General features: G+C 72.4%; 52 protein-coding genes (2 of these 52 running past the window's edge). 31 read left to right on the forward strand and 21 right to left on the reverse strand.

Annotation, left to right across the window (positions count from 1 at the left end):
- The 4 genes from ABT041_RS26815 to ABT041_RS26830 all read left to right on the forward strand — a co-directional run.
- Positions 1-154, forward strand: partial view of a flavin-containing monooxygenase gene (locus ABT041_RS26815; RefSeq protein WP_351188720.1) — the 3' end only. 1,370 nt of this gene lie to the left of the window's left edge; the window shows 154 of its 1,524 coding nt (coding positions 1,371-1,524); the start codon falls outside the window, past its left edge; its stop codon occupies positions 152-154.
- The gene (locus ABT041_RS26820) at positions 151-1,080 is read left to right on the forward strand and encodes an alpha/beta fold hydrolase (protein ID WP_351188722.1); all 930 of its coding nucleotides are present in this window, start codon (positions 151-153) and stop codon (positions 1,078-1,080) included. Before ABT041_RS26815 ends, ABT041_RS26820 begins: the two co-directional genes overlap by 4 nt.
- Complete coding sequence (locus ABT041_RS26825) at positions 1,077-1,967, forward strand: SDR family oxidoreductase (RefSeq protein ID WP_351188725.1); 891 nt, start codon at positions 1,077-1,079, stop codon at positions 1,965-1,967. Before ABT041_RS26820 ends, ABT041_RS26825 begins: the two co-directional genes overlap by 4 nt.
- Positions 1,968-2,131: 164 nt before the next feature.
- Positions 2,132-2,317: a hypothetical protein gene (locus ABT041_RS26830; protein WP_351188727.1), complete on the forward strand. Its 186-nt coding sequence runs from the start codon at positions 2,132-2,134 to the stop codon at positions 2,315-2,317.
- Positions 2,318-2,380: 63 nt separating this feature from the next.
- Here ABT041_RS26830 and ABT041_RS26835 read toward each other — a convergent pair whose 3' ends face one another.
- Positions 2,381-4,522 (reverse strand): FG-GAP-like repeat-containing protein, encoded by a 2,142-nt coding sequence (locus ABT041_RS26835; RefSeq protein ID WP_351188730.1) that lies wholly within the window; start codon positions 4,520-4,522, stop codon positions 2,381-2,383.
- A 109-nt stretch (positions 4,523-4,631) separates the two neighbouring features.
- Between ABT041_RS26835 and ABT041_RS26840 the strand changes: the two genes are divergently transcribed.
- Positions 4,632-5,129, forward strand: coding sequence for a GNAT family N-acetyltransferase (locus ABT041_RS26840; protein WP_351188732.1), 498 nt, complete (start codon positions 4,632-4,634; stop codon positions 5,127-5,129).
- Here ABT041_RS26840 and ABT041_RS26845 read toward each other — a convergent pair.
- Positions 5,126-8,425: a S41 family peptidase gene (locus ABT041_RS26845; RefSeq protein WP_351188735.1), complete on the reverse strand. Its 3,300-nt coding sequence runs from the start codon at positions 8,423-8,425 to the stop codon at positions 5,126-5,128. The two genes, ABT041_RS26840 and ABT041_RS26845, sit on opposite strands and share 4 nt — an antisense overlap.
- 163 nt (positions 8,426-8,588) lie before the next feature.
- Here ABT041_RS26845 and ABT041_RS26850 point away from each other — a divergent pair, with 163 nt between their 5' ends.
- Positions 8,589-9,161, forward strand: a complete 573-nt coding sequence (locus ABT041_RS26850; protein WP_351188738.1) for a TetR/AcrR family transcriptional regulator — start codon at positions 8,589-8,591, stop codon at positions 9,159-9,161.
- Between the two features lie 97 nt (positions 9,162-9,258).
- A complete protein-coding gene (locus tag ABT041_RS26855; RefSeq protein WP_351188740.1) occupies positions 9,259-11,418 on the forward strand; it encodes an MMPL family transporter in 2,160 nt (719 codons plus the stop codon).
- Between the two features lie 25 nt (positions 11,419-11,443).
- On the opposite strand, the gene ABT041_RS26860 is transcribed toward ABT041_RS26855, so the two are convergent.
- On the reverse strand, positions 11,444-11,803 hold the full coding sequence (locus ABT041_RS26860) for an SsgA family sporulation/cell division regulator (RefSeq protein WP_351188743.1): 360 nt from the start codon (positions 11,801-11,803) through the stop codon (positions 11,444-11,446).
- Positions 11,804-11,981: 178 nt separating this feature from the next.
- Here ABT041_RS26860 and ABT041_RS26865 point away from each other — a divergent pair, with 178 nt between their 5' ends.
- The 6 genes from ABT041_RS26865 to ABT041_RS26890 all read left to right on the forward strand — a co-directional run bounded on the left by ABT041_RS26865 (position 11,982) and on the right by ABT041_RS26890 (position 17,069).
- Positions 11,982-13,004 carry an energy-coupling factor ABC transporter permease gene (locus ABT041_RS26865; RefSeq protein ID WP_351188745.1) on the forward strand — a complete coding sequence of 341 codons (1,023 nt, stop codon included), beginning with the start codon at positions 11,982-11,984 and terminating at the stop codon, positions 13,002-13,004.
- Position 13,005: 1 nt separating this feature from the next.
- A complete protein-coding gene (cbiQ, locus tag ABT041_RS26870; protein WP_351188747.1) occupies positions 13,006-13,797 on the forward strand; it encodes a cobalt ECF transporter T component CbiQ in 792 nt (263 codons plus the stop codon).
- Positions 13,794-14,534 carry an energy-coupling factor ABC transporter ATP-binding protein gene (locus ABT041_RS26875; RefSeq protein WP_351188749.1) on the forward strand — a complete coding sequence of 247 codons (741 nt, stop codon included), beginning with the start codon at positions 13,794-13,796 and terminating at the stop codon, positions 14,532-14,534. Before cbiQ ends, ABT041_RS26875 begins: the two co-directional genes overlap by 4 nt.
- A 138-nt stretch (positions 14,535-14,672) precedes the next feature.
- The gene (locus ABT041_RS26880) at positions 14,673-15,188 is read left to right on the forward strand and encodes a hypothetical protein (RefSeq protein ID WP_351188750.1); all 516 of its coding nucleotides are present in this window, start codon (positions 14,673-14,675) and stop codon (positions 15,186-15,188) included.
- A 93-nt stretch (positions 15,189-15,281) separates the two neighbouring features.
- On the forward strand, positions 15,282-16,451 hold the full coding sequence (locus ABT041_RS26885; RefSeq protein WP_351188894.1) for a serine hydrolase domain-containing protein: 1,170 nt from the start codon (positions 15,282-15,284) through the stop codon (positions 16,449-16,451).
- 111 nt (positions 16,452-16,562) lie between these two features.
- Complete coding sequence (locus ABT041_RS26890; RefSeq protein ID WP_351188752.1) at positions 16,563-17,069, forward strand: YbaK/EbsC family protein; 507 nt, start codon at positions 16,563-16,565, stop codon at positions 17,067-17,069.
- Positions 17,070-17,078: 9 nt separating this feature from the next.
- Here the strand turns inward: ABT041_RS26890 and ABT041_RS26895 are convergent, their stop codons facing one another.
- A complete protein-coding gene (locus ABT041_RS26895) occupies positions 17,079-17,696 on the reverse strand; it encodes a LysE family translocator (protein ID WP_351188755.1) in 618 nt (205 codons plus the stop codon).
- Between the two features lie 95 nt (positions 17,697-17,791).
- Here ABT041_RS26895 and ABT041_RS26900 point away from each other — a divergent pair, with 95 nt between their 5' ends.
- A complete protein-coding gene (locus ABT041_RS26900) occupies positions 17,792-18,577 on the forward strand; it encodes an SDR family NAD(P)-dependent oxidoreductase (RefSeq protein WP_351188758.1) in 786 nt (261 codons plus the stop codon).
- Positions 18,578-18,599: 22 nt separating this feature from the next.
- Here ABT041_RS26900 and ABT041_RS26905 read toward each other — a convergent pair whose 3' ends face one another.
- From ABT041_RS26905 to ABT041_RS26920, 4 genes are all read right to left on the reverse strand, one after another.
- Positions 18,600-19,451 carry an EamA family transporter gene (locus tag ABT041_RS26905; protein WP_351188761.1) on the reverse strand — a complete coding sequence of 284 codons (852 nt, stop codon included), beginning with the start codon at positions 19,449-19,451 and terminating at the stop codon, positions 18,600-18,602.
- Positions 19,448-19,945, reverse strand: coding sequence for a YbaK/EbsC family protein (locus tag ABT041_RS26910; RefSeq protein WP_351188764.1), 498 nt, complete (start codon positions 19,943-19,945; stop codon positions 19,448-19,450). The genes ABT041_RS26905 and ABT041_RS26910 overlap by 4 nt, the downstream gene beginning before the upstream one ends.
- Before the next feature lie 122 nt (positions 19,946-20,067).
- Complete coding sequence (locus ABT041_RS26915) at positions 20,068-21,711, reverse strand: penicillin-binding transpeptidase domain-containing protein (protein ID WP_351188767.1); 1,644 nt, start codon at positions 21,709-21,711, stop codon at positions 20,068-20,070.
- A 119-nt stretch (positions 21,712-21,830) separates the two neighbouring features.
- Positions 21,831-23,585, reverse strand: a complete 1,755-nt coding sequence (locus ABT041_RS26920; protein ID WP_502976600.1) for a dolichyl-phosphate-mannose--protein mannosyltransferase — start codon at positions 23,583-23,585, stop codon at positions 21,831-21,833.
- A gap of 52 nt (positions 23,586-23,637) precedes the next feature.
- On the opposite strand from ABT041_RS26920, the gene rsmI reads away from it, so the two are divergent.
- From rsmI to ABT041_RS26950, 6 genes are all read left to right on the forward strand, one after another.
- Positions 23,638-24,525: a 16S rRNA (cytidine(1402)-2'-O)-methyltransferase gene (rsmI, locus tag ABT041_RS26925; protein ID WP_351188770.1), complete on the forward strand. Its 888-nt coding sequence runs from the start codon at positions 23,638-23,640 to the stop codon at positions 24,523-24,525.
- A 138-nt stretch (positions 24,526-24,663) separates the two neighbouring features.
- Positions 24,664-25,086: a hypothetical protein gene (locus ABT041_RS26930; RefSeq protein WP_351188773.1), complete on the forward strand. Its 423-nt coding sequence runs from the start codon at positions 24,664-24,666 to the stop codon at positions 25,084-25,086.
- A gap of 52 nt (positions 25,087-25,138) precedes the next feature.
- Positions 25,139-26,008, forward strand: a complete 870-nt coding sequence (locus tag ABT041_RS26935; protein ID WP_351188776.1) for a TatD family hydrolase — start codon at positions 25,139-25,141, stop codon at positions 26,006-26,008.
- Positions 26,009-26,090: 82 nt separating this feature from the next.
- The gene (locus ABT041_RS26940; RefSeq protein ID WP_351188779.1) at positions 26,091-27,371 is read left to right on the forward strand and encodes a resuscitation-promoting factor; all 1,281 of its coding nucleotides are present in this window, start codon (positions 26,091-26,093) and stop codon (positions 27,369-27,371) included.
- 108 nt (positions 27,372-27,479) lie between these two features.
- A complete protein-coding gene (gene rsmA / locus ABT041_RS26945; protein ID WP_351188782.1) occupies positions 27,480-28,352 on the forward strand; it encodes a 16S rRNA (adenine(1518)-N(6)/adenine(1519)-N(6))-dimethyltransferase RsmA in 873 nt (290 codons plus the stop codon).
- Entirely contained in the window at positions 28,349-29,248 is a 900-nt protein-coding gene (locus ABT041_RS26950; protein ID WP_351188785.1) for a 4-(cytidine 5'-diphospho)-2-C-methyl-D-erythritol kinase, read from the forward strand. The genes rsmA and ABT041_RS26950 overlap by 4 nt, the downstream gene beginning before the upstream one ends.
- Here the strand turns inward: ABT041_RS26950 and ABT041_RS26955 are convergent.
- Positions 29,245-30,228 (reverse strand): hypothetical protein, encoded by a 984-nt coding sequence (locus ABT041_RS26955; RefSeq protein ID WP_351188788.1) that lies wholly within the window; start codon positions 30,226-30,228, stop codon positions 29,245-29,247. The two genes, ABT041_RS26950 and ABT041_RS26955, sit on opposite strands and share 4 nt — an antisense overlap.
- Before the next feature lie 223 nt (positions 30,229-30,451).
- Between ABT041_RS26955 and ABT041_RS26960 the strand changes: the two genes are divergently transcribed.
- Positions 30,452-31,744 (forward strand): acyltransferase family protein, encoded by a 1,293-nt coding sequence (locus ABT041_RS26960; protein WP_351188791.1) that lies wholly within the window; start codon positions 30,452-30,454, stop codon positions 31,742-31,744.
- Here the strand turns inward: ABT041_RS26960 and ABT041_RS26965 are convergent.
- Together ABT041_RS26965 and ABT041_RS26970 are read right to left on the reverse strand one after the other, a co-directional pair.
- The gene (locus tag ABT041_RS26965) at positions 31,731-32,150 is read right to left on the reverse strand and encodes a PIN domain-containing protein (protein WP_351188794.1); all 420 of its coding nucleotides are present in this window, start codon (positions 32,148-32,150) and stop codon (positions 31,731-31,733) included. The two genes, ABT041_RS26960 and ABT041_RS26965, sit on opposite strands and share 14 nt — an antisense overlap.
- Positions 32,147-32,419, reverse strand: a complete 273-nt coding sequence (locus tag ABT041_RS26970; protein ID WP_351188797.1) for a CopG family transcriptional regulator — start codon at positions 32,417-32,419, stop codon at positions 32,147-32,149. The genes ABT041_RS26965 and ABT041_RS26970 overlap by 4 nt, the downstream gene beginning before the upstream one ends.
- A gap of 93 nt (positions 32,420-32,512) precedes the next feature.
- On the opposite strand from ABT041_RS26970, the gene ABT041_RS26975 reads away from it, so the two are divergent.
- The 8 genes from ABT041_RS26975 (at position 32,513) to ABT041_RS27010 (ending at position 43,279) form a co-directional block, all read left to right on the forward strand.
- Positions 32,513-34,318: an ABC-F family ATP-binding cassette domain-containing protein gene (locus ABT041_RS26975; RefSeq protein WP_351188800.1), complete on the forward strand. Its 1,806-nt coding sequence runs from the start codon at positions 32,513-32,515 to the stop codon at positions 34,316-34,318.
- Between the two features lie 113 nt (positions 34,319-34,431).
- Positions 34,432-36,291 (forward strand): outer membrane protein assembly factor BamB family protein, encoded by a 1,860-nt coding sequence (locus ABT041_RS26980; RefSeq protein WP_351188802.1) that lies wholly within the window; start codon positions 34,432-34,434, stop codon positions 36,289-36,291.
- Positions 36,292-36,304: 13 nt separating this feature from the next.
- Positions 36,305-38,182: an outer membrane protein assembly factor BamB family protein gene (locus tag ABT041_RS26985; protein ID WP_351188804.1), complete on the forward strand. Its 1,878-nt coding sequence runs from the start codon at positions 36,305-36,307 to the stop codon at positions 38,180-38,182.
- Between the two features lie 143 nt (positions 38,183-38,325).
- On the forward strand, positions 38,326-39,009 hold the full coding sequence (locus ABT041_RS26990) for a helix-turn-helix transcriptional regulator (protein ID WP_351188806.1): 684 nt from the start codon (positions 38,326-38,328) through the stop codon (positions 39,007-39,009).
- Positions 39,010-39,120: 111 nt separating this feature from the next.
- Positions 39,121-40,164 (forward strand): galactose-1-phosphate uridylyltransferase, encoded by a 1,044-nt coding sequence (gene galT, locus ABT041_RS26995; protein WP_351188808.1) that lies wholly within the window; start codon positions 39,121-39,123, stop codon positions 40,162-40,164.
- On the forward strand, positions 40,161-41,132 hold the full coding sequence (galE, locus tag ABT041_RS27000; protein ID WP_351188810.1) for a UDP-glucose 4-epimerase GalE: 972 nt from the start codon (positions 40,161-40,163) through the stop codon (positions 41,130-41,132). The genes galT and galE overlap by 4 nt, the downstream gene beginning before the upstream one ends.
- A complete protein-coding gene (galK, locus tag ABT041_RS27005; protein ID WP_351188813.1) occupies positions 41,129-42,268 on the forward strand; it encodes a galactokinase in 1,140 nt (379 codons plus the stop codon). Before galE ends, galK begins: the two co-directional genes overlap by 4 nt.
- Positions 42,269-42,508: 240 nt before the next feature.
- Entirely contained in the window at positions 42,509-43,279 is a 771-nt protein-coding gene (locus ABT041_RS27010) for a LuxR C-terminal-related transcriptional regulator (RefSeq protein WP_351188815.1), read from the forward strand.
- Here the strand turns inward: ABT041_RS27010 and ABT041_RS27015 are convergent.
- Positions 43,238-43,735 carry a MarR family winged helix-turn-helix transcriptional regulator gene (locus ABT041_RS27015; RefSeq protein ID WP_189508020.1) on the reverse strand — a complete coding sequence of 166 codons (498 nt, stop codon included), beginning with the start codon at positions 43,733-43,735 and terminating at the stop codon, positions 43,238-43,240. The genes ABT041_RS27010 and ABT041_RS27015 overlap by 42 nt on opposite strands.
- Positions 43,736-43,897: 162 nt before the next feature.
- On the opposite strand from ABT041_RS27015, the gene ABT041_RS27020 reads away from it, so the two are divergent.
- Positions 43,898-44,731, forward strand: a complete 834-nt coding sequence (locus ABT041_RS27020) for a trans-aconitate 2-methyltransferase (protein WP_351188819.1) — start codon at positions 43,898-43,900, stop codon at positions 44,729-44,731.
- Positions 44,732-44,803: 72 nt separating this feature from the next.
- Here the strand turns inward: ABT041_RS27020 and ABT041_RS27025 are convergent, their stop codons facing one another.
- The 4 genes from ABT041_RS27025 to ABT041_RS27040 form a co-directional block, all read right to left on the reverse strand.
- Positions 44,804-46,516, reverse strand: coding sequence for an FG-GAP-like repeat-containing protein (locus tag ABT041_RS27025; protein ID WP_351188822.1), 1,713 nt, complete (start codon positions 46,514-46,516; stop codon positions 44,804-44,806).
- 207 nt (positions 46,517-46,723) lie between these two features.
- A complete protein-coding gene (locus tag ABT041_RS27030) occupies positions 46,724-48,448 on the reverse strand; it encodes an FG-GAP repeat domain-containing protein (protein ID WP_351188824.1) in 1,725 nt (574 codons plus the stop codon).
- Between the two features lie 205 nt (positions 48,449-48,653).
- The gene (locus tag ABT041_RS27035) at positions 48,654-49,346 is read right to left on the reverse strand and encodes a TetR/AcrR family transcriptional regulator (RefSeq protein WP_189805565.1); all 693 of its coding nucleotides are present in this window, start codon (positions 49,344-49,346) and stop codon (positions 48,654-48,656) included.
- Positions 49,343-50,326 carry an acyl-CoA desaturase gene (locus ABT041_RS27040; RefSeq protein ID WP_351188826.1) on the reverse strand — a complete coding sequence of 328 codons (984 nt, stop codon included), beginning with the start codon at positions 50,324-50,326 and terminating at the stop codon, positions 49,343-49,345. The genes ABT041_RS27035 and ABT041_RS27040 overlap by 4 nt, the downstream gene beginning before the upstream one ends.
- A 242-nt stretch (positions 50,327-50,568) precedes the next feature.
- On the opposite strand from ABT041_RS27040, the gene ppc reads away from it, so the two are divergent.
- Positions 50,569-53,298 carry a phosphoenolpyruvate carboxylase gene (gene ppc, locus ABT041_RS27045; RefSeq protein WP_351188829.1) on the forward strand — a complete coding sequence of 910 codons (2,730 nt, stop codon included), beginning with the start codon at positions 50,569-50,571 and terminating at the stop codon, positions 53,296-53,298.
- A 72-nt stretch (positions 53,299-53,370) separates the two neighbouring features.
- Here the strand turns inward: ppc and ABT041_RS27050 are convergent, their stop codons facing one another.
- From ABT041_RS27050 to ABT041_RS27070, 5 genes are all read right to left on the reverse strand, one after another.
- Complete coding sequence (locus ABT041_RS27050) at positions 53,371-54,186, reverse strand: LAVTG motif-containing sortase-dependent surface protein (protein ID WP_351188832.1); 816 nt, start codon at positions 54,184-54,186, stop codon at positions 53,371-53,373.
- Between the two features lie 124 nt (positions 54,187-54,310).
- The gene (locus ABT041_RS27055; RefSeq protein ID WP_351188835.1) at positions 54,311-54,754 is read right to left on the reverse strand and encodes a hypothetical protein; all 444 of its coding nucleotides are present in this window, start codon (positions 54,752-54,754) and stop codon (positions 54,311-54,313) included.
- 86 nt (positions 54,755-54,840) lie between these two features.
- Positions 54,841-55,437, reverse strand: coding sequence for an aminoacyl-tRNA hydrolase (gene pth, locus ABT041_RS27060; RefSeq protein ID WP_351188837.1), 597 nt, complete (start codon positions 55,435-55,437; stop codon positions 54,841-54,843).
- Between the two features lie 128 nt (positions 55,438-55,565).
- Positions 55,566-56,153 (reverse strand): 50S ribosomal protein L25/general stress protein Ctc, encoded by a 588-nt coding sequence (locus ABT041_RS27065; RefSeq protein WP_351188840.1) that lies wholly within the window; start codon positions 56,151-56,153, stop codon positions 55,566-55,568.
- A gap of 223 nt (positions 56,154-56,376) precedes the next feature.
- Positions 56,377-56,383: the 3' portion of a ribose-phosphate diphosphokinase gene (locus tag ABT041_RS27070; RefSeq protein ID WP_351188843.1), read on the reverse strand. Its footprint extends 968 nt past the window's final position; only the last 7 of its 975 coding nucleotides appear in the window; the start codon falls outside the window, past its right edge; it ends in the stop codon at positions 56,377-56,379.

Consider the following 56,383-nt stretch of genomic DNA (forward strand, 5'->3'; position numbering starts at 1 on the left):
CAGCGGTCGCAACACCACCCTGTGGCCGGGCACCACGGCCGAGTTCCGGCGCGAGACCCGGCAGGTCGACCTCTCCGAGTACGAGGTGATCCGCGCGACGGAACCGGCCCCCGGGCCCGCCCGTACCCCCCGGAAGAAGGAGACCGCCAAGTGACGCTCCACAGCCTTCCCGCCCCCCGCGCGCTCACCGCCGTCTCCGCCGACGGCACCCCCGTCCACGTCGAGGTGTACGGCCCCGAGGACGCGCCCGCCGTCGTCCTGGCCCACGGCTGGACCTGCTCGATCGCCTTCTGGGCCGAGCAGATACGGTCCCTCGCCGCCGACCACCGGGTCATCGCCTACGACCAGCGCGGCCACGGCCGGTCGCCGGCCCCCGCCGCGACCGGCGGCGCCGGCTACTCCACGACGGCGCTCGCCGACGACCTGGAAGCCGTGCTCGCCACCACCCTCGGTCCCGGCGAGCGCGCCGTCCTGGCCGGTCACTCCATGGGCGGCATGACGATGATGGCCGCCGCCGCGCGGCCCGGCTTCCGGCAGCACGCCGCCGCCGTCCTGCTCTGCTCCACCGGGCCCTCCCGGCTGACCGCCGAGGCCACCGTCGTCCCGCTGCGGCCCGGCGGGCTGCGCAGCCGGCTGACCGCGGCCGTCCTCGGCTCGAAGGCACCGCTCGGCCCCGTCAACGCCGTCTCGAAGAAGATCCTGAGGTACGCGACGATGGGACCGGGTTCGTCGCCGGACAAGGTCGAGGCCTGCGCCCGCATCGTGCACGCCTGCCCGCGCGGCGCCCGGTACGGCTGGTCGCAGGTCCTGGCCGGGCTCGACCTCGAACCGGGCCTGCGGGAGCTCCGGGTGCCGGTGGCCGTGCTCGTCGGCACCGCAGACCGGCTCACCCCGGCCGTCCACTCCCGGGCGATGGCGGAGGCGCTGCCGCACTGCACGGGCCTCGTCACGCTGGCCGGCATGGGCCACATGACACCGGTGGAGGCCCCCGAGGCCGTCACCGCGCAGATCCGCGAACTGACCCTCACGTACCTGGGCGTCGGCCTGGGCGTGCAGAAGAACGAGGAGGCAGGGGCATGAGCAGGGTGAGCCTGGAAGGACAGGTCGCGGTCGTCACCGGCGGCGCCCGCGGTGTCGGGGAGCTCCTCGCCCGCAAGCTCTCCGCGCGCGGTGCGAAGATCGCGCTCGTCGGCCTGGAGCCGGAGCAGCTCAAGGAGGTCGCCGGGCGGCTGCACACCGAGGCCGACTGGTGGCACGCCGACGTCACCGACCACGAGGCGATGGCCCGGGTCGCGGCCGAGGTGAAGGAACGGTTCGGGAAGGTCGACATCGTCGTCGCCAACGCCGGTGTCGCGGCGGGCGGTCCGTTCGTCGACTCCGACCCGGCCGCCTGGCGGCGGGTCATCGAGGTCAACCTGATCGGCGGGGCGGTGACGGGCCGGGCGTTCCTGCCGGTCCTCATGGAGTCCCGGGGGTACTTCCTCCAGATCGCCTCGCTCGCGGCCATCACCCCGGCCCCGATGATGACGGCGTACTGCGCCTCCAAGTCGGGCGTCGAGGCGTTCGCGCACAGCCTGCGCGCCGAGGTCGCGTACAAGGGCGTGAAGGTCGGCGTCGGCTATCTGTCCTGGACCGACACGGACATGGTGCGGGGCGCGGACCAGGACGACGTGATGAAGGAGCTGCGGCAGCGGCTGCCGTGGCCCTCGAACCGCACGTACCCCCTCGGCCCCGCCGTCGACCGGATCGTGGCGGGCATCGAGCGGCGCTCGGCCCATGTGTACGCACAGTGGTGGCTGCGCGGGATGCAGTCCGTCCGCGGCTACCTGCCGAGCCTGATCGCCACGGTGGGACAGCGCGAGATGCGGCGCTTCGAGCCGCGCCTGGGCTCGGTCTCCAAGGGCCTGGTGGGCGCGGGCGGCGCGGCGGACGAGCAGGCGCGGGCGGAGGGGTCGGCCTCGCGGTAGCGGTCGGGAGGGGTCGGCCTCGCGGTAGCGGTCGGGAGGGGTCCGCCTCGCGGTAGCTGTCCGTAACTGATCGAAATGCGTGGCGTGTTCGCTCGTGCGAGGCTGGTCGAGGCCGGAGAGGCACACTGCCCCGGCCCCTCTCACCCTTCTAGGAGTGAACTTCCATGGGCATGCAGGACCAGTTCAAGGACAAGACCAAGCAGGCCGCCGAGAAGGCCAAGCAGGCCGCCGGCAAGGCGAAGGACGAGGCCTCCCAGCGCGCCTCCAAGGGCCGCGAGCGCGCCGACGACGAGACCCGCCGGGCCCAGCAGGCGGAGCAGGACCGCTTCGACATGGACTACGACGCCTGACGTCGGCCCGTCCTTGCGGAAGGCGCACCCGGGAGACCGGGTGCGCCTTCACCTGTGCCGGGGTCAGGCGATGCCGTTGAACGGGCCGCCGCCGAGGGTCACGCTCGCGGACTGCGCGGGGAGCATGGGGGCGCGCCAGTCGCCGGTGCCGCGGTGGAGGTACTCGCCGGTCGGGCCGAAGCCGATGACGTCGGGGCGGCCGTCCCTGTTCGCGTCGCCGACGCCGACGATCTGGCTGTACGCGTTCCAGCCGGCGCCGACCTTCACACGGCTCGCGAAGGTGCCGTCGCCCTTGCCGAGGTAGAGCCAGAGGACACCGGCCTTGTCGCGGGCCAGGAGGTCTCCGGCGGGGCCTCCGGCGAGGTTCCCCGTGGCGGTGAGCTGGTTGTAGATGCCCCAGCCGTAGCCGATCTTCTTGCGCGGCGCGAAGGGCGCGGTGGCGCTGCCCGTGCCCTTGTAGAGGTACAGGTCGCCCGCCTTGTCGGTGGCGACCAGGTCCGCGCGGCCGTCGCCGGTGAGGTCGGAGCCGCCCGCCAGCTCGGTGTAGATCTGCCAGCCGCCGCCGATCTTCGTCCGGGTGCCGAAGCCGCCGGTGCCGTTGCCCTGGTAGAGCCACAGCACGCCGGCGGTGTCCCGGCCGACGAGGTCGCCGACCGTGGAGCCCGCGAGGTCTCCCGTGGCCTCGATCCGGTCGTAGATCTGCCAGTTCGTGCCGATCTGCCGGTGCGGATCGGCCTGGAGCCTGGTGCCGTAGGAGGTGTCGGCCCGCCAGAGGCGGCCGGCCCCGTCGCGCAGGACGACGTCGGGGGCGCCGTTGTCGTCGAAGTCGTGCGGCTTGGGCGTGCGGGTCACGGTGAAGGAGCCGGTCGCGGTCGCGGTCGGGCCGATGCCGTTGAGCGGACGGGCGGTCAGCTCCCAGGTGTAGGCGCCGTTGTACTCGCCCTGCCACTCGAAGGCCGTGGTCCGCCGGCCCAGCGTGTAGTCGTTGAACATCTCGGCTTCCCCGGTCCGGGTGTGCCGCAGGGTGAGGTTCACCTCGGCGTTCGGCCGGGACAGGTTCCAGGTGAACTTCGCCTTGCCGCCGTTCTGGTCGAGGTCGACCAGGTCCGGGAGGTCGTTGCCGGTGATCTGCAGTTCGGTGGGCTCGCCGGTGGTCGCCTCGAAGGTGACGACCGGGGTGTTGTCCCCGTCTGCCGTGATCTTGTACATGCCCTCGCCCTGGGCGAGGCTGCCGCCCCGCACGTGCAGGCTGCCGTCGCCGGCGGGGGCGGCCGAGGTCAGGTGGTCGAGGAGCTTCACCGACTCCTTGGTGGCCGGGTTGTACGCGGTGAGGGCGAACAGCGGGCTCGGGGCTTCGGCGGTGGAGGCGCCCGGGTCGCCGTAGACCACCCAGCCGCCGACGAGGTCGACCCGGAGGCTGCCGGGCGCGTCCACGACCGGGACCTCCTGGACGGTGTCCGTGGCGCGGTCCAGGAGGAAGAGCGCGGGGACCTCGTCGTTGACGCCGGTGCCCGTGGTCCAGGCGACGTGCGTCGCGGAGACCGCGCCGATCGTGGCGCCCGCCGGGAGCTCGTGGATCTCGTCGACCGTGTCGGTGGCCAGGTCGAGGAGACCCCACTTCTTCACGCCGCCCACGGTGAACCGGACCAGGGCGTCGTCGGGGGTGCCGGGCGAGATCTCGACCGCGGTCGCCCCGTCCGGCAGACCGGCGACGGGGACGGTGCCGCCCGCCCTGGTGTGCTTGCGCAGGTCGGGGCCGACGGTGGTGAACACGGCGTCGGCGGCCGAGCCGACGAACACGGGCGTGCCGGTCAGCGGGTCGAGGGGGACCTCGAAGATCGACATGGTCGTCAGGTCCCGGACCGTGACCTGATAGTGCCCTTCGAAGACCAGGTAGTCGTTGGTCCGCGTCGAGTTGAGGTAGGTGCGGGCGCCGTAGCCGGTCCCGGTGTCCTGCCCGTACCAGGCGAAGCGCCTCGTGGTGCTGCCCGGGGTCTGGGTGAGGAAGCCCTTCACACCGGCGCCGACGAGGACGGAGTCCTTGGGGAAGGCGAACGGGGTCGCGGCGGTCTCCGCCGTGACGGTCGCCGGAGCCGTGGGCGCGGCCGTCGCGGGCACGGCCAGTGCGCCCGCACCGAGGGTCACGGCGAGAACGGTGGTGACGGCGGCGACCAGGCGCCGGCGGTTCGAGCGGGCGTGAGGCACGGTCTTTTCCTCCCAGAGCATTGGCGCACTGCGCGCCACACTCGGTCAGACAGGCGACCGGCCGAAAAGTTGTACGCGCCGGGTGACCGGTTTTCGTACGGTGATCACCATGGCCGTACTCGAGCGACTCCGCCCCGACCACGCACCCGCCCTCCTCGCCTTCGAGCGGGAGAACCGGGCCTTCTTCGCCGCCCGCGTGCCCGACCGGGGCGACGCGTACTTCGACGAGTTCGACGCCCGGCACCGGGAGCTGATCGCGGCGCAGGAAGCGGGCGAGGACCACTTCCATGTGCTCGTCGCCGAGGGCGGGGAGATCGTCGGGCGGGTCAACCTCGTCCGCGTGGACGCCGCCGCCGGCAGCGCCGAGCTCGGCTACCGGCTCGCCGAGAAGGCGACCGGCCGGGGGCTCGCCACCCGGGGCGTACGGGAGGTGTGCCGGCTGGCCGTCGAGGAGTACGGGCTCAGCCGGCTGACCGCCTTCGTGCCCCTGGGCAACGGCGCGTCGAGCGCGGTGCTCGCCCGGACCGGCTTCGGCGCCGTGGGCGGGGTGACGCTCGACGACGGGGAGCCGGGGACCGCGTACGAGCTGGACTTGGCGACCGTCTAGGACGGCCTGGGCGGCAGTTTCGGGCGGGAGCGGTCCGGGAGGGACTCGTAGGCCGGGGGGCTGGCCGCGGGGGTCTCGGCGAGGAGTTCGAGGGCGACGTGGACCGCGTCGTCGAGCTGGGCGTGCCGCCCCTCGGCCCAGTCGAGGGGGGTGCGCAGGACCGCGATGTCGGGTTCGACGCCCTGGTTCTCCAGGGACCAGCCGTACTCGGGGAACCAGGCCGCGTTCATCGGGACGGTGATCTGGGTGCCGTCGCCGAGCCGGTGGCGGCCGGTCATGCCGACGACCCCGCCCCAGGTGCGCTGTCCGACGACCGGGCCGAGGCCGAGCAGCTTGAACGCGGCGGTGATCATGTCGCCGTCGGAGGAGGTGGCCTCGTCGGCGAGGGCGACGACGGGGCCGCGCGGGGCGTTGGAGGCGTACGACACGGGCTGGGCGTTGCGGGTGAGGTCCCAGCCCAGGATCCGGCGGGTCAGCTTCTCGATGACGAGTTCGCTGATGTTGCCGCCGGCGTTGCCGCGCACGTCGACGATGAGGGCGGGCCGGGAGACCTCCATGCGCAGGTCGCGGTTGAACTGGGCCCAGCCGGAGCCGCCCATGTCGGGGATGTGGAGGTAGCCGCAGCGGCCGCCGCTGACCTCCCGTACCACCGCACGGCGTTTGGCGACCCAGTCCTGGTACCGCAGGGGCCGTTCGTCGATGAGCGGGACGACGGCGACGCGGCGGGCGCGGCCCTCGCCCTCGGCGGGGGTGAAGGTGAGCTCGACGGTGGTGCCGCCGGTGCCGGAGAGCAGCGGGTAGGGGCCGGTGACCGGGTCGACGGGCCGGCCGTCGACGTGGGTGAGGACGGCGCCCTCGCGGATGCCGGTGCCGGCGAGCGGGGAGCGGGCCTTGGAGTCGGAGGACTCGCCGGGCAGGATCCGCTTCACGGTCCAGCCGGCCTCGCGGGGCACGAGGTTGGCGCCGAGGAGGCCCATGGGCCGCTGGTAGTGCGGCGGTCCCTCGTTGCGGCGGGCGGGCGTGACGTACGCGTGGGAGGTGCCGAGTTCGCCCATGACCTCGCGGAGCAGGTCGGCGAACTCGTCGGGGGAGGCGACCCGTTCGACGAGGGGCCGGTACTGGTCGAGGACGGCCGTCCAGTCGACCCCGCCGAGTTCGGGTTCCCAGAAGTAGGCGCGGACGATCCGGCCGGCCTCGTCGAAGGCCTGCCGCCATTCGGCGCCCGGGTCGATCTCGTGGAGGATGCGCCGCAGGTCCAGGTAGACGGTGGAGTCGCCGTCGCCGGACTCGGTGGCGGGCACGGCCCGCAGCTCGCCCTCGTCGGCGATCACGAGCCGGGTGCCGTCGCCGCTGACCGAGAACCAGTCGAGGTCCTTGGCGAGTTCGCTCTTGCGGGCCTTGGTGATGGAGAAGTGCTCCAGGGTGGGCTTGCCGGAGGTGTCGGCCGGGTTGGCGAAGGTCTCGCCGAGCGCGCCCGAGATGGGCCAGCGCAGCCAGACCAGGCCGCCGCCGCTGACCGGGTGCAGCGCCGAGTACTTGGAGGCGGCGACCGGGAAGGGCGTGACCCGCTCGGGGAGCCCCTCGATCTCGACGGTGACCGTGCCGTCGGCGCTCTCGGTGTCGTCGTCGGCGGGGTCGAGGCCGCCGGCCGCCGGGCGCCCGTCGGGCAGCAGCGCGAAGGGCGAGGGCGTGGCGGAGGAGAGCGGGACGAGGTAGGGGCGGCAGCCGAGCGGGAAGGACAGGTCGCCGGTGTGCACGTCGTACACCGGGTCGAAGCCGCGCCAGGAGAGGAAGGCGAGGTAGCGGCCGTCGCGGGTGAAGACGGGGTTCTCGTCCTCGAAGCGGCCGTTGGTGACGTCGACGACGGTGCGGGCGCCGGGTCCGGAGATCCGGGCCATCTTGATGGAGCGCAGGGAGCGGCCGATGCCCGGGTGGGACCAGGTCAGCCAGTCGCCGTCGGGGGAGAAGGCGAGGTCGCGGACGGGCCCGTTGACGGACCGGATGAGTTCGGTGACCTCGCCGTTGGAGTCCTCGGTGGCGTCGAGGAGGAGCAGCCGCCCGTCGTGGGAGGCGATGGCGAGCCGCTCGCCGTCCGGGTCGGAGACCAGCTCCTCGACCCGGCCGAGGTCGCCCGAGGCGAGCCTGCGGGGCGGCCGGTCGCCGCTGGCGCGCGGCAGATAGGCGACCTCGACGGCGTCCTCGCCCTCGGCGTCGGTGACGTACGCGACCTGTCCGCCGCTGCCGAGCATCTCGGGGAGCCGGACCCGGACGCCGGGGGTGTCGATGATGGTGCGGGCCGGGCCGTCGCGGTGCGTCAGCCAGTACAGGCTGCCGCGCACGGAGACGGCGGAGGCCCGGCCGGTCTCGTCGACGGAGACCGCGTCGACGTGGTGGGCGGCGGGCACCTGGTAGTGGCGCCGGCCGACGCGCTGCCCGCCGAGCCGCACCTCCAGCTTGCGGGGGCGGGAGTCGGCGGTGAGGGCGTCGACGATCCACAGCTCGCCCGCGCACTGGTAGACGACCCGGTGGCCGTCGCTGGAGGCGTGCCGGGCGTAGAAGTCGTCGTGGTCGGTGTGGCGGCGCAGGTCGGTGCCGTCGGGCAGGCAGGAGTAGAGGTTGCCGATGCCCTCGTGGTCGGAGAGGAAGGCGATCCGTCCGCCGACGGGCATGGGGGCGTCGATGTGGCCGCCGAGGTCGGGCAGGAGCCGTTGCCCGTGGAGCCAGAGGCGGCCGGTGGCGCCGCCCAGGTACCGCTTCCAGGCGGCCGGCTCGTGCGGCGGCTTCCCGGTGAGCAGGAGCGTGCGGCGCTCGCCGTCGTGGCCGGTGATCGCGGCGTCGTCGGTGACGCTTATGTCGGAGACGGGGCCCCAGGGCATGCGGAGGCCGGGGGAGCCGTCGGTGGGGACGGTGTACGCCCAGGAGTAGTACGAGAAGGGCTGCCCGTGCGAGGAGACGGCGAGGATGTCGGAGCGGCCGTCCTTGTCGGGGGGCGTCCAGCCGCAGACCCGGGTGTCGGTGGAGCCCCAGTAGGTGAGCCGCCGGGCGGCGCCGCCGTCGACGGGGGCGAGATGGATCTCGGGGTCGAGGCTGCGCCAGTTCGTGTACGCGATGTGGCGCCCGTCCGGCGAGAAGCGCGGGTGTCCGACCCGCGTCCGGTCGACGGTGAGGCGCCAGGCCCGGCCGGGGCGGTGGCCCTCGGGGACGAGCGGGGCGAGCCAGAGATCGTCCTCGGCGGCGAAGCACAGCAGGTCGTCGTGGAGGTGCGGAAAACGGAGATACGCGACGTCGTCACTCACCTGTTCATGCTTTCCGCGCGGAGGGGGTCAGGCAACTCGTACGTGTATGCGGGCGTCCTGGGGAGTGTGGCCCAGGACACGTACGAAACGGTTTCGTTTCGCTGAGGGGGTGGGTATATCGTCGTGGTGTACGAAACCGTTTCGTTCGGATCGGAGAACGGCCATGGCACGCAGCAGACTCACTCCCGAGCGGGAGTCCGAGCTGTACGCGGCCGTGCTCGACCTCCTCCGCGAGGTCGGCTACGACGCCCTCACCATGGACGCCGTCGCCGCCCGCACCCACTCCAGCAAGGCCACCCTCTACCGCCAGTGGGGGAGCAAGCCCGAGCTGGTCGCCCGCGCCCTGCGGCACAACAAGCCGGTCAGCCTCACCGAGATCGACACCGGCACCCTGCGGGGCGACATCGCGGAGATGCTCGAACGGACCGACGACTGCCAGATGGACAAGGACGCCGCGCTCATGCGGGGCCTCGCCCACGCCATCCACACCAACCCCGAACTGCACCGGGCGCTGCGCGAGCTGCTCATCGAACCCGAGATGAACGGCCTCGACGAGGTGCTGCGCCGAGCGGTCCACAGGGGCGAGATCCCCGCCGACAACCCGGCGCTGAAGCTCGTCCCGCACATGCTGATCGGTGCGTTCATCGCCCGCCCGCTGATCGAGGATCAGCCGGTCGACAAGGCGTTCCTCAGCGCCTACTTCGACGCCGTGGTGCTCCCCTCACTCGGCGCCTGACCCTGCTCCACCCCTGTCTCCACCTGACGACGAACCGCTCACGCCGTCGGGCCGGCTCCCCATGCCCTGTCCCGCCCCACAATGGGAGTACGCCCCCGTGGCCACGTTCCTCTACAAGTTGGGCCGCACCGCCTTCCGGCGCCGACGGCTCGTCGCCCTCCTCTGGGTGGCGCTCCTCGCGATCGCCGGCGTCGGTGCCGCCACCGCGCCCACCGCCACCTCCAGCTCCTTCTCCATCCCCGGCACCGAGGCCCAGCGCGCCTTCGACCTGCTCGAAGAGCGCTTCCCGGGCGCCGGAGCCGACGGGGCCACCGCCCGCGTCGTCTTCAAGGCCCCCGAGGGCCAGAAGATGACCGACCCGGCACACAAGGCCGTCGTCGAGGAGACCGTCGCCGCGCTCAAGTCCGGCTCGGACCAGATCGTCCAGGTCACCGACCCGTACACCGCGCACGCCGTCTCGCAGGACGGCTCCACCGCCTACGTCTCGGTCTCCTACAAGGTCAACGCCATGGAGCTGACCGACGAGACCCGCGAGGCCCTCAAGGACACCGGCCACGACGCGCAGGGCAAGGGGCTGACCGTCGAGATCGGCGGCGACGCGCTCCAGACCATGCCCGAGCAGGGCGCGAGCGAGGCCATCGGCATCGTCCTCGCCGGCATCGTGCTCGTCATCACCTTCGGCTCGCTCGTCGCGGCCGGGCTCCCGCTGCTCACCGCGGTCATCGGCGTCGGCATCGGCGTCTCGTCGATCACCGCGCTCGCGAACGTCCTGGACCTCGGCACCACCACCTCCACGCTCGCGTCGATGATCGGCCTGGCCGTCGGCATCGACTACGCCCTCTTCATCGTCTCCCGCTACCGCGCGGAGCTCGCCGAGGGCCGCGAGAAGGAGGACGCCGCCGGGCGCGCGGTCGGCACCGCCGGCTCCGCCGTCGTCTTCGCCGGACTCACCGTCGTCATCGCCCTGGTCGGCCTGGCCGTCGTCAACATCCCGATGCTGACGAAGATGGGCTTCGCCGCCGCCGCCACGGTCGTGATCGCCGTACTGATCGCGCTCACCCTCATCCCGGCCCTGCTCGGCTTCGCCGGCGACAAGGTCGTCAGCCGCAAGCAGCGCAAGGGCACCGCCAAGGCGAGCGACAAGCCCAACGGCGGCACCCGCTGGGCCCGCTTCGTCATCCGCCGCCCGCTGATGGTGCTGATCGTCGGCGTCCTCGGCCTCGGCGCGATCGCCGTGCCCGCCTCCTCCCTGGAGATGGGCCTCCCGGACGACGGCGTGAAGCCGACCTCCACCTCCGAGCGCCGGGCGTACGACGCGCTGTCCGACGGCTTCGGCCCCGGCTTCAACGGCCCGCTGCTCGTCGTCGTGGACGGCGACAAGGCGACCGCCGACAGGACGGTCTCCACGATCAAGGGCCTCGACGGCTGGGCCGCGGTCACCCCCGCGACCCCGAACAAGGCCGGCGACGCCGCGATGATCACCGTCGTCCCGAAGGACCGGCCGTCCTCGACCGCCACCGAGAGCCTGGTCCACGACATCCGCGACGCCACGGGCGACGAGGTGCTCGTCACCGGCGCCACCGCGATGAACATCGACTTCTCGCAGAAGATGAACGACGCGCTCGTGCCGTACCTGGCGCTCGTCGTCGGCCTCGCCTTCGTGCTCCTGACCCTGGTCTTCCGCTCGGTCCTCGTCCCGCTGAAGGCGGCCCTCGGCTTCCTGCTCTCGGTGGTCGCGGCCCTCGGCGCGGTCGTCGCGGTCTTCCAGTGGGGCTGGCTCGGCAGCCTCTTCGGGGTCGAGCAGACCGGCCCGATCATGTCGATGATGCCGATCTTCATGGTGGGTGTCGTCTTCGGTCTCGCGATGGACTACGAGGTCTTCCTCGTCACCCGGATGCGCGAGGCGTACGTGCACGGCGAGCGTCCCGGCGAGGCGATCGTGACCGGCTTCCGGCACAGCGCCCGGGTGGTCACCGCAGCCGCGGTGATCATGATCGCGGTCTTCTCCGGCTTCATCGGCATGGACGACCAGATGGTCAAGATGATCGGCTTCGGCCTCGCGGCGGCGGTCCTCTTCGACGCCTTCGTGGTCCGCATGGCGATCGTCCCGGCCGTCCTCGCGCTGCTCGGCCGCAAGGCCTGGTGGCTGCCGAAGTGGCTGGACCGGATCCTGCCGAACGTGGACGTGGAGGGCGAGGGCCTCGCCGGGGCCACCGCCGAGCCCGGCGCCGCGAAGCCGGACCTCGTGAAGGTCTGAGCCCCGGCCCGGTCCCCGTACGCCGTCAGTGTGTCGTCATCGACGTACTGGCGGCGTACGTGTGCTTCAGGAAGCGGAGCAGCGCCGTCGTGTCGAACTGCACGACCGTCACCCCGTCGTCCCGGTGGAGCTCGACGACCGTCTGGACGCGGCCGCAGGGCCAGACGCCGATGTCGCCGCGGCGCGTCGGGGTGCGCAGGCCCGTCTCCAGGAGGGCGCGCGGGAAGGACCATTCGACGGGGCCGGGGAAGACGAAGCGGACGGTCGCGGGGGAGAGGTCCGGGTCGTAGCGGAGGGTCACGGGGACGGGGCGGGAGAGCGGCGCGTCGCTGATGATCCGCCCCTTGGCCTGGTCGTCGATTGCGTGGGCGTCTACGGCGGCCATGGGGTGACTCCTCACCTTTTGTCCTCTTGTCTACCAATGTCCCACGCTTTCCCGGCCGGGGCGCGGGGCATGCCTGTGCGGCGGAAGGTGTGCGCGGGGTCACGTGCGCCCGGGCGCCGGTGTTCTGTGACTGATGCGCTCTTGCAAGCCCTTTGCAGTAACGCCTTATGATTCCGACGTGCATGTACCTGACGGATTCATCAACGCACCCGTATCGGCCGCCGCCGGAGTCGTCGCCGCCGGCGCCGTCGCCGTCGGCCTGCGCGGAGCCCGTAGAGAACTCGACGAGCGGACCGCGCCGCTCGCGGGCCTCGTCGCCGCCTTCATCTTCGCCGTCCAGATGCTGAACTTCCCGGTCGCCGCCGGGACCAGCGGACACCTCCTCGGCGGAGCGCTCGCCGCGATCCTCGTCGGGCCCTGGACCGGTGTCCTGTGCATCGCCGTCGTCCTGCTCATGCAGGGCATCCTCTTCGCCGACGGCGGCCTCACCGCCCTCGGCGTGAACATCACCGTCATGGGCGTCGTCACCGTCGTCGTCGCCTACGCGCTCTTCCGCGGCCTGGTCCTCGTCCTGCCGCGCACCCGCCGCTCGGTGACCGTCGCCTCCTTCCTCGCCGCGCTCGTCTCCGTACCGGCCGCGGCCGCCGCCTTCACCCTCATCTACGCGATCGGCGGCACCACCGACGTCCCCGTCTCCAAGGTCCTCACGGCCATGGTCGGCGTGCACGTCCTCATCGGCATCGGCGAGGCGGTCATCACCATGCTGACCGTCGGCGCCGTCGTCGCCGTCCGTCCCGACCTCGTGTACGGCGCCCGCGGCCTGACCGCGCCGCTCAAGCTCCGCGTCGACGGCGAACTCATCGACGCGGCCCCGGCGCCCCGCCCTTCAGCGGGGTCCCCGAAGAAGCTGTGGGCCGGCGGCCTCGTCACCGCCCTCGTCCTCGCCGGCTTCGTCTCCTTCTACGCCTCCGCCAGCCCCGACGGCCTGGAGAAGGTCGCCGCCGACCAGGGCATCGACAAGAACGTCGAACAGCACGCCGCCGCCGACTCCCCCCTCGCCGACTACGGCGTCAAGGGCGTCGAGGCCCCCCGGCTCTCCGGCGGCCTCGCCGGCGTCATCGGCGTCGGCGCGACCCTGGCCGCCGGCACCGGCGCCTTCTGGATCGTCCGCCGCCGCAAGACCGCCGCCCTGGAGGCCTGACATGGGAGCGGGTGGGGGTACCTCCCATGCCGGAGGCCATGGGGGAGCCCACAAGCTCTACCGGCACGGGCACTCGCCGGTCCACGAGCTGCCCCCGCACACCAAGCTCGCCGCCGTCCTCGGCTTCGTCGTGGTCGTCGTCTCGACGCCCCGCGAGGCCGTCTGGGCCTTCGCCCTCTACGCCGCACTCCTCGGAGCCGTGGCCGTGCAGGCCCGGATCCCGGCCGGCTTCCTGCTCAAACGGCTGCTCATCGAGATCCCGTTCGTCGCCTTCGCGCTGCTCATGCCCTTCGTGGTCCCCGGCGAGCAGACGGAGCTCCTCGGAGTGTCCCTGTCCGTCCCCGGCCTGTGGGGCGCCTGGAACGTCCTCGCCAAGGGCACCCTCGGCGTCGCCGCCTCGGTGCTCCTCGCCTCCACCACCGAACTGCGCGCCCTGGTCCTCGGCCTCCAGCGGCTCAAGCTGCCGCCGCTGCTCGTCCAGATCGCCTCGTTCATGATCCGGTACGGCGACGTCATCACCGACGAGATGCGCCGCATGTCCGTCGCCCGCCGCTCCCGCGGCTTCGAGGCGAAGGGCGTCCGCCACTGGGGCGTGCTCGCCAAGTCCGCGGGCGCGCTCTTCATCCGCTCGTACGAGCGCGGCGAACGCGTCCACCTCGCCATGGTCAGCCGCGGCTACACCGGCACCATGCCGGTCATCGACGAGGTGACCGCCACCCGCGCCCAGTGGGCGTACGCCGCCGCGCTGCCGCTCACCGCACTCCTGATCTGCCTCCTGGGATGGACCCTATGACCGCCTCGCTGGACGTACGCGGCCTCGCGTACGCGTACCCCGACGGCCACCAGGCCCTCTTCGGCGTCGACCTGACCGTCGGCCGCGGCGAGCGCGTCGCCCTCCTCGGCCCCAACGGCGCGGGCAAGACCACGCTCGTCCTCCACCTCAACGGCATCCTCACCGGCGGCGCGGGCAGCGTCACCGTCGCCGGTTTGCCGGTCGGCAAGAAGCACATGGCCGAGATCCGGCGGAAGGTCGGCATCGTCTTCCAGGACCCCGACGACCAGCTGTTCATGCCGACCGTCCGCGAGGACGTCGCCTTCGGCCCGGCGGCTGCCGGGGTGCGGGGCGCCGAGCTGGAGGCCGTCGTGCTGCGCGCCCTGGAGAAGGTCGGCATGGCGGAGTTCGCCGACCGGCCCCCGCACCACCTGTCCTTCGGGCAGCGCCGCCGGGTCGCCGTCGCGACCGTCCTCGCCATGGAGCCGGAGATCCTCGTCCTCGACGAGCCGTCCTCCAACCTGGACCCCGCCTCGCGCCGCGAGCTCGCCGACATCCTCAAGGCGCTGGACGTCACGGTCCTGATGGTCACCCACGACCTGCCGTACGCCCTGGAGCTCTGCCCGCGCTCGGTGATCCTCAGCGAGGGCGTGATCGCGGAGGACGGACCGACCGCCGCGATCCTCTCGGACGAGGAGCTGATGGCCCGGCACCGGCTGGAGCTGCCGTTCGGCTTCGTACCGAGCTCCGTCGCCTGACTTTGGTCCGACCGGCTGGACCTGCCGGTGGGTCGTGCCGGGGCGCTCCGTGCGGGGGCGGGGCCGAGGTTATGAAGGGAATCGGACGGCAGTTCGCCGTTCGATCCCCTTCATGAACACCCCCTCAGGAGTCGCATCATGCGCCCCATCAGAGCCGCCTGTCTCGGCACGGCCACGCTGGTCACCCTTCTCACCTGCACCCCGCTCGCGTCCGCCGCCGCGCCGGACACCGGTTCCGCCCACTCCCGGGGCAAGGCGGCCCGGGTCATCACGCTCCGGGCCGTGGTGCAGGAGCTGCACCGCTTCCCCGTCCTCGAAGGCAGCGTCTCGCAGGGCGATCGGGTCGTCGCCCGCTCGGACCTCTCGTACTTCTCGGACGAGACGCACACCAAGATCGGCGAGAGCCACGTCACCTGCACCACCACCACGGGCGGGGACCCGATGGTGGTCGATGAAGCGGAGCAGTGCGTCGCGACCTACGTCCTCCCGGACGGCGAGCTCACCGTGCAGGGGATGTACTTCAACTACCTCAACCAGGGTCCCTTCGACAACGCCATCACCGGTGGCACCGGGAAGTACGACAGGGCTCGTGGTTCGGTCCACTCCCAGCCGGACGGACCGGGCGTGAGGCGCTTCACGATCAACCTCGTCTGACCACCCCGGACGTCCACCTGACCCCGGAATCCGGCCGTCCCCCCTCGCGTTGCACCATGGGGAGTCGGTCGTACGAGAGAGAGTGTGGGTCAGGTGGACGTCCAGGGCACGGTGGCGGCGGGCTGGGAGCCGGTCAGGGACGCGTTCCTGCACAACTTCGAGCAGCGGGGCGAGCGCGGCGCGGCCGTCGCCGTCCACCGCGACGGCGAGAAGGTCGTCGACCTGTGGGCGGGCACGAAGGACGCCGACGGTACGGATCCGTGGACGGCGGACACCGCCCAGGTCGTCCGCTCCGCCACCAAGGGCGTCTCAGCCGCCGTCCCCCTGCTCCTGCACCAGCGCGGGCAGCTCGACCTGGACGCCCCCGTGGCCTCGTACTGGCCCGAGTTCAAGGCCCACGGCAAGGACCGGGTCACCGTGCGGCAGCTCCTCGCGCACCGGGCCGGCGTGCCCGTCCTCGACCGGCCCCTCAGCCTCGCCGAAGCGGTCGACCTGGACACGGCGACCCGCGCGATAGCCGCCCAGGCCCCCGTCTGGGAGCCCGGCACCGCCCACGGCTACCACGCCCACACCTTCAGCTGGCTGCTCTCCGGCCTGGTCCACCGGGCGACCGGCCGCACGATAGGCCGCTGGGTCGCCGAGGAGATCACCGGCCCCCTCGGCCTCGACCTGTGGATCGGTCTGCCCGAGGCCGAGGGCCACCGGGTCGGCCGGCTCGGCCCCGTCGAGGAGATCGACCCGCCCGGCAGCGGCGCCCTCAAGCTCCGCCCCAAGCGCTCCGTCACCGCGGCCTACCAGGACCCCGGCTCCCTCACCCGGCGCGCCTTCGGGGTCATCGACCCCAAGCCCGACGAGAACGACCCCGTCTACCGCGCCGCCGAACTGCCCGGCTCGGCCGGCGTCGCCACGGCCCGCGCCCTGGCCCGCTTCTACGCCGCCACCCTCGGCCCCGTCGACGGCGCGGAGCGCCTCTTCGCCCCCGCCACCCTGACCCTCGCCCGCACCGAGGAGTCCGCGGGCCCGGACCAGGTGCTGCTGGTCGGCACGCGCTTCGGCCTCGGCCACATGCTGCACGGCCCGGCCAGCCCGCTCCTCGGCCCGTCCTCCTTCGGTCACCCCGGCCGCGGCGGCTCGCTCGGCTTCGCCGACCCGGACGCCGGGATCGCCTTCGGGTACGTCACCAACGGCATGCGGAAGACGGTCACGGCCGACCCGCGCGCCCAGGCCCTGGTGCGCGCGGTGCGCGCGGTCACGGAGGCCTGAGGCGGCGGCCCGGGACCGGTGGTCCGGGTGTCGCGCCGCCCCGGCGCCCCGGCGACGGGCGTAGGGTCAACTCGCCCGAGCAACCGACCACTTGCAAGCCGGAGGAACCGCATGACCACGGACGCCACGGACGTCGCCGGGGACACGTACGAGAAGCTGCTCGCCCTCCTCGACGAGCGCGGCGCGGCCTACCGGGTGATCGAGCACGCCCCCGAGGGCGCCACCGAGGCGGTCAGCGCGCTGCGCGGCCACACGCTCGACCGCGCCGCCAAGTGCATCATCGCCATGGTGAAGATCGGCAAGAAGGAGAAGCGCTTCGCGCTCGTCGTCGTCCCGGGCGACCGGCGCATCGACCTCGACGCCGTCAAGGCGCTGTACGGCGGCACGTACGTCTCCTTCGCCTCCCCGGAGACCGCCGAGGAGCTCGCGGGCTCCCCGAGCGGCACGATCCTGCCCTTCTCCTTCGACGAGCGGCTCGAACTGATCGTGGACCCCGACCTGTTGGTCCAGCCGGAGTTCTTCTTCAACGCGGCCCGGCTCGACCGCTCGATCGCCCTCTCCGCCGAGGACTACCGGGCGATCGCCGCACCGCGCGTCGAGCGCGTGTCCGCCGGCTGACCGGCGGGATCAGGCGACGGCCGGCGTGAGCGCCAGGACCATCCCGAGTCCGACGAGCACCGTCCCGATGACCTTGTTGAGCACGGTCTGCTTCCGCAACAGCCGGGCGCGCAGGGCCCGGTGGGAGAAGAGGACCGCGGCGAGACCGAACCAAACGAGGTGCGCGAACGACATGAACAGGCCGTAGCCGGCCTGCTGGAGGACGGGGGTGTCGGCGCTGACGACCTGGGTGTAGGTGCTCAGCACGAAGAGCATGGTCTTCGGGTTGAGCGCGTTCGTCAGGAAGCCGGTGCGCAGCGCCCCCGCCCTCGACAGGCCGGTGCCGTCCGACAGGTCGATGTCCACCTGGGACCTGGTGACGAAGGTCCTGTACCCGATGTAGACCAGGTACGCGGCGCCGATCAGCTTCATCGCGGTGAACAGCACCGGCGAACGCGACACCAGGAGACCCACGCCCAGCATGGTGTACGTGACGTGGACGAGCACGCCCGCCGCGATCCCGACCGCCGCGAGGACGCCCGCCGTCCGCCCGTACAGACAGCTGTTCCGGACGGTCATCGCGAAGTCCGCGCCGGGGCTGACGACAGCCAGGACCGTGATGACCGCTACGGCTATGAGCTGACCCATCTTCCCGTCTTCTCACTCAGGTGACACAGGACCTGCGAGGTTAGGCGATCACCGGGGCGTTGCGGGAGGGTTTTCCGGGATGCTGGGATCGTCCCATGGACCTCAGGGAGCGTTTCGACGGGTACGCGGTACTGGTCACGGGCGCGGCGCGCGGCATCGGCGCGGCCACCGCCCGGCGGCTCGCGGCGGAGGGCGCGCGGGTCCTCGTGACGGACATCGACGAGGCGGCGGCGCGCAGGACGGCGGAGGAACTCCCCGGGGCGGTGGCGGCGTGCTGCGACGTCGGCGACCAGGAGTCGGTCGACGCGGCCGTCGCGTGCGCGGTGGCGGCCTTCGGCCGTCTGGACGTCCTCGTCAACAACGCGCTCGCCCCCGTCGCCCCCGACCGGGACCGCTTCGAGGACGAACCGGACGCGGGCTGGACCGGCCAGCTGGACGTGACGCTGATGGGCGCCGTCCGCTGTGCGCGGGCCGCGCTGCCGCACCTGGCGGCGGCCGGCGGGCGCGGGGCGATCGTGACGATCGGCTCGGTCAACGCGGAGGCGGACTTCGGCGGCCACGCGTACAGCGCGGCCAAGGCGGGCCTGGCGTCGCTGACCCGCACCCTGGCGGGCGACGCCGCGCCCCGCGGGGTCCGGGTCAACCAGATCAACCCGGGCACGATCGCGACCAGGGCCTGGGCGGGCCGCGAGGCCGACCTCACGGCCCTGGGCGACCGCGTCTACCCCCTGGGCCGCGTCGGCACCCCGGAGGACGTGGCGGCGGCGGTCGCCTTCCTGGCCTCCGCGGACGCCTCCTGGATCACGGGCACGACCCTCCGCGTGGACGGCGGCCTCCTGGCGGTGAACACGCACTTCGCGGAGGTACTGGGGGAGGGCTAGGTCCCGTTCGCGAGGAGGACCCTCAACCCGCGTGCAGCATCAGCCCGATGCCCATCACCATCAGGCCCGCCGCCGCGATCCTCGGGGCGCCGAAGCGTTCCTTGAAGAAGACGGCGCCGATGGCCGCGCCCACGATGATGGACGACTCCCGCAGGGCCGCGATCGGGGCCAGCGGGGCCTTCGTCTGGGCCCACAGGACGAGCGCGTACGCCGACACCGACAGGCCCGCGCCGAGGAGGCCCCGCGCCGCGTACGGGCGGAGCTGGGGGAGGAGGGCCGCGCGGCGGGTCCACAGGGCGTACGCCGGGATCGCGAGGCCCTCCAGGACCATCAGCCACCCGATGTAGCCCAGCGGCGTGCCGGACGCCCGGACGCCGACGCCGTCGACCACCGTGTACAGGGCGATCGACAGGCCCGTCGCCCCCGCCGCCAGAAGCGCCGGCCAGTGCGGGCGGGCGTCCTTGCCCCGGATGCCCCACAGCGCCAGGCCCGTCAGGCCCGCACACGCCACCGCCACCCCGAGCAACTGCCGGCCGCCCGGCACCTCGTGGAGGAAGACGGCCGCGATGACGGTCACGACCAGCGGAGCCGTACCGCGCGCGATCGGATACATCTGCCCGAAGTCCCCGAGCGTGAACGACCGCATCAGCAGGGCGTAGTACCCGATGTGAAGCAGCGCCGACACGATCAGGTACGGCCACGCCCCCGCCGCCGGCAGCGGCACGAAGCAGGCCACGGCCAGACCGATCAGCGCCCCTCCGCCGGAGATCAGCGTGAAGGAGAGCAGCTGGTCCTTGATGTGGTGGGCGATCGCGTTCCAGCCGGCGTGCGTGACGGCCGCGACGAGGACCGCGAGCGTGACGAGGGGGGTCACTCGGCAGGCTCGCGGACGTCCACGAGCGTGCCCCCGGCGTGCGTGACCAGCGTCTTCGGGTCCATCGCGAAGACCGTGTGCGGGGTGCCCGCCGCCGCCCACACCACCGCGTGGTCGAGGATGCCGCGGTCGGCGAGGACCCGCGTCCGGGTGCGGTGCCCGAACGGCGGCACGCCCCCGATCGCGTACCCCGTCGTCTCCCGCACCACCTTCGCGTCGGCCCGGGTCACCTTCTCCGCGCCCAGCTCCTGACGCACCCGCCCGACGTCCACCCGCGACGCGCCGTCCATCAGGACCAGGACCGGCACCCCGTCGGCCGCGAAGATCAGCGACTTCACGATCTCGCCGACCGCGCAGCCGATCGCGTCGGCGGCCTGCTGGGCGGTGCGGGTCTCGTCCGGGAAACGACGGATCTCGACGTCGAGCCCCAAGTCCTGGAGCGCGGCGGCGAACTGGGGGTGGGCGGCGGAGGCGGAATCCTCGTCGGTCGTCATGCCCCGCACGCTAGCGGTCGGTGTACGGGGCACGCGACCGGGTTCCGGCGGACGAGACCCCTGGCGCGAGCGGGCGCGCTTCCCCTTCACGGGGGCATGCGCGCCCCGCCCCGCCCTTACGGTCACCCCGCCTTCAGGACCTTCGCCACCACCGGGCCCGCCGCGTCGGCGCCGTGGCCGCCTGCCTGGACGACGGCCGCCGCGGCGAGGTCGCCGGAGTAGCCGGTGAACCAGCTGTTGGACGTGCCCTGGCCGTCGACCTCGGCCGAGCCGGTCTTGGCACCCTTGGGCGACGGCACCCCCGACATCGCGTTCGTCGCGGTGCCCTGCGCAGTCGTCGCCGCCGCCTTCATCATCCGGCGCAGCCCTGTGGCGACGTCGGCGGGCAGCGGCTCCGCCGTGGCGAACTCGCGGTCGTCGAGGTCCTGCGCCACCAGGTAGGGCTGGAGGAAGCGGCCGTTCTTGGCGGTCGCGGAGAGCGAGGCGACGTTCAGGGCGCTCATCGTGATCTTGCCCTGCCCGATGTACGAGGCGGGCGTCTCGCTGCCGGCCGACTCGGGGACGCTGCCGTCCGAGGCCTGGACGCCGATGTTCCACTCCTCGCCGATGCCGAACCAGCGGCGGGCGGTGGTGCCGAGGGCGGTGTCCGCGACGCCCTTGTCGCTGAGCTTGCTGATCGCCTTGATGAAGGCGGTGTTGCAGGAGCGGCTGAACGCGTCGGTGAGGGTGCCGCCGCTGATGCTGAACTTCTCGAGGTTCTGGAAGGTCCTGCCCCGCGACAGGACCTCCGGCGGACACTCGACCCGGGTGGTGGGCGTCGCCAGACCGTGCTGCATCATCATCGCGGCCGTGACGATCTTCATCGTCGAGCCGGGGGCCTGCTGGCCCTGGAGCGCGGTGTTGAACTCCTTGCCGGGGCTGTTGGCGACCGCCCGTATCGCCCCCGTCGACGGCTCGATCGCCGCCACCGAGGCCGAGCCGAACTGCTTGACGGCCTTCTCGGCCGCCGCCTGGACGTCCGCGTCGATGGTCGTCCTCAGCGTGCCCGGCTTCCCCTTCCGCAGGACCAGGAGGGGGGTGTCGGCGACGGCCTCGCTGCCCGAGTCGATCCAGGTCTCGACGCCGGCGGTGCCGTCGACCTTCGACCCGTACCGCTTGCGGAGTTCGGCCAGGACCGGCCCGAGCGAGGGGTACTTCTCCGCCGTCAGCTCCACGCCCTCGTGGTCGACGGCCTTCACCTCGGCGGTCTTGGCGACGCCCGTCCGCAGGGTCCCGGCGGTGGTCAGCCGCGGGTGGAGGACGGTCGGCTGCCACTTCACCAGCGGACGGCCGGTGGTCTGCCCGCGCACCACGGTCAGTTCGGAGCTGTACGACAGGTCCTTCGACACGCCCTCGTACGTGACGGTCGCCCGTACCGTGAACGGCACCTTCGGCCCGACGGCAGCCCCCGGCGTGATGACGGCCTTCGAGACCTTCGCCCCCTCCCGGTACGCCAGGACCGCGGGTCCCGCCGAGACCGGATCGTTCGTCAGCTGGGCCGCCCGGTCCGACTCCCCGGCGGCCCAGGCGGCCAGGAAGTCCTTCGCGGTGGCCGTGACCTCGTCCTCGGTGACGGGCCCGGTCTTCGGTGCGTCACCGGCCTCGGCGCCCACGGACGCCTCGCCGCCCGTGATCCCCGTCCAGAGGTTGTACCCCCCGTACCCGACCCCACTGGCCACGACGAGGAACACGCCCCCGACGATCGTGACCTTGATCCCACTGCGCATGACTGCGCCTCCCCTCCCCAGGTGGCCGTCAAGTCAAGCAGCGTCTCTTGCGTGTGTCGAGCAACATTCGCCACTTCTGTCAGACGCGTACCACCGGGAGGAGAGGCGGGGCAGAGGTCCTACACCCAGGTGTCGAGCCACATCCGGGCCCGCCACTGGTCCATCGGAATGGGCGTGCCGGTGTAGATGGGCCAGAAGTAGATGAAATTCCAGACGATGAGCAGCACAAGGCAGCCCGCCGCCACCGCGCCGAAAGTGCGGCGTCTTTCCGAGGAGCCACGGGGGCCGATGATCGCGCCCAGCATCATGGCCACCGCCAGACACAGGAAAGGCACGAAGACGACCGCGTAGAAAAGGAAGATGGTGCGTTCCTGGTAAAGGAACCAGGGGAGCCAGCCGGCCGCGATGCCGCAGGCGATCGCGCCCGCGCGCCAGTCGCGGCGGAAGGCCCACCGCCACAGGACGTAGAGGATCGCGAAGCAGGCGGCCCACCACAGGAGGGGGGTGCCGAGGGCCAGGACCTCCTGGGCGCACTTCTCCTTCGCCGTGACCGGGCAGCCCGCCGTGCCGGGGGCCGGGGACTCGTAGAAGTACGAGACGGGACGGCCGAGGACGATCCAGGACCAGGGGTTCGACTGGTAGGTGTGCGGCGAGGTGAGGCCGACGTGGAAGGTGTACACCTCGGACTCGTAGTGCCAGAGGCTGCGCAGCCAGTCCGGGAGCCAGCCCCAGGTGCCGCCGCCGACCGCCCTGTCGTGGTCCTCGGCCCAGTGCCGGAAGTAGCCCTTGTCGGTGGCCAGCCAGCCGCTCCACGTCGCCAGGTACGTCCCGATCGCCACCGGCACCACCGACACGAACGCCGGGACCAGGTCCTTCTTGATCACCGCGAGGTACGGGCGGACGGCGCCGGCCGTGCGGCGGGCGCCGACGTCCCACAGGACGGTCAGCAGACCGAACGCGACCATCACGTACAGGCCGTTCCACTTGGTCGCCGCCGCGAGGCCCAGGGACACGCCGGCCGCGAGCCGCCACGGCCGCCAGCCCAGGCGCAGGGCCTCCGCGACCTCCGCGTCCGGCCGCAGCACCCCCTCCTCGTCCTCGGGGAGCGCGGCCGCGAGCCGCGCCCGCGTCCGGTCCCGGTCCAGGACGAGACAGCCGAAGGCGGCGAGCACGAAGAACATCAGCACCTGGTCGAGCAGCGCGGTGCGGCTCATCACGAAGTGCAGTCCGTCGACGGCCAGGAGCAGGCCCGCCAGGCAGCCGAGGAACGTCGAGCGGAACAGGCGGCGGCCGATCCGGCACAGCATCAGCACGGACAGCGTGCCGAGCAGCGCCACCATGAAGCGCCAGCCGAAGGGCTCGAAGCCGAAGAGCTTCTCGCCGACGCCGATCACCCATTTGCCCATCGGCGGGTGCACGACGTACCCGGGATCGGTCGGGACCAGGACCGAGCCGGGGTCGGTGAGGATCGTCTTGTCGATGTCCTTCGGCCAGGCCCCCTCGTACCCCTGGTTGATCAGGGCCCAGGAGTCCTTGGCGTAGTACGTCTCGTCGAATATCACCGCGTGCGGCTTGCCCAGGTTCCAGAACCGCAGCAGGCCCGCGACCACCGTGACCAGGAGCGGACCGCCCCAGGCCAGCAGCCGCCACAGCCGGTCGGCGCCGCCGGGGCCGATGCCGAGCAGCGACCACGTCCGCTCGGACGGACGGGTGTACGGGGGGACGAGCCGCTCGCGCAGCCCGATCGGCGCGGCGTCCCGGCCGGGCGGGGTGTAGCCGAAGCGCCGCAGCCTCTGCTGCCACGAAGAGGGCTCTGCCACGGGCGCCGCCATGGGGTGCTGGCCCTCCAGGGCCTCGGGTGCGGTACTGGTCACCGCGCCATCGTAGGGACTGTGCCTGTGCGAGTCGCCTGTCCGGGCTGGGAGGATGTTGCGTGTGACAGGAACGCTGGTACTCGCAGGGACCCCCATCGGTGACATCGCGGACGCTCCGCCCCGCCTCGCCGCCGAGCTGCAGAGCGCGGACATCGTGGCCGCCGAGGACACCCGGAGGCTGCGCGGTCTCACCCGGGCGCTCGGCATCCACACGACGGGCCGGGTGGTCTCGTACTTCGAGGGCAACGAGTCCGCCCGTACGCCGGAGCTCGTCGAGGCCCTGGTCGGCGGGGCGCGGGTGCTGCTCGTGACGGACGCGGGCATGCCGTCCGTGTCGGACCCCGGCTACCGGCTGGTCGCGGCCGCCGTCGAGCAGGACATCAAGGTGACGGCCGTCCCCGGCCCGTCCGCCGTGCTCACCGCGCTCGCCCTCTCCGGGCTCCCGGTGGACCGCTTCTGCTTCGAGGGCTTCCTGCCGAGGAAGGCCGGCGAGCGCCTCGGCCGGCTCCGCGAGGTCGCGGACGAGCGCAGGACCCTCGTCTACTTCGAGGCCCCGCACCGGCTCGACGACACCCTCGCCGCGATGGCCGAGGTGTTCGGCGCCGACCGCCGGGCCGCCGTCTGCCGCGAGCTGACGAAGACGTACGAGGAGGTCAAGCGGGGCCCGCTCGGCGAGCTCGCGGAGTGGGCGAAGGACGGCGTACGGGGCGAGATCACCGTCGTCGTCGAGGGCGCCCCGGAGACCGGCCCCGCCGAACTCGACGCGGAGGAGCTGGTGCGCAGGGTGCGCGTGCGCGAGGAGGCGGGGGAGCGCCGCAAGGAGGCGATCGCCGCCGTCGCGGCGGAGGCGGGACTTCCCAAGCGGGAGGTGTTCGATGCCGTGGTCGCGGCAAAGAATGCGGACGCGTCGGGCCCCGGAAAAGGTAAAGGACTAACCTGAAAGGCAAAGCCGAACCCGGCGCCGGGACTCTTCGCAGGGCGCTTGGCAAGGGAACGCCAAAGAGCAATCCATGGTTCGTCTCCCGCTGATGCGCTCCGGCCCGAAAAGGCGTCCACTGATCAGTGGAGAGGAGCTGGCATGAGCGAGATCACCGGCACCGGCATATCCGTCGCCCATGAGGCGTACGCCTTCGCCTGCATGCGCTGTGGATACGGCTGGGAGCAGGCGTACGACATCGAGCACCACGTCGACGCCGCCGGCCAGGAATTCGTCGTCTACAAGGCCGACGGAGAGCGGGTGCCTTCCCCGCTGTCCAGCCCCACCTGCATGAACTGCGGCGGCCACGTCGTCCGCATCATGCGCGCGGGGCAGGTGTCGTCGGTGCTCGACCTGGTCGCCGCGACCGAGAAGCACCAGCAAGGGGCGCGGGCGACGAAGCCCGTCTCACCGGCCGGGCCGATCGGCCAGGAGCTGACCGAGGACGACGCCCCCGAGAAGCCGCCGGTGCCGCACCACTGGCATCTGTCGGACCTCTTCCACCCCCGCAGGCGTCACCAGTAGTCCACCGGTAACCCCGCGCGCCGGCACTCGTGGCCCTCGTACGATCGGGGCCATGAGTGCCAAGGACGCCCCGCCGCCGCTGCCCGAACCCCTCCTCGTGGAGGTCGCGGACTCGCACACCCACATGGACCTGCAGTCCGGGACCGTCGAGGAGGCCCTCGTCAAGGCCGCCGCCGTCGGCGTGACCACGGTCGTCCAGGTCGGCTGCGACGTGAAGGGCTCGCAGTGGGCCGCCGAGACGGCCGCCGCCCACGAGAACGTGCACGCCGCCGTCGCCCTGCACCCCAACGAGGCCCCCCGCATCGTCCTCGGCGACCCCGACGGCTGGTCCCGCCAGGGCGCCCGTCAGGGCGGCGGGGACGCGGCCCTCGACGACGCCCTCACCGAGATCGACCGGCTCGCCGCCCTGCCGTACGTCCGCGGCGTCGGCGAGACCGGCCTGGACTTCTTCCGTACGGGGCCCGAGGGCATCGCCGCGCAGGAGCGTTCCTTCCGCGCCCACATCGAGATCGCCAAGCGCCACGGCAAGGCCCTCGTCATCCACGACCGGGAGGCCCACGCCGACGTGCTGCGCGTCCTGGACGAGGAGGGCGCCCCGGAGCGGACCGTCTTCCACTGCTACTCCGGCGACGCGGAGATGGCCGAGATCTGCGCGGCCAAGGGCTACTACATGTCCTTCGCCGGCAACGTCACCTTCAAGAACGCCCAGCCGCTGCGGGACGCGCTCGCGATCGCCCCCCTGGAGCTGGTCCTCGTCGAGACCGACGCCCCCTTCCTCACCCCGGCGCCCTTCCGGGGCCGCCCGAACGCCCCGTACCTGATCCCGGTCACCGTCCGCGCCATGGCCGAGGTCCGCGGGATCGGGGAGAACGAGCTGGCCGAGGCGATCGCCGTGAACACGGCCCGCGCCTTCGACTACTGAGGATCACCGATCCATAACAGTTACGTGGCGTAGTCGGGTCGCTTTGGAGAGTGACCGGAGTCGGGGCTAGGGTCCCGGCCTCGTGAGTACTTCCCAGGGCAGTCACCGAGCCGGACGGCGGGGCGCGGGCGCGACCCTGCCCGTGCACGAGCAGCCGACGCAGGCGGCGCCCCTCGTGGTGCCCGGCGTCGTGCCGGGCGTCGTGCCTGGTCAGGGGTCCCGCGCCGGCGCCCGCAGGGCCGCCCGCCGCCGCAAGGCCTCCGGCGGCACGGGCGAGGGCCTGCGGAGGCTCGTCCCGCAGGCGCTGGTCGTCGCCTTCCTCGCCGGCGGCACCAGCGCCTTCGTCGCCGACGACAAGGCCGTCGAGCTCACCGTCGACGGCGTCCCCCGCACCCTCCACACCTTCGCCGACGACGTGCGGGAGCTCCTCGCCGACGAGGGCGTCGCCGTCGGCGAGCACGACATCGTCGCCCCCGGCCCCGGCGAGGCCCTGACCAGCGGCGACGAGATCGTCGTCCGGTACGGGCGGCCGGTCGCCCTCACCCTCGACGGGCAGCGCCGCCAGGTCTGGACGACCGCCGGCACCGTCGAGGGCGCGCTGCGCCAGCTCGGGGTCCGCGCCGAGGGCGCGTACCTCTCGGCCTCCCGCGGCGCCGCCATCTCCCGCCAGGGCCTCGCCCTCGACGTCCGCACCGAGCGGGCCGTCACCTTCCTCGCCGACGGGCGCGAGCGCACCGTCCGTACGAACGCCGCCACCGTCCGGGAGGCCCTCGCCGAGGCCGGGATCACGCTCTCCGGGCAGGACACCACCTCCGTCCCGGCCGGCTCCTTCCCCCGCGACGGCCAGACCGTGAACGTCATGCGGATCACCGGCTCCCGGCAGGTGCGCGAGGAGTCCGTCCCGTACGCGGTCGAGCGGGTCCGCGACCCCGAGCTCTTCGCGGGCACCGAGGTCGTCGAACGGCAGGGCGTCCCGGGCGTCCGCCGCGTCACGTACAGCCTGCGCACCGTCAACGGCGTCAAGCAGCGGCCCCGCAGGACCGGCGAGGAGATCGTCCGCGAGCCCGTCAGCCGCAAGGTGCGGATCGGCACCCGCCCGCTGCCCACCTCCGTCGCCGGCGCCGACGGCCTCGACTGGGGCGCGCTCGCCGCCTGCGAGTCCGGCGGCCGCCCGAACGCGGTCGACCCCTCGGGGACGTACGGCGGGCTCTACCAGTTCGACCCCGGCACCTGGCACGCCCTCGGCGGCAGCGGCACCGCCCAGAACGCGTCCGCGGCCGAGCAGACCTTCCGCGCGAAGAAGCTGTACGTGCAGCGGGGGGCGAGCCCGTGGCCGCACTGCGGGCGGCGTCTGTACCGGTGAGGCCCCGTGCGCGGCCGGACCGGTGGGGCGCAGGCCGGCCCCGCCCGGGCCGGCCCCCGGACCGGTGAGCCGTAGGTCGGCCCCGGCCGGGCCCCGTACGCTGTACCGGTGAGCACCACCACCGGCCCCGAAAGCCCCGACGCCCTCCTCGGCCCCGCCGACATCCGTGAGCTGGCCGCCGCCCTCGGCGTGCGCCCCACGAAGCAGAAGGGCCAGAACTTCGTCATCGACGCCAACACCGTCCGGCGGATCGTCCGCACGGCCGAGGTGCGGCCCGAGGACGTGGTCGTGGAGGTGGGGCCCGGCCTCGGCTCCCTCACCCTGGCCCTCCTGGAGGCCGCCGACCGTGTGACGGCCGTAGAGATCGACGACATCCTGGCCGCCGCGCTGCCGGCGACGATCGCCGCCCGCATGCCGGCCCGCGCCGACCGCTTCGCGCTCGTCCACTCCGACGCGATGCTGGTCGAGGAGCTCCCGGGCCCGCCCCCCACCGCGCTCGTCGCGAACCTGCCGTACAACGTGGCCGTGCCCGTCCTGCTCCACATGCTGGAGCGGTTCCCGACCATCGAGCGGACCCTCGTCATGGTCCAGTCCGAGGTCGCCGACCGGCTCGCCGCGAAGCCCGGCAACAAGGTGTACGGAGTCCCCTCCGTCAAGGCCAACTGGTACGCCGAGGTCAAGCGCGCCGGCGCCATCGGCCGCAACGTCTTCTGGCCCGCGCCGAACGTCGACTCCGGTCTCGTCTCCCTCGTGCGCCGCACCGAGCCGCTCGCGACCAGCGCGAGCCGCCAGGAGGTCTTCGCGGTCGTCGACGCGGCCTTCGCGCAGCGCCGCAAGACCCTCCGCGCGGCCCTCGCGACGTGGGCGGGCTCGCCCGCCGCCGCCGAGGAGGCCCTGGTGAAGGCCGGGATCTCGCCGCAGGCGCGGGGCGAGTCGCTGACGGTGGAGGAGTTCGCGCGGATCGCGGAGGCCAAGGCATGAGCGGCGTGACCGTACGCGTGCCCGCCAAGGTCAACGTCCAGCTCGCGGTCGGCGCGGCCCGCCCCGACGGCTTCCACGACCTGGCGAACGTCTTCCTCGCCGTCTCCCTGTACGACGAGGTGACCGCCACCCCCGCCGACGCGCTCACCATCACCTGCGAGGGCCCGGACGCCGACAAGGTGCCGCTGGACCGCAGCAACCTCGCCGCCCGCGCCGCGGAGCTGCTCGCCGCCCGTCACGGCATCGCGCCGGACGTGCACCTGCACATCAAGAAGGACATCCCGGTCGCCGGCGGCATGGCGGGCGGCAGCGCGGACGGCGCGGGCGCCCTGCTCGCCTGCGACGCGCTCTGGGGCCTGGACACACCGCGTGACGTGCTCCTGGAGATCTGCGCGGAGCTCGGCTCCGACGTGCCGTTCAGCCTGGTCGGCGGGGCGGCGCTCGGCACCGGACGGGGCGAGAAGCTGACGGAGCTGCCCGTCGGCGGCACCTTCCACTGGGTGTTCGCCGTCGCCGACGGCGGGCTGTCGACGCCGACCGTGTTCGGCGAGTTCGACCGCCTCACCGAGGGCGTGGACATCCCCGAACCCGCCGCGTCCCCGGCCCTCCTGGAGGCCCTGGCGGCCGGCGACACCACCGCCCTGGCGGCCACCCTCGCCAACGACCTCCAGGCGCCCGCGCTCTCCCTGCGGCCCTCGCTCGCCGCGACCCTGACGGCCGGCACCGAGGCGGGTGCCCTCGCGGCCCTGGTCTCCGGCTCGGGCCCGACGACGGCGTTCCTGGTGAAGGACGCGGAGGCGGCGACGGCGGTCGCCGCCGCCCTCAGCGCCTCCGGCACCTGCCGCACGGCCCGTGCGGCGACGTCACCGGCGCCGGGCGCGGTCGTCCTGGGTTAGAGCTTGTTCTTCGAGATCCGGGCCAGCAGCAGGTTCGGGTCCGGGGTCTCCGTCTCGGGGTCGAAGAAGTAGCCCGCGCTGGGGACGTAGACGGTCTTGGCGCGGACCGCCACCGAGGTCGGGTTGTCGAGGCCGTCCGCGCCGGTGAGGACGGTCTTGTGGCTGCCGTCGGGGCGGACGAGTTCGAGCTTGTCCTCCGTCACCCGCGCGGCCAGGACCGTTTCGCCGTGCCCGGTGAAGGCGAAGTCGTCGATCCCCGTGATGCCGGTCGCCCGGGTCTGGATCGGGCCGGCGGTCCTGTCGTTCCTGATCGGGATGCGGAGCAGGGTGCTCTGGGCGGAGTTGGACACCCAGACGGCACCGTGGTGGACCTTCACGCCGTTGGCGCCGTAGGGGATCAGATCGCTCGGCTGGAGGGCGGCTCCGGTGGCCCAGGCCGTCGCCTCCACCTGGACGTCCCCGTCCGGCACCGGCGCGCTCCACACGATGCCGCGGGCCGAGTCGGCTGCGTACAGGGTGGCGCACTTCTCGTCGAGCGCGAGGCCGTTGGGGAAACCGTCGACGGGCACCTTCACGACGCGCTGGGGCGCGCTGCCGTCGGGGCGGATGCGCCAGATGCCGTTCTCCTCCTCGGTGCCGGTGACGTAGTTGACGTACAGGGTGCCGTCGTGGGCGCGGGCGATGCCCGTGAGGATCGACCCGGTCGGGTCGGTCACCGTGGGAAGGACCGCGACGTCCACCGGACCGGACCCGTCCCGGCCGACCCGCACCACCCTGTGGGCGAAGGCGAAGGTCATGACCGCCGAGCCGTCGGGTTCGAGGGCGATGTTCTCCGGGCTCTCCCCGGCGTCGAAGTCGAAGTGGGCGACGACGCGGGGATCGGACACGGTCGGATCGGCGGCCGCCGCGGGGCCCGCGGCGAGCGCGGTGAGGGCGGCGGTGGCGAGGGCGACGGCGGCCAGGCGTGGGTGTCTCGACATGGACTCTCCTGCGGGGGGGGTGGGGAGTGATCTGAGGAGAGGCTGTCGGTTGGCGGGCGGGGGAGGGGGGCAGCCGTGGCCGGGAGGTCGCCCACGTGGCCGACGGCTTGGGGCCGGTTGGCACTGCGCGGTGGGCCTCGGGGGTCTCGTACTCCCATACTCAGCCGCCGTCTGAGTATCCGCGCCCTGACGGCCGGCCGGGCCGGCGCGGGACCGTGCTCCCATGGGAATCAGCGCGCGTGAACTCGCCGCCGCCACACCGGCGACGCGGGACCGGTACGTCGATCTGCTCCGGGTCGCCTCGCTCGCGGTCGTCGTCCTCGGCCACTGGCTGATGGCGGCCGTCACCGCCGACGGGCAGGTCGGGAACCTGCTCGCCGTCGTGCCGGAACTCCAGGTGGTGACCTGGGTGTTCCAGGTGATGCCGGTGTTCTTCTTCGTGGGCGGCTTCTCGCACGCCCTCGCCCACCGCTCCCGCCCGCGGTACGCGGCCTTCCTGCGGGCCCGGCTCCAGCGGCTGCTGCGGCCGACGATGGTGTTCGTCGGGGTGTGGGGCGCGGCCGCGCTGCTGCTCCAGCTGTCCGGGGCGGACGGGGGGCTCACGGGCGTCGCGCTGCGGCTCGTCACGCAGCCGCTGTGGTTCATCGGGATCTACCTGGCGATGGTGGCGTTCACTCCGCCGCTGCTGCGGCTGCACGAGCGGTGGGGGTGGGGCGCGTTCTTCGTGCTCGCGGGCGGGGCGGTCGCGGTGGACGTGCTGCGGTTCGCGGCGGGCGTGCCCTTCGTGGAGTTCCTGAACTTCGCGTTCGTGTGGCTGGCGGTCCACCAGCTCGGCTTCCTCCGCGCCGACGGCATGATCCGCCGCCCGGCGCTGCTCGCGGGCGCGGGCCTCGTCGGCGCGACGGCCCTCGTCGCCCTCGGGCCGTACCCGCTGTCGATGGTGGGGATGCCCGGCGAGAAGGTGTCGAACATGGCGCCGCCGACCCTCGCCCTGCTCTGCCACGGCCTGTGGCTGGTGGGCGCCGTCGAGCTGCTCAAGGGCCCCGGGGCGCGGCTCGTCGCCCGGGCCGGGGTGTGGCGGGCGGTGGTCGCGGCGAACGGGGTCGCGATGACGGCGTTCCTGTGGCACCTGACGGCCATGCTGGGGGTGTACGGGGCGCTGCTCGGGTCCGGCGTGGAGCTCCCGGCTCCGGCCTCGGCCGGCTGGTGGGCGCAGGTGCCGCTGCGGTTCGCGGCGGCGGCGGTGGTCACGGCACTGCTGGTCACGGTCTTCCGGCGCTTCGAGGCCCCGGTCCCGGCCGCCCCGGCGACGGACAGCGGCGGTCCTCTCGCGGCCCTCGGCATCACGCTCGCGCTCTTCGGCGTCCTGGGGCTCTCCCTCACGGGCTTCGCGGGGCTCCTGGACGGCCACTCGGCGACCCTGATCGCCGTCCCGGTCACGGCCCCGGCGGCCGTGGGGCTCGCGCTCGTGGGGTGGCTGGTGGTGGAGCGGGCGGGGCGGATCAGATCGCGATGACGGTCGCGCGGCCACGGCAGAGGGCCAGCAGGTCCTCCGGGTCCGAGGTCAGCACGGTGACAGGACCGGGCGCCGCGATGGCCGTCGCGGCGACCATCGCGTCGATGGCGCACTTGTGGCCGTGCAGACCCGCTTCGGCGAGCAGGGCCGCCGCCTGACGGGCGACGGCGTCGGTCACGGGTTCGACGATGAGGCGGGACAGCGTCCACTCCAGAGCGGCCCGGTTGATCCGGGGGTGCATCACCTCCACCAGCGTGGCCGCGCTCGTCACGACCCGGAGGTCCTCGGCGCGGGCCAGCGCGAGCCAGCCCGTGACCTCGCGGTCCCGCAGGACGGCCTTGGCGAGTCCCTCGCTGTCGAGCACCAGCGTCCCGCCGGGGGCGGCCTCGGGACGGGGAGGTGTCACGCCGCACTCGCCTCGCCGGACGCCGCGGTGCCCTGTTCCTCACGTGCGCGCCGCAGTTGCTCGCGCTTCGCCTGGACGTCTTCGTCCGTGACCGGCCCGTGCTCGGCCTCCGCCACGGCGATGAGCTCGTTGAGGTCGTCCCGCTCTATCTGCCGGGCGACGGCGGCGGTGACGTAGGCCGAGAGTCCGGAGGGGCCACCACGCGCGCGCGCCGCCTCCGCGAGGTCCCGGGGCATGCTGATCGAGTACTTCTGGGTGGGCTCGCTCATGCTCCTCATGCTACTGCCGATGCCACCCGTCGGGCGGGCGGAGCCCGGCGACGTACCCTGGGACGTCGATCGATCCCCCGTACAGGAGTGAACGTGGCCGTCAACCTGGTCAATGTCGAGGCCGTCAGCAAGGTGTACGGCACCCGTGCCCTGCTCGACGGGGTCTCGCTCGGCGTCTCCGAGGGGGACAGGATCGGGGTCGTCGGACGCAACGGCGACGGCAAGACCACCCTCATCCGCATGCTCGCCAAGCTGGAGGAGGCCGACACCGGTCGCGTCACCCACAGCGGCGGGCTCCGCCTCGGGGTGCTCACCCAGCACGACTCCCTCGACCCGAAGGCCACCATCCGGCACGAGGTGATCGGCGTCATGGCCGACCACGAGTGGGCGGGCAGCGCCAAGATCCGCGACGTGCTCACCGGCCTCTTCGGCGGGCTCGACCTGCCCGGCTTCGAGCAGGGCCTCGACACCGTCATCGGCCCGCTCTCCGGCGGCGAGCGCCGCCGCATCGCGCTCGCCAAGCTCCTCATCGAGGACCAGGACCTGATCGTCCTCGACGAGCCCACCAACCACCTCGACGTCGAGGGCATCGCCTGGCTCGCCGGCCACCTCCAGAGCCGCCGCTCGGCGCTCGTCTGCGTCACCCACGACCGCTGGTTCCTCGACCAGGTCTGCACCCGCATGTGGGACGTGCAGCGCGGAGACGTCCACGAGTACGAGGGCGGCTACTCCGACTACGTCTTCGCCCGCGCCGAGCGCGAGCGGATCGCCGCCACGGAGGAGGCCAAGCGGCAGAACCTGATGCGCAAGGAGCTGGCCTGGCTGCGGCGCGGCGCCCCCGCCCGCACCTCCAAGCCGCGCTACCGCATCGAGGCCGCGAACGAGCTGATCGCCGACGTGCCGCCGCCGCGCGACACCTCCGAGCTGATGAAGTTCGCCAACGCCCGCCTCGGCAAGACGGTCTTCGACCTGGAGGACGTGAGCATCACCGCCGGTCCCAAGGAGCTGCTCAAGCACCTCACCTGGCAGCTCGGGCCCGGTGACCGCATCGGCCTCGTCGGCGTCAACGGCGCGGGCAAGACCTCACTCCTGCGGGCACTCGCAGAAGCGGCCGTCAGCCAGGGCGAGAAGCAGCCGGCCGCCGGGAAGATCGTCGTCGGCAAGACCGTCCGGCTCGCCTACCTCTCGCAGGACGTCACCGAACTCCCCGCCACCCTGCGCGTCCTGGAGGCCGTGCAGCAGGTCCGCGACCGCGTCGACCTCGGCAAGGGCCGCGAGATGACGGCCGGCCAGCTCTGCGAGCAGTTCGGCTTCTCCAAGGAGAAGCAGTGGACCCCCGTCGGCGACCTCTCCGGTGGTGAGCGCCGCCGCCTCCAGCTGCTGCGCCTCCTGATGGACGAGCCGAACGTCCTCTTCCTCGACGAGCCCACGAACGACCTGGACATCGAGACCCTGACCCAGCTGGAGGACCTCCTCGACGGCTGGCCGGGCTCCATGGTCGTCATCTCCCACGACCGGTTCTTCATCGAGCGCACCACGGACCGGACGTTCGCGCTGCTCGGCGACAAGACCCTGCGGATGCTGCCGCGCGGCATCGACGAGTACCTGGAGCGGCGCCAGAAGATGATCGAGGCGTCGGTCCCGGCGCCCGCCGCCGCGCCCGCGCAGGCCAAGCCCGGTCTGTCCGCCGCCGACGCCCGCGCCGCCAAGAAGGAGCTGCAGAAGGTCGAGCGGCAGCTCGACAAGCTCTCCGACAAGGAGGCGAAGCTGCACGCGCAGATCGCCGACAACGCCACGGATTTCGAGAAGGTGGCGAAGCTCGACGCGGAGCTGCGGGAACTCGCGGGGGAGCGCGAGGAATTGGAGATGCGCTGGCTGGAACTGGCCGAGGACGCATAACAACGGCATCACAGGCCGGTCCTCCCTTGGGAACAAGGGGCGGACCGGTCGCTTTTGCGCCATCGCGTGAGTGGTAGAAAGAAAACCCGTTCACGTCAAGGGGGAAACCGCTGATGACCCAGCCGCCCAGCAACCAGCCGCCGGGGGGCTTCGGAGCCCCTCAGGACCCGAACCAGGTCCCGAACCAGGGCCCGGCCGTGCCGCCCGTGCCGCCGCAGGCCCCGCCGGTCCCGCCCCAGGCGCCGTCGACCCCGCCTCCGACGCAGCCCGGCTACGGATACCCGCAGCAGCCGGGCCAGGCCCAGCAGCCCGGCCCGTACGGCCAGCCCGGCCAGGGCCCGCAGCCCGGCCCGTACGGCCAGCCCGGTCCGTACGGGCAGCCCGCGCAGCAGCCGTACGGATACCCGCAGCAGGGCCAGCCCGGCCAGCCCGGTCCGTACGGTCAGCAGCCCAACCCCTACGGCGGCTACCCCACCCAGCCCATGTACCAGGGCGCCCCCACCCCGCCCCAGGCCCCCGGTGGCGGCGGCCCGTTCAAGGGCAGGACCGGTGTCGTCGCCGGCGTCGCCGCCGCTGCCGTCCTGGTCGCCGCCGTCACGACCTGGGCGGTCGTCGGCGGGGACGACGACAAGGACCCGGTGGCCCAGCCCACCGCCACGGCCACCGCCACCTCCGGCGCCCCGAAGCCCACCGAGTCGGTGGACCAGGGCGACGGCACGGGCGACGGCGGCAACGGCGAGGAGGACCTCAACGCGGGCCGCGAGGCCGGCGAGGCGAAGGTCAACTGGCTGCTGAAGAACAACGTCGACCTGCCCCGCAACGGCTCCGACGTCTTCGGCCCGTGGATCGTCGGCGACACCGTCGTCAAGGCGATGTACAAGGGCGTGGACGGCTACGGCCTCAGCGACGGCAAGCCCAAGTGGCACGTCGACCTGCCGTTCGAGCTGTGCGCCGTCCCGCCGGAGCCCGCCGCCGACGGCTCCATGGTCTTCGGGTACGCCGAGAGCGCCAAGGACGGCGCCAAGTGCACCCAGCTCCAGAAGGTCGACCTCAAGACCGGCAAGGCCGGCTGGAAGAAGGCCGTCCCGAAGGCCACGGGCCTCTTCGCCTTCTCCGACAACACCCTTGCCATCAGCGGCAACACGGTCACCGCGGCCGGCTCCAGCAGCGCGTACGGCTTCTCGCTCGCCGACGGCCACCAGCTCTTCAAGGGCGCCGACACCGGCTGCAAGCCCTTCGCCTACGCGGGCGGCAGCAAGCTCATCGCCGCCATGGACTGCCCCTCCGGCAGCACCACGAAGAAGCTCCAGGCCATCGGCCAGGTCGACCCCAACACCGGCAAGCCCAAGTTCACCTTCCAGCTGGAGGCGAACTGGGAGGTCGACAAGGTCTACTCCGTCGACCCGCTGGTCGTCTCGGCCACCCAGCGCGACCAGAAGAAGTGGTCCATCTTCGCGCTCGACGCCAACGGCAAGCTGCGCTCGCAGATCCAGGGCGGCAACGACAAGTTCGCGCCCTCCTGCGGCGGCAGCTTCGTCATCTTCGGCAAGAACCTCCAGGGCTGCACCGGTGTCGCCGCCGACGCGAACACCTTCTACATGGCCACCGAGACCGGCTACGGCAAGGGCAACGAGGTCGTCGCCTTCGACCTGAAGACCGGCAAGGCCAAGTGGCGCTCCAAGGCCCCCGGCGACCAGCCGATGACCCCGCTGCGCATGGACGGCGGGCAGGTCCTGCTCTACGTGGACCCGTCGTACGACAAGGGCGGCGCCGTCGCCACCCTCGCCCCGACCGGTGGCGCGCCGAAGATCCTGCTCCAGCACCCGGCCTCGACCGCCGAGATCGAGAGCAGCTTCTACGACGCGAGCTTCGCCTACGGCAGCGGCACCTTCGTGGTGGCGGCCGGACGTGTGTCGGCGTCCAACGACAAGGACGAGATGCAGGTCAAGACGATGATGGCCTTCAGCAAGTGAGGTACACGGACCGATGACGCAGCCACCCCCGCCGCCGCCGAACCAACCCCCTGACCCGCAGGGCGGCTTCGGCGCCCCGACGCCCCCGCCGCCGCAGCAGCAGCCGGGCTACGGCTACCCGCAGCAGCCGCCGGCTCCCCAGCCGGAGCCGGGCTACGGCTACCCGCAGCAGCAGCCGCCGGCCTCCCAGCCGGAGCCCGGTTACGGCTCCCCGCAGCAGCCGCAGCAGCCGTACGGGTACCCCACGGCGCCGCAGCAGCCGCAGCAGCCCCCGCAGTACGGCGGTTACCAGCAGCCCCAGCAGCCCCAGCAGCCGGTGCAGCCGCCGTACGGCTACCCGACGCAGCCGCAGCAGCCGCAGTACGGCTACCAGCAGCCCGCCGCGGCCCCGGGCGCGGCCCCCGGCGGCAAGAAGCTGTCGGCGCAGCTCCAGATCGTCATCGCGGCGGCCGTCGCCGTCGTGCTGATCATCGGCGTCGGCATCTGGTACGCCAACTCCGGCGGTGGTGACGGCGGCAACGAGGCGAAGGGCTCGGGCGGCACCTCGCAGGGCTCCGCCACCGGCGGCGGCGACACCGGCGGCAAGGGCCTCGGCGGCGGGGGCAAGGAGAAGCCTCCGGCCGACACCAAGGCGAAGATGGCCTTCCAGATCGCGCAGCCGAAGGTCGCGGACCTCACCGACGTCTCCGGCTCCTGGATCACCGACAAGGCGTTCGTGAAGCCCGGCGTGAACTCGCTCGTGGGCTACGACCTGGACAAGGGCAGCGTCCTGTGGACGCTGCCGCTGACCGGTCAGGTCTGCGGCGCCTCGCGGCACGTCACCGCCGACAACAAGGCCCCGATCCTCTTCGAGGCCACCAAGCGGGTCGGTCCCCGCTACTACCAGCCGTGCACCGAGGTCGGCCTGGTCGACCTGAACACCGGCAAGCTGCTCTGGTCCACCTCGGTCACCGGCGGTTCGGCCGGCGACCAGAAGGCCCGGTTCACCGAGGTCACGCTCAGCGGGTCGACGGTCGCGGCCGGCGGCACCGACGGCGGCGCCGCCTTCGACCTCGCCAACGGCAACCCGCGCTGGAAGCCGCAGGCGAACGACCAGAACTGCTACGACATGGGTTACGGCGGCGGCGAGGGCCTCGTCGCGGTCCGCAAGTGCGGCCAGTACGACAACCCGAACGTGCTGATCCAGAACCTCAACCCGACCACGGGCGCCCCGATCTCGCAGTACAAGATGCCGACCGGCGTGAAGTACGCCTCGGTCATCTCCACCAAGCCGCTGGTCGTCGCGGCCGACGTCGGCGAGACCGCCGGCGACGGCAGCGGCATCTCGGACTTCTTCTCCATCGACGAGAAGACCGGGAAGCTCAAGGCGAAGATCACGGCGGACGCGGACCAGTACGCGGCCCGCTGCCGCGCCACCGAGGTCGAGTCCTGCACCCAGGCGCTGGTCGGCAACGGCCGGCTGTACGTGCCGACCGAGGAGCACGAGGGCAGCACCGGCGAGTACGGCAGCGAGACCAACGAGATCATCGCCTTCGACCTGGCCACCGGGCGCACCGTGCCCGAGAAGGCCGACGCCGGCGACAAGTTCACGTACGTCCCGCTGCGGATGGACGGCGGCAACCTCATCGCCTACAAGGCCCCGCCCTACGACCAGGGCGGCCGGATCGTCTCGGTCGACGGCGGCACGATGAAGGAGACGCTGCTCCTGGAGAACCCGGCGAACAAGACGATCCACAACGTCGAGAGCAGCTTCAGCCTCAACGGCGCCGAACTCCTCTACGGGAACGGCCGGTTCTTCATCTCGGAGACCCTCGTCAGCAAGCCGCGGGAGAACACCTCCTCCAACGACATCAAGGAGTACCTGATCGTCTCCTTCTCCGTCGGGCACTGACGACCCGTCCGTCCGCCCGTGGGCCCTTCCGGTGATCCGGAGGGGCCCACGCGCATGTCGGCGGCCGGAGCGGGGGAGCGTGTAGCTTTCCGGGTCAGGCCGCCGGGGTTTCCGGCCGGCCGGGAGAAGGGGGGATCACCGGGATGGGCGTACGCCTCGTGGTGGTGGACGACCACCGCCTGCTGGCGGAGGCGCTCGCCTCGGCGCTGAAGCTGCGCGGGCACCGGGTGCTCGCGGCGGCCGCGCCGGTGGCGGGGGCCGCGGAACTGGTGGTGAGCCGGGCGCCGGAGGTCTGCCTCCTGGGCACGGCGGCGCCGGACGCGCCGGGGACCTTCGACCCGGTCGTACGGATCAAGCGGGAGCGGCCGCAGGTCGCCGTGGTGGTGCTCGGTCCGGTGCCCTCGCCGCGCGGGATCGCGGCGGCGTTCGCGGCCGGGGCCTCGGGGTACGTGCGCCACGACGAGCGCATCGAGGGCGTCGAGCGCGCCCTGGTGAAGGCGCGGGCGGGGGAGTCGGCGGTGGCGCCGCAGCTGCTCCAGGGGGCGTTCGCGGAGCTGCTGCACCCTTCGGCGCAGCCGGACGACGAGGCGCAGCGGCTGCTGCGGCTGCTCACCCACCGGGAGGTGGAGGTCCTGGTCCGGGTCGCGGAGGGCGAGGACACCCGGCTGATCGCGGCGGGGATGGGGATCGCGCCGAGCACGGCGCGGACGCATGTGCAGCGGGTCCTGATGAAGCTCGGGGTCGGCTCGCGTCTGGAGGCCGCGGCGCTCGCGGCCCGGACGGGGCTGCTCGACCGGGCGGTGCCGGGGCAGCGCGGCTCCTTCTGAGGTTGACGGTCGACGGGCCCCGGGCGCGGGGCCCGGCTTCGGCATTGACTGCGATGTTTGAATGTGGTTCTTTGTGCGTGGTTCTGTTTGATCCGCCCGGAGGCAACCCCCGTGAAGAAGACCGTCACCACGCTCGCCGACGGGCGCGAGCTGATCTACTACGACACGCGCGACGACGTCGTCCGCACCGCCGTCGACCCCCGCCCGCTCACCCCCGTCGTCTCCCGCTCCGAGATCCGGTACGACGAGCTGACCGGCGACCACGTCGCCGTCGCCTCGCACCGCCAGTCCCGCACCTACCTTCCGCCGGCCGACGCCTGCCCGCTCTGCCCCGCCAGGGACGGCCGGGAGAGCGAGGTGCCCGAGGAGAGCTACGAGGTGGTGGTGTTCGAGAACCGCTTCCCGTCCCTCTCCGGCGGTGTCGGCCGCTGCGAGGTCGTCTGCTTCACCGACGACCACACGGACTCCTTCGCCGACCTCACCGAGGAGCGCGCCCGGCTCGTCCTCGACGCGTGGACCGACCGGACCGCCGCCCTCTCCGCCCTGCCCGGCGTCGAGCAGGTCTACTGCTTCGAGAACCGCGGCCAGGAGATCGGCGTCACGCTGCCCCACGCGCACGGCCAGATCTACGCCTTCCCGTACGTCACGCCGCGCACGGCCGCCATGCGCCGCCGCGCCGACGAGCACCGCGCGGCGACCGGCCGGAACCTCTTCGACGACCTCGTCGCCCGTGAGCGGGCCGACGGCGAGCGAGTGGTCCTGGAGACCGAGCACTGGATCGCCTTCGTGCCGTACGCCGCCCACTGGCCGTACGAGGTCCACCTGCACCCCAGGAGGCGGGTGCCCGACCTGCTCGCCCTCGACGAGGGCGCCCGCACAGAGTTCGCACAGGTCTACCTGGAACTCTTGAGGCGCTTCGACCGGATCTTCGGCCCGGACGAGCCGCCGACGCCCTACATCGCCGCCTGGCACCAGGCGCCGTTCTCGGACGAGCGGCGCGAGGACTTCGGGCTGCACCTGGAGCTTTTCACCGTCCGACGGGCCTCTGGCAAGCTGAAGTTCCTCGCGGGCACCGAGTCCGGCATGGGCGCGTTCATGAACGACGTCCGGCCGGAGGACGCGGCCCGGCGCATCCGAGAGGTGGCAAGCGCATGACGAAGTATCTGGTGACGGGCGGGGCGGGCTACGTGGGCAGCGTGGTCGCCGCCCACCTCCTGGAGCGGGGCCACCGGGTCACCGTCCTCGACGACCTCTCCACCGGCTTCGCCGAAGCCGTCCCCGAGGGCGCCGAGTTCATCCGGGGCCGCATCCAGGACGCGGCCGAATGGCTCGACTCCTCCTACGACGCCGTGCTGCACTTCGCCGCCTTCTCCCAGGTCGGCGAATCGGTCGCCAAGCCCGAGAAGTACTGGGAGAACAACGTCGGCGGCACCATGGCCCTGCTCGCCGCCATGCGCACCGCCGGCGTCCGCAGGCTGGTCTTCTCCTCCACCGCCGCCACCTACGGCGAGCCGGAGACCGTGCCGATCACCGAGACCGCGCCGACCGCCCCCACCAGCCCGTACGGGGCGAGCAAGCTGGCCGTCGACCACATGATCGGCGGGGAGTGCGCGGCCCACGGCCTGGCCGCCGTCTCGCTGCGCTACTTCAACGTCGCCGGGGCGTACGGCGCGCAGGGCGAGCGCCACGAGCCGGAGTCCCATCTGATCCCGCTCGTCCTCCAGGTCGCCCTGGGCCGGCGCGAGGCGATCTCGGTGTACGGCGAGGACTATCCGACCCCGGACGGCACCTGCGTCCGCGACTACATCCACGTCGCCGACCTCGCCGAGGCCCACCTCCTCGCCCTCGACGCGATGACCGCAGGCGAGCACCTGATCTGCAACCTCGGCAACGGCAACGGCTTCTCCGTCCGCGAGGTCGTCGAGACCGTCCGCAAGGTCACCGGCCACCCGATCCCCGAGATCACCGGCCCGCGCCGCCCCGGCGACCCCGCCGTCCTCGTCGCCTCCGCCGAGGCCGCCCGCGAGCGCCTCGGCTGGACCCCGTCCCGTCCGGACCTGGCCGACGTCGTCGCCGACGCGTGGGCGTTCGCCCGTCTTCGCCATGAGGAGGCAGGCGCATGACCGTCGCCGCCGACTTCGCCGCGCTCTACGGCGCCGCCCCCGACGGTGTCTGGGCCGCCCCCGGGCGGGTCAACCTGATCGGGGAGTACACCGACTTCAACGACGGCTTCGTGCTGCCCCTCGCGCTGCCGCACACCACCGTCGCCGCCGTCTCCCGCCGCGACGACGGCGTCCTGCGCCTGCACTCCGCCGACGCCGACGGCGGGATCGTGCAGCTGGACGTCGACGCCCTGGAGCCGCTCTCCGGCAGCGGCTGGGCCGCCTACCCCGCCGGGGTCGTCTGGGCGCTGCGGGAGGCCGGGCACCCGGTCGCCGGGGCCGACGTCCACCTCACCTCGACCGTGCCGACCGGCGCCGGGCTCTCCTCCTCGGCGGCCCTGGAGGTCGTCACCGCCCTCGCCCTGAACGACCTGTTCGAGCTGGGGCTCTCCCGCCCCGAGCTCGCCCGGCTCGCCCAGCGCGCCGAGAACGCCTTCGTCGGCGTGCCCTGCGGCGTCATGGACCAGATGGCCTCCGCCTGTGCCGAGGAGGGCCACGCGCTCCATCTGGACACCCGGGACCTCTCGTACCGTCAGGTCCCCTTCGACCTCGCGCACGACGGGCTTCAACTCCTCGTCGTCGACACCCGCGTGAAGCACGCGCTCGGAGACGGCGCGTACGCCGAGCGGCGCGCCGGGTGTGAAGCGGGTGCGCGGGCGCTCGGCGTGCGCACCCTGCGCGAAGTGAGCGCCGCGCATCTGCCCGAAGCGCTCGGGCGTTTGAGCGATGAGACGATTCTGCGGTACGTGCGGCACGTCGTCTCGGACAACGCCCGGGTGGAGCGGACCATCGCGCTGCTCGACGCCGGCGCCACCCGCGCCGTCGGCCCGGTCCTCACCGAGGGGCATGCCTCCCTCCGGGACGATCTGCGGGTGTCCTGTCCCGAACTGGACCTCGTCGTCGAGGCGGCGAACGCCGCCGGGGCGCTCGGCGCCCGGATGACCGGCGGCGGCTTCGGCGGCTCGGCCGTCGTCCTCGTGGAGACCGAGCGGGCGGAGGCGGTCTCCGCCGCCGTCGGCAAGGCCTTCGCCGAGGCCGGATACGCGGCCCCGGGGATCTTCCCGGCCGTCCCGTCGGCGGGAGCGCGCCGCCTCTGACCCACCGCACACATCCGGACTGCTTCGGACACTTCCGCCAATCGGCCCCCGCCGCGCCGCCCCGCCCCTACTCTGAGGGGCAGCGCCGGTGGGGGCCGGTGCTGTTCAGGGGGCGACACCCGTCGGGTACGGCGCCAGAAGCGGGGTAACAGTCAACGCACGGCGGCGGCCGTGCCTTCGACGGACCCGCCTCCGGCGCCGTACCCGCGTCGGTCCGTTCCTCGACACTTGGGAGTGTCCGTGGCACGCATCCGCGTTCTGGTGGTGGACGACCACCGCATCTTCGCCGAATCGCTGGCCGCCGCCCTCGCGGCGGAGCCCGATGTCGACGTCGCCGCCGCCGGCAGCGGCCCGGCGGCCCTGCGCTGTCTGGAGCGCGGCGTGGCGGAGGGGCGCAGGTTCGACGTGCTGCTCGTCGACGCCGAGCTGGGCGCGGGACCCGCGGGGTCGGCCCTGGCGCGCGTGGTGCCCGAGGACGCGGAGGGCGCCGTGGACGGGATCTCGCTGGTCACGGGCGTACGACGGCTGCAGCCCGCGCTCCGTACGGTCGTCCTCGCGGAGAAGGACGACCCGCGCAGGGCCGCCCTCGCGCTGCAGGCAGGGGCCTCCGGCTGGGTCGCGAAGGACTGCTCGCTGCAGCGTCTCCTCGCGGTCGTCCGGGGCGTGCTGCGGGACGAGACGCATCTGCCGCCCGCGCTGCTCACGGGGGTCCTGCGGGAGCTGACGGAGGCCCGCAAGCACCGGTCGGACAGCGAGCGGCTGGTGGAGTCGCTGACGCCGCGGGAGCGGGAGGTGCTGCGCTGCATGGTCGCGGGCCTGGGCCGCAAGGCGGTCGCCGAGCGCCTCTTCCTGTCGCCGCACACCGTCCGTACGCACATGCAGAACGTGCTGGGGAAGCTGGGCGTGCACTCGACGCTCGCGGCGGTGGCGCTGGCCCGCCGGGCGGGCGTGGGGCCCGCGGAGCCGGTGCTACCCGGGGATGTTGTCGAACGGGGCGGTCAGCCGGCGTAGCAGCGCGGCCAGGTCGCCGCGCTGGGCGCGGGAGAGCTGGGCCAGGATGGCGCGCTCCTGCGCGAGGAGTCCGGCGAGCGCCTCGTCGGCGCGGTCGCGGCCCTCGGGGGTGAGCCGGACCAGGACCCCGCGCCGGTCGCTGGGGTCGGGGAGCCGCTCGACGAGGCCCTTCTTGGTGAGCCGGTCGATGCGGTTGGTCATGGTGCCCGAGGTGACCAGGGTCTGGGTGAGGAGCTGACCGGGGGAGAGCTGGTACGGGGCTCCGGCGCGGCGCAGCGAGGTGAGGACGTCGAACTCCCAGGGCTCCAGCTGGTGCTCGGAGAAGGCGAGCCGACGGGCGCGGTCGAGGTGGCGGGCGAGCCGCGAGACACGGCTGAGCACCTCGAGCGGTTCCACGTCGAGGTCGGGGCGCTCGCGGCGCCATGCTGCGACCAGTCGGTCGACCTCGTCCTCCATGACGATCAGTGTAAAGGGTCTGTTGACATAAAGTCTCTTGTGTTCGAGTTTCTCGATGTCGTGTATCTTGAGGTCAAGATATATTTTCCTGGACTATGGGGAAGGGACCCGGCCGGAACTCGTTCCGCTTCGGCAACTCATGCCAGCAAGGGGGCTTCGAACATGCATTCCGTCGGCTCGGCCGCACCCACCTGGGACCCGCAGCAGTACCTCCGCCACTCCGGCCACCGCACCCGCCCGTTCCTCGACCTGCTCGCCCGAATACCGCAGCTGCCGGCCCGGAACCGGCCCGCCCGCATCGCCGACATCGGCTGCGGACCCGGCAACGTGACGGTCCTCCTCGCCGACCGGTGGACCGACGCGCACATCACCGGCTTCGACCTCTCCGCCGAGATGCTGGAGCGCGCCGAGAAGGACTGGTCAGGCACCACCCGCGGCGGCGGCTGGCTCGACTTCCGCCCCGCCGACGCCGCCCACTGGACCCCCGACGAGCCCTACGACCTCATCGTCTCCAACGCCGCCCTCCAATGGGTCCCCAACCACCCCGAGTCCTTCGCCGCCTGGATCGACGGCCTCCATCCCGGCGGCACCCTGGCCTTCCAGGTCCCCGGCAACTTCACCTCGCCCAGCCACGCCCTGCTCGGCGAGCTCTGCGAGACCCCCGAATGGCGCTCCCGCCTCCAGGACCAGGGCCGCCGCTACGTCCACATCCTCGACACCGCCGACTACCTGGCCCGCCTCACCGACCTCGGCTGCGAGACGGACGTCTGGGAGACCACGTACTGCCAGCTCCTCCAGGGCGAGGACCCCGTCCTCGACTGGGTCAAGGGCACCGCGCTGCGGCCCGTCCTCACCACCCTGGGCGACGACCAGGAGGCCGTCGACGCCTTCCTCGCCCAGTACCGCGCGCTGCTCCGCGAGGCCTACCCGCCCGGCCCGCACGGCACCGTCTTCCCGTTCCGCCGCGTCTTCGCCGTCGCCCGCAAGAAGCCGTGACCGGCATCCGGCCGTTAACGCGCGGACGCCCCGCACCGGAGACTTCGGTGCGGGGCGTCCGTGGATCAGGCGTCAGGACACGTAGTTGTAGATCCCGTAGCCGTAACCGATCTTGACCCGCGGGGCGAACTTGCCCGGGCCGGCCGTCAGGTAGCGGTAGACGTCGCCGCCCGACGTGATGCCGAGCAGGTCGGCCTTACCGTCGGCGTTGATGTCACCGGGGGCGACCAGCTTGGAGTACGTGTTCCAGCCGTAGCCGATCTTCACCCGCGCCTTGAACGGCGTCGCGGCGACACCGGTGCCGGCGTACAGGTACAGATCGCCGCCGGAGGTGCGGGCGATGAGGTCCGCGCGGCCGTCGCCGGTGTAGTCACCGGCGCCGACGAGCCTGTTGTACGCGCCCCAGCCGCTGCCGATCCGCACCCGGGAGCCGACGGCCGTGCCCGCGCCGTTGCCCTGGTAGAGGTACAGGTAGCCGGAGGTGTCACGGGCCAGCAGGTCGCCCTTGCCGTCGCCGGTCAGGTCACCGGTGCCGACGAGCGCGTTGAAGACGCCCCAGCCGCTGCCGAGGTCGTTGCCCTCGACCCACAGGTGGCCCTGGTAGACCACCGCGAGGTCCGACAGGCCGTCCGCGTTCAGCGAGGACAGGTGCGAGAGGTTCAGCCCCGCCCAGTCGCCCGCCTCGCCGTACTGGTCGCGCGCGGCGAGCGTGCCGTTGGTCCGGGCGCCGTACCAGAACATCGTGCCGGAGTTGTCCCGGGCCAGGACGCCCTCCTTGCCCAGGACCGGCTGGCCGCCCGAGCCGCCGAACTGCGGGATCCCGGCCCAGCCGCCCGTGTCGCTGGACTGCTGGCGGGGCGCGAGGGTGCCGTCGCCCTTGCCGGTGTAGTACCAGAGCGTGCCGTTCAGGTCGCGGGCGAGCAGCTCGCCGTTCCCGTCGCCGTTGTCGTCGCCGACCGGGAAGATCGCGTTGTAGATGCCCCAGCCGGTGCCGATCTGGCGCCGCCCCGCGAAGGGGTTGGCCTTGTCGCCCGTACCGGCGTAGAACCACAGCTTGCCGTCGGTGTCACGGCCCAGGAGGTCCGCCCAGCCGTCGCCGTTGTTGTCGCCGATGCCGAGGAGCTGGTCGTAGATGTTCCAGCCGGCACCGATCTTCACCCGCGCCGAGAACGGCGCGGTGCGGCTCCCGGTGGCGTAGTACAGCCACAGGACGCCGTCCTTGTCGCGGGCCACCAGGTCCGCACGGCCGTCGTCGTTCACGTCGCCGGGCGCGACGACCTTGTTGTAGACGCCCCAGCCGCCGCCCGACCACACGTACGTGGCGCTGGTCGGCGTGGCGTCCGCGTAGAGGTTGAGCCGGCCCTGCTGCGTGAGCGTCAGGACCTCGGGGCCGCTCGGCTCCGCGTCCTGGTTGCCGATCGGGATGACGTCCTTCACGGGCTCCGAGGCTTCCCCGTTGAAGAGGCCGCCCCCGCCGGAGGTCGTGGCCGTGTAGAGGTCGCCGCCCCAGGTGCGGTAGATCAGGTCGCCGCCGCCGTCGCCGTCGAAGTCCGACAGCTGCGGAGCCGCGCCGACCCCGTCCGCCGCCGTGGCGCCGGCACGGACCGCGCCGCTCGCCGGGCGCGTCAGCGACGGCGGGGTGAACTCGGCCGCCGGCTTCTCGGCGACCGGGACCGGCGACGGAGTGGCGGCGGACGCCGGGCCGGCGAGGAGCATGCCGGCGGAGAGGACGAGCGCGGTGCAGGCGGCGAGCCGACGCGCGCGCGTGGAGGAACGGAAAGACAAGGGATCCCCCCCAGGGATCAGAGGTGTGAAAGGACCGCAGAGAGGGCTCGCACAGCGCGGAACGGCGTCGGCGCGGGCCTGCGGAGGCCACGCGGAGACGACCTCGTTCACGGGCCGGAGCGCCCCTCGGACGGTCGAACGGGAGTCTACTCACGGAGCCGGGGCGGTCCTGCACCGGAGTCCCGGTGCAGGGCGCCCGAGGTCCCGTCAGTACATGATCGAGTAGGTCTGGAAGCCGTAGCCGATCTTGACCCGGGCGCCGATGGCGGCGCTCGTACCCGTACCGAGGTACCGGTACAGGTCTCCCGCCGCGTTCACCGCGAGCAGGTCGGCCTTGCCGTCGCCGTTCAGGTCGCCCGGCGCCACCAGCTTGTTGTAGATGCCCCAGCCGGTGCCGATCTTCACCCGCGCCGCGAACGGAGCGGTCGCCGAGCCGGTGCCCTTGTACAGCCACAGGTTGCCCGAGCCGTCCCGGACCACGAGGTCCGCACGCCCGTCGCCCGAGAAGTCACCCGCGCCGAGGGTCCGGTTGTACGCACCCCAGCCCGCACCGACCTTGATCCGGGAGGCGACGCCCGTCCCCTGGCCGTTGCCCCGGTACAGCCACATCACACCGGACGCGTCCCGCGCGAGCAGATCGGCCTTGCCGTCGCCGCTCAGGTCGCCCGGGCCGACGAGCAGGTTGTAGATCTGCCAGCCGCCGCCGAGGTCCCGATCGTTGTTCAGGAGGTGACCCTGGTAGATCTCCAGGAGGTCGGCGAACGCGCCCTCGTCCAGGGCGGAGACGTACGAGAGGTTCGCACCGGCCCAGGCGCCCGTGGGGCCCCACTGCCCGCGTGCGGTGAGCTTGCCGTTGTTCTGGTCGCCGTACCAGAAGAGCGTCCCGGCGCCGTCGCGGCCGAGGAGCCCGCTCTTGCCGGCGGTGGGAATGTTGCCCGCCCCGGCGAACTGGTCCACGCCCAGCCAGCTGCCGGAGAGCTGCAGCCGCGCCGAGTACGAGCCGTCGCCGAGACCGCTGTAGGACCAGAGCGCACCGTTCTGGTCACGGGCGAGCAGATCCGCCTTGCCGTCACCGTTGCGGTCGTCGGCGGCGACGATCTGGTTGTAGATCTGCCAGCCGGTCCCGATCTCCTTGCGCGGCTTGAACGGCGACGCCTGGTCGCCGGTGCTGCCGTAGAAGTACAGCCTGCCGTCCGTGGCGCGGGCGACGACATCGCCCTTCCCGTCGCCGTCGTTGTCGCCGGTGCCGACCAGCTGGTCGTAGGCGCCCCAGCCGTAGCCGACCTTCACCGGAGCGGCGAACGGCGCCGTCAGCACACCGGTCGCCCGGTAGTAGTACAGATCACCGTTGAACTGCCGGGCCAGCACGTCGGCCCTGCCGTCACCGTCGACGTCACCGGGCGAGAACACCTTGTTGTAGATGTTCCAGCCGTTGCCCGACCAGGTGAACGCGCCGGAGGTCGAGGTGGCCTCCGCGTACAGCCGGAGCACGCCGTTCCGAGCGAGCGACAGCACCTCGGGCTTGCCCGTGCCGTCCTGGTCCCCGAGCGGAACGAGGTCCAGGTTGTGGTTGACGAGCGAGTCGTCGGCCTCGAACTTGGTGGCCGCCGCACCGGTGGTCAGCGCGATGTACGTCCGGCCGTCCTGCTTGCGGTGGATCAGATCGGTCCTGCCGTCGCCGTCCACGTCGAAACGGGCCGGCACGACGGCCGTGGCCTCCGCGGCACGGGCCGCGCCCGTCCCGACGGCCGGCTGCGACATGTCCAGCTCCGGCGTCGTCGTGTCGGCGCTCTGCGGCTGCTCCATGACGGGACGCGGCGGACGGGGCGCCGGATCGGCCACGGCGGGAGACGCCAGCAGCATGCCGGCGGAGAGGGCGAGCGCGGTGCAGGTGGTGACACGACGAGCACGCCCGGAGAATGCGGAACGCAAAAGATCCCCCCCTGGGGAACGTGAGAACCAGGACCGGGAAAGAGAGGTCCGCGACGCCTCCGCACGGCCACAACCACCAGCACGCACGGAGGGCGAACACACCCCCCCGGATGTGGGGTGGAGTGTACCCCTGGGGGGTGACGAGGAGTCGAGGCGATTTCCGCACTCCGTCAGCTCTCCCGGCACCCCGCCCCGGCCCCCGGCCTCAGTTCTTGCGGTGCCCTATCAGCCGCGGCTTCTGCTCCAGACCGTCGAGCCCGTGCCACGCCAGGTTCACCAGATGCGCCGCGACCTCCGCCTTCTTCGGCTTGCGCACATCCAGCCACCACTGGCCCGTCAGCGCCACACTCCCCACCAGCGCCTGCGCGTACAGCGGCGCCAGCTTCGGGTCGAATCCCCGGGCCTTGAACTCCAGACCCAGGATGTCCTCCACCTGCGTGGCGATGTCACTGATCAGCGACGCGAACGTCCCCGTCGACTGCGCCACCGGCGAATCCCGTACGAGAATCCGGAACCCGTCCGTGTAGTTCTCGATGTAGTCGAGCAGCGCGAACGCCGCCTGCTCCAGGAGCTCCCGCGGATGCCCCGCCGTCAGCGCCCCCGTCACCCCGTCCAGGAGCTGCCGCATCTCCCGGTCGACGACGACCGCGTACAGCCCCTCCTTGCCCCCGAAGTGCTCGTACACCACCGGCTTGGACACCCCGGCCTTCGCCGCGATCTCCTCCACCGACGTGCCCTCGAAGCCCTTCTCCGCGAAGAGCGTGCGACCGATGTCGAGGAGCTGCTCCCGGCGCTCCGCGCCCGTCATCCGCACCCGGCGGCCCCGCCGGGGCTTCTGCTCTCCGCCGCTGCTGCCGGTACCGCCGGTCCTGCCCTCGATCGCCACGTCTTCCATCATGCCGCGTCTGCGGGCGCGCTCTGGCGGCGGGCTTCGATGCGGGACTTCGCCGGCCAGCGCACGTCCGTCGCCCAGCCCAGCTGCTCGAACCAGCGGATCAGCCGCGCACTGGAGTCGAGCTGCCCGCGCAGCACCCCGTGCCGCGCCGAGGTCGGGTCCGCGTGGTGCAGGTTGTGCCAGGACTCGCCGCAGGACAGCACCGCCAGCCACCACACGTTGCCCGAGCGGTCACGCGACTTGAACGGACGCTTGCCGACCGCGTGACAGATCGAGTTGATCGACCACGTCACGTGGTGCAGCAGCGCCACCCGCACCAGCGAGCCCCAGAAGAACGCCGTGAACGCGCCCCACCACGACATCGTCACCAGACCGCCCACCAGCGGCGGCACCGCCAGCGACACGACCGTCCACAGCACGAACTGGCGCGAGATCGCCCGGATCGCCGGGTCCTTGATCAGATCGGGCGCGTACTTGTGCTGCGGCGTCTGCTCCTCGTCGAACATCCAGCCGATGTGCGCCCACCACAGGCCCTTCATCAGCGCCGGCACCGTCTCGCCGAACCGCCACGGCGAGTGCGGGTCACCCTCCGCGTCCGAGAACTTGTGGTGCTTGCGGTGATCCGCCACCCAGCGCACCAGGGGACCTTCGACCGCCAGCGAACCCATGATCGCGAGCGCGATCCGCAGCGGCCGCTTCGCCTTGAAGGAACCATGCGTGAAGTACCGGTGGAAACCGATCGTGATCCCGTGACAGCCGATGTAGTACATCGCCACCATCAACCCCAGATCCAGCCAGCTCACCCCCCAGCCCCACGCCAGCGGCACCGCCGCCAGCAGCGCCAGGAACGGCACCGTGATGAACAGCAGCAGGGTGATCTGCTCGACCGAACGCTTGCTGTCCCCGCCCAGCGTGGCGGAGGGCAGGGCCGCGATGTCGTCCGGCGCCGCGGATGCCGACGTCAGCTCGGGGCTCATGGTCATGGATGTCCCAGGGGGGTGAGGGAAAACAGGGGAAACGCGTCGAAGCACGAAGCCGTGGCTACGCCTCCGTAACCTACGGCGTCGTAAGTATGGCAGCGCCGTGGCGCGCGGCAAGAGGGCACAAAGAGGGGCCTGCCCGCCGCCCACCATGTGGACACCTATCCTGGGGGCGTCGGACAGCGCGGTCCGCAAGCCTCCAGAACCCCTCCAGACGTGCTCAAACACTGCAAGGAGCCGCACCTGTGAGCAGTGCCGACCAGACCCCCACCGCCAGCACCGAGCTGCGCGCCGACATCCGCCGACTGGGCGACCTCCTCGGCGAGACCCTCGTACGCCAGGAAGGCCACGAACTCCTCGACCTCGTCGAGAAGGTCCGCCGCCTCACCCGCGAGGACGGCGAAGCCGCAGCCGAGCTGCTCCGCGGCGTCGAACTCGAGACGGCCGCCAAGCTCGTGCGCGCCTTCTCCACCTACTTCCACCTCGCGAACGTCACCGAGCAGGTCCACCGCGGCCGCGAGATGCGCGAGAAGCGCGCCGCCGAGGGCGGCCTCCTCGCCCGCACCGCCGACATGCTCAAGGACGGCGACCCCGAACACGTCCGCGAGACCGTCAAGAACCTCAACGTACGGCCCGTCTTCACCGCGCACCCCACCGAAGCCGCCCGCCGCTCCGTCCTCAACAAGCTCCGCCGCATCGCCGCCCTCCTGGAGACCCCGGTCAGCCAGTCCGAGCGGCGCCGTACCGACCTCCGGCTCGCCGAGAACATCGACCTCATCTGGCAGACCGACGAACTCCGGGTCGTCCGCCCCGAGCCCGCCGACGAGGCCCGCAACGCCATCTACTACCTCGACGAGCTGCACGCCAACGCCGTCGGCGACGTCCTCGAGGACCTCGCCGCCGAACTCGAGCGCGTCGGCGTCGAACTCCCCGCCGGCACCCGCCCCCTCACCTTCGGCACCTGGATCGGCGGCGACCGCGACGGCAACCCCAACGTCACCCCCCAGGTGACCTGGGACATCCTGATCCTGCAGCACGAGCACGGCATCACCGACGCCCTCGAACTCGTCGACTTCCTCCGCGGACTGCTCTCCAACTCCATCCGCTACACCGGAGCCACCCAGGAACTCCTGGACTCCCTCCAGCGCGACCTGGAACTCCTCCCCGAGATCAGCCCCCGCTACAAGCGCCTCAACGCCGAGGAGCCCTACCGCCTCAAGGCCACCTGCATCCGGCAGAAGCTCGTCAACACCCGCGAGCGCCTGGCCCACGGCACCCCCCACCAGGACGGCCGCGACTACCTCGGCACCGCCGAACTCATCCGCGACCTCACCCTCATCCAGACCTCGCTCCGCGAACACCGCGGCGCCCTCTTCGCCGACGGCCGCATGGACCGGGTCATCCGCACCCTCTCCGCCTTCGGCCTCCAGCTCGCCACCATGGACGTCCGCGAGCACGCCGAAGCCCACCACCACGCCCTCGGCCAGCTCTTCGACCGCCTCGGCGAGGAGTCCTGGCGATACGCCGACATGCCCCGCGACTACCGGCAGAAGCTCCTCGCCAAGGAACTCCGCTCCCGCCGCCCCCTCGCCCCCACCCCGGCCCCCCTCGACGCCGCCGGCGAGAAGACCCTCGGCGTCTTCCACACCATCAAGGAGTCCTTCGAGCGCTTCGGCCCCGAGGTCATCGAGTCCTACATCATCTCGATGTGCCAGGGCGCCGACGACGTCTTCGCCGCCGCCGTCCTCGCCCGCGAAGCCGGCCTCATCGACCTCCACGGCGGCTGGGCCAAGATCGGCATCGTCCCGCTCCTGGAGACCACCGACGAGCTCAAGGCCGCCGACGTCATCCTCGACGACATGCTCGCCGACCCCTCCTACCGCCGCCTCGTCTCGCTCCGCGGCGACGTCCAGGAGGTCATGCTCGGCTACTCCGACTCCTCCAAGTTCGGCGGCATCACCACCAGCCAGTGGGAGATCCACCGCGCCCAGCGCAGGCTCCGCGACGTCGCCCACCGCTACGGCGTCCGCCTGCGCCTCTTCCACGGCCGCGGCGGCACCGTCGGCCGCGGCGGCGGCCCCTCGCACGACGCGATCCTCGCCCAGCCCTGGGGCACCCTCGAGGGCGAGATCAAGGTCACCGAACAGGGCGAGGTCATCTCCGACAAGTACCTCATCCCCTCCCTCGCCCGCGAGAACCTCGAACTGACCGTCGCCGCCACCCTGCAGGCCTCCGCCCTGCACACCGCGCCGCGCCAGTCCGACGAGGCCCTCGCCCGCTGGGACGCGGCCATGGACGTCGTCTCCGACGCCGCCCACGCCTCCTACCGCCGCCTCGTCGAGGACCCCGACCTGCCGACGTACTTCCTCGCGTCGACACCGGTGGACCAGCTCGCCGACCTGCACCTGGGCTCCCGGCCCTCCCGCCGCCCCGGCTCCGGCGTCTCGCTCGACGGACTGCGGGCCATCCCGTGGGTGTTCGGCTGGACCCAGTCCCGGCAGATCGTCCCCGGCTGGTTCGGCGTCGGCTCCGGCCTCAAGGCCCTGCGCGAAGCCGGCCTCGACGCCGTCCTCGGCGAGATGTACGAGCGGTGGGGCTTCTTCCGCAACTTCCTCTCCAACGTGGAGATGACGCTGGCCAAGACGGACCTGCGGATCGCCCGCCACTACGTCGACACCCTCGTCCCCGAGAACCTCAAGCACGTCTTCGACACCATCGAGGCCGAGCACGCGCTGACCGTCGCCGAGGTCCTCAAGGTCACCGGCGGCCAGAAGCTCCTCGACTCCAACCCGGTCCTCCAGCAGACCTTCGCCATCCGCGACGCCTACCTGGACCCCATCTCCTACCTCCAGGTCGCCCTCCTCGCCCGCCAGCGCGCCGCCGCCGCGCGCGGCGAGGACCCGGACCCGCTGCTCGCACGGGCCCTCCTCCTCACCGTCAACGGCGTCGCCGCCGGCCTCCGCAACACCGGCTGACACCCCTCCCGCACACACGACAGAGCCCCCGCCGGACACTCCGGCGGGGGCTCTGTCGTCATGCGCGGTACGTCAGTTCTGCGAGGCCTTGCGACGACGCGTCACCAGGACCGCACCGGCGGCCGCGAGGGCCAGAGCGGCGGCGGCGAGGATGCCGACGGGCGCGGAGGAACCGGTCTCGGCGAGGTTGCCGTTCTCGTCCTTGACCTCGCCACCGGTGGCGGAACCACCGTTGGCCTGCTCGCCGGAGGTGGCGCCGCCCGTGGCCGTGGTCTCACCCGTGGTCTCACCCGTGGTCGAGCCGCCGGTCGCGGTGGTCTCACCCGTGGTGGAGCCGCCCGTGGCGGTGGTCTCGCCGGTCGTGGAGCCGCCCGTGGCGGTGGTCTCACCGGTGGTCGAGCCGCCCGTGGTCTGCTCACCGGTCGTCGAGCCGCCCGTGGTCTGCTCGCCCGTGGTGCTGCCGCCGGTCGTGTTGTTGGTCTCGGTCGCCACGCAGGTGTGGGACAGGTTGAACCAGCCCTGCTTGATGACACCGTCGACCTCGGCCTCGGCCGAGACCAGCTTCGCGCCCGGCTCGGAAGCGACGTACGCGTGCTTGTCGTTCGGCGGACCGAAGGTCGTGATGACCTGCTCGCCACCCGGCTCGAAGGTCACCGTCAGCTTGGTGAAGTCCGCGGTGTTGCCGGGGATGACGAAGTGCCAGCCGTCCTTGTCGGCCGGGATCGTCGGGCAGTCACCGTCGTGCGGCGCGTCCGACGCGACGATCGGCGTCGGCTGGTGCAGCGGGTACGTGTGGGTCCCGTCCGACGCGAAGGCGGCGGGGGCCAGGGTCAGGGAACCCGCCATGGCCGCGACAAGAGCGGCTGCGGGGATGAGGGAGCGTCGCATGTGCAGTCGTCCATCTGTGGGATGAGGATGCCGTGGGAGGTGGCTGGGGCAGCCTATCCGTCGCCTTAAGTCATCTTTAAGGCAGCGGTCCATAACGATTGACCAAGGAACAGGTTTAAACGGGTCAGAGGGCGAAAAACGCCGCCACCAACACCGCCCCGCCAACTCCCGCCAGCGACCACGCCGTCCGCGTCAGCCGCATCCCCCCACCGACCAACGGCGCCGCGAGCAGCAACGCCCCGCCCAACGGCAGCCACGCGTGCAGACCACCACCCCAGCCCGTCCGCACACCCTCACCCGTACCCGGCTTCACCACCACCGGAATCACCGCCCCCTTCTCCGCCGCCACCGAACGCGCGATCGTCAGCGTCCGACGCGTCGACGAAGGATCCTCCGGGGCATAACGGCCACTGCACGTCTCATCCGTACAGTCCGTCACCGTCAACGTCCCGTGCTCACGCCCCTTCGCGAGCAGAACATGCTGGGCGGAGTTCCACGAGGACCAGGCACCCGCGACGACGAGGAGCAGGGCGACCAGGGCCATGGCTGCGGTACGGACGTGCGTCATGACCCGCGATCGTACAGTCGTACGTCCCGATCACCAGGCCCCAGGAGCCCCCAGGACTCGTACGCCGACCGGGCCCGCGCCAGACCCTACGAGTTGTACGCCGACTGGGCCCGCTCCAGACCCTCCGCCACCAGACACTCCACCGAATCCGCCGCCCGGTCCACGAACCAGTCCAGGTCCTTGCGCTCCGTCGACGAGAAGTCCTTCAGCACGAAGTCCGCCACCTGCATCCGACCCGGCGGACGCCCGATCCCGCACCGCACCCGGTGGTACTCCGCACCCATCGCCTTCGTCATCGACTTCAGACCGTTGTGCCCGTTGTCGCCGCCGCCCAGCTTCAGCCGCAGCACCCCGTAGTCGATGTCCAGCTCGTCGTGGATCGCCACCACATGCGCCGTCGGCACCTTGTAGAAGTCCCGCAGCGCCGTCACCGGACCGCCCGACAGGTTCATGTACGACATCGGCTTCGCCAGGATCACCCGGCGGTTCTCCGGTCCCGGCGGCCCCATCCGACCCTCGACGACCTGCGCCTGCGCCTTCTGCGCCCGCTTGAACGAGCCCCGGATCCGCTCCGCGAGCAGGTCCACGACCATGAAACCGATGTTGTGGCGGTTGGCCGCGTACTCCGGCCCCGGGTTGCCGAGACCGACGATCAGCCAGGGGGCGTTCGCGTCGTCCGTCATGTGCGCAGCTCTCCTCGTATCCGAGTATCCGGGTGTAGGTACAAGATCCGTACAGGATCCGTGCAAGAGAAACGGGGTGACGGGCCCGAACGGCCCATCACCCCGTCACGTCAGACAGAGCCTACGGCTCAGGCCTCGGCGCCCTCGGCGCCCTCGCCCTCGGCGGCCGGCTCCTCGGCCTGCGCGGCCAGGACCTGCAGGACGACGGCGTCGGCGTCGGTCACCAGGGTCGCGCCCTTCGGGAGGGTGATGTCCTTCGCGAGGACGGAGGCACCGGCCTCCAGGCCCTCCACGGAGACCGTGACGGCCTCGGGGAGGTGGGTGGCCTCGGCCTCGACGGACAGGGTGCCGAGCACGTGCTCCAGCAGGTTGCCACCGGCGGCCAGCTCACCCTCGGCCTGGACCGGGATCTCGACCGTGACCTTCTCGCCGCGCTTCACGAGAAGCAGGTCGACGTGGATCAGGAAGCCCTTGATGGCGTCACGCTGGACGGCCTTCGGGATCGCCAGCTCGTTCTTGCCGTCGATGTCCAGGGACAGCAGGACGTTCGGCGTACGCAGGGCGAGGCCGAGGTCGTGGGCCGGAAGGGTGATGTGGGCCGGCTCCGAGCCGTGGCCGTAGACGACGGCGGGAACCTGGGCGGCACGGCGGATGGCACGGGCGGCGCCCTTGCCGAACTCGGTACGGACGGCAGCGGCGAGCTTGACCTCGGACATGGTGCACTCCTCGTAGAAGGTGACGAAAAAGGTGGTCACCCGGCCACGACTGGCGATGGCCTGCTACGAAGAGCGCGTCGATAACGGACCGCCGCGACCCTGAACGGTCACGACCTCCCTCGCCGAGCAACTACGGCAGTCTACCCGGCCCCGTCACCCCGCCCAAATGGATCAGCCCGCCCGGACCCCGGGCGGGCTGATCCACACATCATCCGGCGGTGACTCAGTGC

Origin of the sequence: Streptomyces sp. NPDC002825 (assembly GCF_040295385.1) — a bacterium.
Classification (GTDB): Bacteria; Actinomycetota; Actinomycetes; order Streptomycetales; family Streptomycetaceae; genus Streptomyces.

Bases quoted from the DNA above. Each gene is read 5' to 3' on its own strand.
- ABT041_RS26825 (WP_351188725.1), top strand. From the start codon at position 1,077: ATGAGCAGGGTGAGCCTGGAAGGACAGGTCGCGGTCGTCACCGGCGGC.
- ABT041_RS26830 (WP_351188727.1), top strand. From the start codon at position 2,132: ATGGGCATGCAGGACCAGTTCAAGGACAAGACCAAGCAGGCCGCCGAG.
- ABT041_RS26840 (WP_351188732.1), top strand. From the start codon at position 4,632: ATGGCCGTACTCGAGCGACTCCGCCCCGACCACGCACCCGCCCTCCTC.
- ABT041_RS26850 (WP_351188738.1), top strand. From the start codon at position 8,589: ATGGCACGCAGCAGACTCACTCCCGAGCGGGAGTCCGAGCTGTACGCG.
- ABT041_RS26860 (WP_351188743.1), bottom strand. From the start codon at position 11,803: ATGGCCGCCGTAGACGCCCACGCAATCGACGACCAGGCCAAGGGGCGG.
- cbiQ (WP_351188747.1), top strand. From the start codon at position 13,006: ATGGGAGCGGGTGGGGGTACCTCCCATGCCGGAGGCCATGGGGGAGCC.
- ABT041_RS26875 (WP_351188749.1), top strand. From the start codon at position 13,794: ATGACCGCCTCGCTGGACGTACGCGGCCTCGCGTACGCGTACCCCGAC.
- ABT041_RS26880 (WP_351188750.1), top strand. From the start codon at position 14,673: ATGCGCCCCATCAGAGCCGCCTGTCTCGGCACGGCCACGCTGGTCACC.
- ABT041_RS26890 (WP_351188752.1), top strand. From the start codon at position 16,563: ATGACCACGGACGCCACGGACGTCGCCGGGGACACGTACGAGAAGCTG.
- ABT041_RS26895 (WP_351188755.1), bottom strand. From the start codon at position 17,696: ATGGGTCAGCTCATAGCCGTAGCGGTCATCACGGTCCTGGCTGTCGTC.
- ABT041_RS26900 (WP_351188758.1), top strand. From the start codon at position 17,792: ATGGACCTCAGGGAGCGTTTCGACGGGTACGCGGTACTGGTCACGGGC.
- ABT041_RS26910 (WP_351188764.1), bottom strand. From the start codon at position 19,945: ATGACGACCGACGAGGATTCCGCCTCCGCCGCCCACCCCCAGTTCGCC.
- ABT041_RS26915 (WP_351188767.1), bottom strand. From the start codon at position 21,711: ATGCGCAGTGGGATCAAGGTCACGATCGTCGGGGGCGTGTTCCTCGTC.
- rsmI (WP_351188770.1), top strand. From the start codon at position 23,638: ATGTTGCGTGTGACAGGAACGCTGGTACTCGCAGGGACCCCCATCGGT.
- ABT041_RS26930 (WP_351188773.1), top strand. From the start codon at position 24,664: ATGAGCGAGATCACCGGCACCGGCATATCCGTCGCCCATGAGGCGTAC.
- ABT041_RS26935 (WP_351188776.1), top strand. From the start codon at position 25,139: ATGAGTGCCAAGGACGCCCCGCCGCCGCTGCCCGAACCCCTCCTCGTG.
- ABT041_RS26950 (WP_351188785.1), top strand. From the start codon at position 28,349: ATGAGCGGCGTGACCGTACGCGTGCCCGCCAAGGTCAACGTCCAGCTC.
- ABT041_RS26955 (WP_351188788.1), bottom strand. From the start codon at position 30,228: ATGTCGAGACACCCACGCCTGGCCGCCGTCGCCCTCGCCACCGCCGCC.
- ABT041_RS26960 (WP_351188791.1), top strand. From the start codon at position 30,452: ATGGGAATCAGCGCGCGTGAACTCGCCGCCGCCACACCGGCGACGCGG.
- ABT041_RS26970 (WP_351188797.1), bottom strand. From the start codon at position 32,419: ATGAGCGAGCCCACCCAGAAGTACTCGATCAGCATGCCCCGGGACCTC.
- ABT041_RS26980 (WP_351188802.1), top strand. From the start codon at position 34,432: ATGACCCAGCCGCCCAGCAACCAGCCGCCGGGGGGCTTCGGAGCCCCT.
- ABT041_RS26985 (WP_351188804.1), top strand. From the start codon at position 36,305: ATGACGCAGCCACCCCCGCCGCCGCCGAACCAACCCCCTGACCCGCAG.
- ABT041_RS26990 (WP_351188806.1), top strand. From the start codon at position 38,326: ATGGGCGTACGCCTCGTGGTGGTGGACGACCACCGCCTGCTGGCGGAG.
- galE (WP_351188810.1), top strand. From the start codon at position 40,161: ATGACGAAGTATCTGGTGACGGGCGGGGCGGGCTACGTGGGCAGCGTG.
- galK (WP_351188813.1), top strand. From the start codon at position 41,129: ATGACCGTCGCCGCCGACTTCGCCGCGCTCTACGGCGCCGCCCCCGAC.
- ABT041_RS27015 (WP_189508020.1), bottom strand. From the start codon at position 43,735: ATGGAGGACGAGGTCGACCGACTGGTCGCAGCATGGCGCCGCGAGCGC.
- ABT041_RS27020 (WP_351188819.1), top strand. From the start codon at position 43,898: ATGCATTCCGTCGGCTCGGCCGCACCCACCTGGGACCCGCAGCAGTAC.
- ABT041_RS27035 (WP_189805565.1), bottom strand. From the start codon at position 49,346: ATGATGGAAGACGTGGCGATCGAGGGCAGGACCGGCGGTACCGGCAGC.
- ABT041_RS27040 (WP_351188826.1), bottom strand. From the start codon at position 50,326: ATGACCATGAGCCCCGAGCTGACGTCGGCATCCGCGGCGCCGGACGAC.
- ABT041_RS27050 (WP_351188832.1), bottom strand. From the start codon at position 54,186: ATGCGACGCTCCCTCATCCCCGCAGCCGCTCTTGTCGCGGCCATGGCG.
- ABT041_RS27055 (WP_351188835.1), bottom strand. From the start codon at position 54,754: ATGACGCACGTCCGTACCGCAGCCATGGCCCTGGTCGCCCTGCTCCTC.
- pth (WP_351188837.1), bottom strand. From the start codon at position 55,437: ATGACGGACGACGCGAACGCCCCCTGGCTGATCGTCGGTCTCGGCAAC.
- ABT041_RS27065 (WP_351188840.1), bottom strand. From the start codon at position 56,153: ATGTCCGAGGTCAAGCTCGCCGCTGCCGTCCGTACCGAGTTCGGCAAG.